The organism is Mycobacterium sp. 1274756.6 (genome assembly GCF_001668625.1).
GTDB lineage: Bacteria > Actinomycetota > Actinomycetes > Mycobacteriales > Mycobacteriaceae > Mycobacterium.
Genome location: NZ_LZLJ01000034.1, coordinates 1 through 49,671 on the forward strand (window position 1 = coordinate 1; position 49,671 = coordinate 49,671).

At 69.6% G+C, this 49,671-nt stretch carries 38 protein-coding genes and 1 tRNA gene; 13 read left to right on the forward strand and 26 right to left on the reverse strand.

What is annotated here, in order from left to right; genetic code table 11:
* From A5643_RS04215 to A5643_RS04225, 3 genes are all read right to left on the reverse strand, one after another.
* A partial coding sequence (locus A5643_RS04215; protein WP_197497638.1) for an NlpC/P60 family protein occupies nt 1–314 on the reverse strand: 314 nt, incomplete at its 3' end.
* Between the two features lie 250 nt (nt 315–564).
* Nucleotides 565–1,110, reverse strand: coding sequence for a class I SAM-dependent methyltransferase (locus tag A5643_RS04220; RefSeq protein ID WP_066852325.1), 546 nt, complete (start codon nt 1,108–1,110; stop codon nt 565–567).
* Between the two features lie 11 nt (nt 1,111–1,121).
* Nucleotides 1,122–1,457: a YnfA family protein gene (locus A5643_RS04225; protein ID WP_066852265.1), complete on the reverse strand. Its 336-nt coding sequence runs from the start codon at nt 1,455–1,457 to the stop codon at nt 1,122–1,124.
* Between the two features lie 105 nt (nt 1,458–1,562).
* Here A5643_RS04225 and A5643_RS04230 point away from each other — a divergent pair, with 105 nt between their 5' ends.
* A complete protein-coding gene (locus A5643_RS04230; RefSeq protein ID WP_066852267.1) occupies nt 1,563–3,233 on the forward strand; it encodes a ribonuclease H-like domain-containing protein in 1,671 nt (556 codons plus the stop codon).
* A 28-nt stretch (nt 3,234–3,261) separates the two neighbouring features.
* On the opposite strand, the gene A5643_RS04235 is transcribed toward A5643_RS04230, so the two are convergent.
* From A5643_RS04235 to A5643_RS04245, 3 genes are all read right to left on the reverse strand, one after another.
* Entirely contained in the window at nt 3,262–4,116 is an 855-nt protein-coding gene (locus A5643_RS04235; protein ID WP_066852269.1) for a sulfurtransferase, read from the reverse strand.
* A gap of 108 nt (nt 4,117–4,224) precedes the next feature.
* Entirely contained in the window at nt 4,225–4,464 is a 240-nt protein-coding gene (locus tag A5643_RS04240) for an amphi-Trp domain-containing protein (protein WP_066852270.1), read from the reverse strand.
* A 70-nt stretch (nt 4,465–4,534) separates the two neighbouring features.
* The gene (locus A5643_RS04245; RefSeq protein WP_066852271.1) at nt 4,535–5,167 is read right to left on the reverse strand and encodes a TetR/AcrR family transcriptional regulator; all 633 of its coding nucleotides are present in this window, start codon (nt 5,165–5,167) and stop codon (nt 4,535–4,537) included.
* A 77-nt stretch (nt 5,168–5,244) separates the two neighbouring features.
* Between A5643_RS04245 and A5643_RS04250 the strand changes: the two genes are divergently transcribed.
* Nucleotides 5,245–6,462 (forward strand): oxygenase MpaB family protein, encoded by a 1,218-nt coding sequence (locus tag A5643_RS04250; RefSeq protein ID WP_066852273.1) that lies wholly within the window; start codon nt 5,245–5,247, stop codon nt 6,460–6,462.
* Nucleotides 6,463–6,473: 11 nt separating this feature from the next.
* Here the strand turns inward: A5643_RS04250 and A5643_RS04255 are convergent, their stop codons facing one another.
* A complete protein-coding gene (locus A5643_RS04255; RefSeq protein WP_066852275.1) occupies nt 6,474–6,752 on the reverse strand; it encodes a hypothetical protein in 279 nt (92 codons plus the stop codon).
* A gap of 132 nt (nt 6,753–6,884) precedes the next feature.
* Here A5643_RS04255 and A5643_RS04260 point away from each other — a divergent pair, with 132 nt between their 5' ends.
* The 5 genes from A5643_RS04260 to A5643_RS04280 all read left to right on the forward strand — a co-directional run bounded on the left by A5643_RS04260 (nt 6,885) and on the right by A5643_RS04280 (nt 10,733).
* Complete coding sequence (locus tag A5643_RS04260; protein WP_066852277.1) at nt 6,885–7,355, forward strand: nitroreductase family deazaflavin-dependent oxidoreductase; 471 nt, start codon at nt 6,885–6,887, stop codon at nt 7,353–7,355.
* A gap of 152 nt (nt 7,356–7,507) precedes the next feature.
* Nucleotides 7,508–7,708 carry a hypothetical protein gene (locus A5643_RS04265; RefSeq protein ID WP_156628521.1) on the forward strand — a complete coding sequence of 67 codons (201 nt, stop codon included), beginning with the start codon at nt 7,508–7,510 and terminating at the stop codon, nt 7,706–7,708.
* Between the two features lie 61 nt (nt 7,709–7,769).
* Nucleotides 7,770–8,450, forward strand: coding sequence for an alpha/beta hydrolase (locus A5643_RS04270; RefSeq protein WP_066852280.1), 681 nt, complete (start codon nt 7,770–7,772; stop codon nt 8,448–8,450).
* Between the two features lie 302 nt (nt 8,451–8,752).
* Entirely contained in the window at nt 8,753–10,060 is a 1,308-nt protein-coding gene (locus A5643_RS04275; protein WP_066852282.1) for an MFS transporter, read from the forward strand.
* 1 nt (nt 10,061) lies between these two features.
* A complete protein-coding gene (locus A5643_RS04280; protein WP_066852283.1) occupies nt 10,062–10,733 on the forward strand; it encodes a GAP family protein in 672 nt (223 codons plus the stop codon).
* 15 nt (nt 10,734–10,748) lie between these two features.
* Here the strand turns inward: A5643_RS04280 and A5643_RS04285 are convergent, their stop codons facing one another.
* Nucleotides 10,749–21,917, reverse strand: coding sequence for a type I polyketide synthase (locus tag A5643_RS04285; RefSeq protein ID WP_066852285.1), 11,169 nt, complete (start codon nt 21,915–21,917; stop codon nt 10,749–10,751).
* 245 nt (nt 21,918–22,162) lie between these two features.
* Between A5643_RS04285 and A5643_RS04290 the strand changes: the two genes are divergently transcribed.
* The 4 genes from A5643_RS04290 (at nt 22,163) to A5643_RS04305 (ending at nt 29,638) form a co-directional block, all read left to right on the forward strand.
* On the forward strand, nt 22,163–23,584 hold the full coding sequence (locus A5643_RS04290) for a condensation domain-containing protein (RefSeq protein WP_066852287.1): 1,422 nt from the start codon (nt 22,163–22,165) through the stop codon (nt 23,582–23,584).
* 68 nt (nt 23,585–23,652) lie between these two features.
* Nucleotides 23,653–26,682, forward strand: a complete 3,030-nt coding sequence (locus tag A5643_RS04295) for an MMPL/RND family transporter (RefSeq protein ID WP_066852289.1) — start codon at nt 23,653–23,655, stop codon at nt 26,680–26,682.
* A 59-nt stretch (nt 26,683–26,741) separates the two neighbouring features.
* Complete coding sequence (gene pe / locus A5643_RS04300; protein WP_082948716.1) at nt 26,742–27,857, forward strand: acyltransferase PE; 1,116 nt, start codon at nt 26,742–26,744, stop codon at nt 27,855–27,857.
* Between the two features lie 35 nt (nt 27,858–27,892).
* Entirely contained in the window at nt 27,893–29,638 is a 1,746-nt protein-coding gene (locus A5643_RS04305) for an AMP-binding protein (protein WP_197497642.1), read from the forward strand.
* A gap of 105 nt (nt 29,639–29,743) precedes the next feature.
* Here the strand turns inward: A5643_RS04305 and A5643_RS04310 are convergent.
* Nucleotides 29,744–29,817: transfer RNA gene (locus tag A5643_RS04310), tRNA-Pro, on the reverse strand.
* Between the two features lie 176 nt (nt 29,818–29,993).
* Here A5643_RS04310 and A5643_RS04315 point away from each other — a divergent pair.
* Nucleotides 29,994–31,688: a patatin-like phospholipase family protein gene (locus tag A5643_RS04315; protein ID WP_066852291.1), complete on the forward strand. Its 1,695-nt coding sequence runs from the start codon at nt 29,994–29,996 to the stop codon at nt 31,686–31,688.
* Between the two features lie 19 nt (nt 31,689–31,707).
* On the opposite strand, the gene der is transcribed toward A5643_RS04315, so the two are convergent.
* From der to A5643_RS04345, 6 genes are read right to left on the reverse strand one after another with little or no spacing between them, the layout of a single operon-like run.
* Entirely contained in the window at nt 31,708–33,117 is a 1,410-nt protein-coding gene (gene der, locus A5643_RS04320; protein ID WP_066852293.1) for a ribosome biogenesis GTPase Der, read from the reverse strand.
* Nucleotides 33,114–33,806, reverse strand: a complete 693-nt coding sequence (gene cmk / locus A5643_RS04325) for a (d)CMP kinase (RefSeq protein ID WP_066852295.1) — start codon at nt 33,804–33,806, stop codon at nt 33,114–33,116. Before cmk ends, der begins: the two co-directional genes overlap by 4 nt.
* Complete coding sequence (locus A5643_RS04330) at nt 33,803–34,540, reverse strand: pseudouridine synthase (RefSeq protein ID WP_066852297.1); 738 nt, start codon at nt 34,538–34,540, stop codon at nt 33,803–33,805. Before A5643_RS04330 ends, cmk begins: the two co-directional genes overlap by 4 nt.
* A complete protein-coding gene (gene scpB, locus A5643_RS04335) occupies nt 34,537–35,325 on the reverse strand; it encodes an SMC-Scp complex subunit ScpB (RefSeq protein WP_082948718.1) in 789 nt (262 codons plus the stop codon). Before scpB ends, A5643_RS04330 begins: the two co-directional genes overlap by 4 nt.
* 37 nt (nt 35,326–35,362) lie before the next feature.
* Nucleotides 35,363–36,187, reverse strand: a complete 825-nt coding sequence (locus A5643_RS04340) for a segregation/condensation protein A (RefSeq protein ID WP_502686204.1) — start codon at nt 36,185–36,187, stop codon at nt 35,363–35,365.
* A complete protein-coding gene (locus A5643_RS04345) occupies nt 36,175–37,038 on the reverse strand; it encodes a ParA family protein (protein ID WP_066852303.1) in 864 nt (287 codons plus the stop codon). The genes A5643_RS04340 and A5643_RS04345 overlap by 13 nt, the downstream gene beginning before the upstream one ends.
* Before the next feature lie 120 nt (nt 37,039–37,158).
* Between A5643_RS04345 and A5643_RS04350 the strand changes: the two genes are divergently transcribed.
* Nucleotides 37,159–37,911, forward strand: a complete 753-nt coding sequence (locus A5643_RS04350; protein ID WP_066852305.1) for an O-methyltransferase — start codon at nt 37,159–37,161, stop codon at nt 37,909–37,911.
* Nucleotides 37,912–38,126: 215 nt separating this feature from the next.
* Here A5643_RS04350 and xerD read toward each other — a convergent pair whose 3' ends face one another.
* The 11 genes from xerD to A5643_RS04400 form a co-directional block, all read right to left on the reverse strand.
* Nucleotides 38,127–39,053 (reverse strand): site-specific tyrosine recombinase XerD, encoded by a 927-nt coding sequence (gene xerD, locus A5643_RS04355; protein WP_156628522.1) that lies wholly within the window; start codon nt 39,051–39,053, stop codon nt 38,127–38,129.
* A 26-nt stretch (nt 39,054–39,079) separates the two neighbouring features.
* Nucleotides 39,080–39,703, reverse strand: a complete 624-nt coding sequence (locus A5643_RS04360; protein ID WP_066852309.1) for an NUDIX domain-containing protein — start codon at nt 39,701–39,703, stop codon at nt 39,080–39,082.
* Nucleotides 39,696–41,441, reverse strand: coding sequence for a CTP synthase (gene pyrG / locus A5643_RS04365; protein ID WP_066852311.1), 1,746 nt, complete (start codon nt 41,439–41,441; stop codon nt 39,696–39,698). The genes A5643_RS04360 and pyrG overlap by 8 nt, the downstream gene beginning before the upstream one ends.
* 129 nt (nt 41,442–41,570) lie before the next feature.
* Entirely contained in the window at nt 41,571–42,512 is a 942-nt protein-coding gene (locus tag A5643_RS04370) for a copper transporter (protein WP_066852313.1), read from the reverse strand.
* A gap of 9 nt (nt 42,513–42,521) precedes the next feature.
* Nucleotides 42,522–43,703: a putative cytokinetic ring protein SteA gene (steA, locus tag A5643_RS04375; RefSeq protein ID WP_066852315.1), complete on the reverse strand. Its 1,182-nt coding sequence runs from the start codon at nt 43,701–43,703 to the stop codon at nt 42,522–42,524.
* Between the two features lie 117 nt (nt 43,704–43,820).
* Entirely contained in the window at nt 43,821–45,611 is a 1,791-nt protein-coding gene (gene recN, locus A5643_RS04380) for a DNA repair protein RecN (RefSeq protein ID WP_066852317.1), read from the reverse strand.
* A gap of 12 nt (nt 45,612–45,623) precedes the next feature.
* Nucleotides 45,624–46,547: an NAD kinase gene (locus A5643_RS04385; RefSeq protein WP_066852319.1), complete on the reverse strand. Its 924-nt coding sequence runs from the start codon at nt 46,545–46,547 to the stop codon at nt 45,624–45,626.
* On the reverse strand, nt 46,544–47,353 hold the full coding sequence (locus tag A5643_RS04390; protein WP_066852321.1) for a TlyA family RNA methyltransferase: 810 nt from the start codon (nt 47,351–47,353) through the stop codon (nt 46,544–46,546). Before A5643_RS04390 ends, A5643_RS04385 begins: the two co-directional genes overlap by 4 nt.
* Nucleotides 47,354–47,360: 7 nt before the next feature.
* Nucleotides 47,361–47,537: a hypothetical protein gene (locus A5643_RS18395; RefSeq protein WP_197497639.1), complete on the reverse strand. Its 177-nt coding sequence runs from the start codon at nt 47,535–47,537 to the stop codon at nt 47,361–47,363.
* Nucleotides 47,538–47,545: 8 nt separating this feature from the next.
* On the reverse strand, nt 47,546–48,574 hold the full coding sequence (locus tag A5643_RS04395; protein WP_066852323.1) for an HAD-IIA family hydrolase: 1,029 nt from the start codon (nt 48,572–48,574) through the stop codon (nt 47,546–47,548).
* A gap of 1 nt (nt 48,575) precedes the next feature.
* The gene (locus A5643_RS04400) at nt 48,576–49,400 is read right to left on the reverse strand and encodes a tetratricopeptide repeat protein (RefSeq protein WP_197497640.1); all 825 of its coding nucleotides are present in this window, start codon (nt 49,398–49,400) and stop codon (nt 48,576–48,578) included.
* Nucleotides 49,401–49,671: the final 271 nt, after the last annotated feature.

The following is a 49,671-nucleotide window of genomic DNA, read 5'->3' on the forward strand; positions in this document are numbered from 1 at the left end:
CCGCCGCCCTCACCGCTGGAGACCGCGGTGCCGTCGGGCAGGGTGGCCGCGGTGTGGTTGGCGTTCCAGCCGATGACCAAGGCGTTGGGCGCCGTGCCGTACTGGAAACCGCGCTCGAGCAACGCGGCCTCCTCGTTCGCGGTGTGGAACCGGTCGCCGAAGGCCGGGCGGCCGGCGGCGGTGTTGGCCACCCAGGACACCAGACCCGAGCAGTCGGTGCCAGCCGGGCTGTCACCACCGGGCACGTAAGGGGTGCCCGCCACCTGATTGATCAGCGACATAATCGAAGCGAGGACAAACACAGCGCGAGACATTAACAATCAGAATTTGCCGTTCACCAATTACTGTGGTGGCACTCACATTGAACGGATAAAATGCTCTGGACTACATCTGCAGCCATTCGTATTGTCGAAAAATTGTCGTAACCGCAGGTAGAGCGCTGTTTTTTGACGTTTCCTTGAATTTGTCTGCCTGTCCCACTCCGGGCGCCGGAATTACCGGGCGATAACAACGGCGTCGCGTCGCGGCCTCATCGGAAACACTGTCAGCTATGCCCGTCCGGCGTCAACGGCGCGCCAATAGCCAGGCTTCGCCGTCGCCCTCGCCGGCCGCGATCGGGTGCAGCGCGGAGAAGGCGGCGGCCAGCTCACCGCGAACGGCGCGATGCCGCCCCGGCCGCCCGCCGACTTCACTGAGCACTGCGACCGCCAGCAGGCCACCGGGTTCCAGGCGTTCGATGATCTGCGCATCCAGCCGGCGGTCCCGAAACCGGTGACACACCACCACCGACACCGCCGGCCCGGGCGGCAGGCCGGCGTCGAGGTCCACGACGTCGAAATAGCAGGCGTCCTCGACGCCACTGGCCGCGGCGAGCGCTCGAGCCTGATCGATGGCCACCGGCGAGACGTCCAAGCCCCAGACCTTCAGCCCTCGGCGCGCCAGCCACACCGCGGCCGTCCCCGCTCCGCAGGCCAGATCCAGCGCTCGTCCGGTGGTCGGAAACACCTCGGCATGGGCGGCGAACACCCGCGGCGGCCCCGCCTCGACAGGCGACGGCGCGGGCCGGGCGGCGTATTTCTCGTCCCAGCGGAGCCGGTCGTGCTGACTCATCGTCGCCGCCGTCACCGCGGGCGCGGCGCGTACATGATGACGCCCACACCGAGCAGACAGATGAGCGCGCCCGCCACGTCCCAGCGGTCCGGCCGGAATCCGTCCAGGGCCATCCCCCAGGCCAGCGACCCCGCGACGAACACACCGCCATAGGCCGCCAGAATCCTGCCGAAATGCGCATCGGGCTGCATCGTGGCGACGAAACCGTAGGCGCCCAACGCGATCACGCCCAGACCGATCCAGAGCCACCCGCGGTGTTCACGGACGCCCTGCCAGACCAGCCAGGCACCGCCGATCTCGAACAGAGCGGCCACCGCGAACAGGGCCACCGATTTCGCCACCAGCATCGGCCCATTGTCGCAAGCCGCCGCCACCCGGTCCGCCGGGCGATGCGAGGACACCGAAATGTCGGCGAACGCCGATAAACTCCCCCACTACGAGAAAGGCTCGCCATGACGACGCTGACCTTGGGCAGTTACCCGGCCAAAAAGTGTGCTCGCCGCACGCACAACGAGCATGTGCCCGGCGACGCCGTCGTCCTCGACGTGTCGGCGGACATTCTCGCGCTGCGTGAACGGGGCCGAGCCTTCGAAGCCGAGATCGTCGAGGAGATCCGGCGCTGCCACGGCGCCTCCCCCGATGTCGTGATCCTCGATGACGCGTCGCCGGACGCCGCCGTCGAGGCGATGGACCGGGGGGTGGCGGTAATCGTCGGGGCGCGTCTACCGGACGTCAACGCCCGCTCCGGCGCCCCCGATGTCCTCGTCCGGCACGACGGTGGCTACCTGCCGGTCGACATCAAGAACCACCAGACGATCACTGCCTCCAGCCGCGGAAAAGCGGCCTCCCAACCCGGTGTGGAGGTCTCGTCATTGACCGAACCCGCTCGGCGTCTCCGGTACTCCGGGTACACCAACCGAGCCAACTCCTGGCGCGATGATGTGATGCAGCTGGCCCACTACACCCGGATGCTGCAGGATTTGGGCTGGCACGCCGGTCCGGTCGCAGCCGGCATCATCGGCACCTCCGATCTGGCTGCGCTGATCGGGTCCGGCCTCGGAATCACCTGGTACGACCTGGATGCCGAGGAGATCGAGACCTACTCGTCCTCCAGTCCGGCCCGACGGCGGAAGCGGTCACCGCTGCAGCGCTACGACCACGAGTTCGCATTTCGACAGCGAGTCGCGGCGGCCGCACGCAGCGGCGGCGAACTCGCCCGCCCGTATCGGATCGCCGAATGCGCAACCTGTGAGTGGTTCGACCACTGTGCACAGGTCGTCGGGGCTGAGGACGCCTCGTTCGCGACCGAGACCGGCCATCTCACCGTGCGTCAGTGGCAGTACCTCTACACCCGATACGGCGACGGAGGCCGGTTGAGTGTCGAACAGTTGGCGCGGGTCGACCCGGGCGGCATCGCCGAGGAATTCGTCGAGCAGTCGGTGAGCACCCGCAGCCCGCTGGACCGGTTGTCGGCGACGATCCGTCGCGCGGACATGCGGGCCCGTGGGGTGGACATCGAGGAGCTGGACGGGTCGACGCCCGAGGTCCCCGCCGCGGACATCGAGATCGATTTCGACATCGAGTGGGACACCGAGGACCGGATCTACCAGTGGGGGTTGCGGATCCGCGAAGGCCAGGATGAGACGACGGCGCGCTACGAGCCGATCGTGTCGTTCGAACCGCTCGACGAGGACGCCGAGGCGGTGTTGGCCGATCGATTCGCACGCCGCATCGCGGCGCTGCGCACCGAAGCCGACCGCCGCGGCAAATCCGTGCGCGTCTTTCACTGGTCGCATCCGGAGATCAGCCGAACCGGGCGGTTCCCAGCCGTGCGCTCAGCCCTCGACGGCATCACCGAGGACTTGTACGGCTGGTTCAACACCCACTATTTCTGCCGAACATCCTCCTCCCTCAAGAAGGTGGCAGGACTCTTCGGCTTCCAATGGGATGTCGACGACGCAGGCGGTTTGGCCTCGATGCATTGGATCGACGTGGCGCGCGCCGGTGGAGCCGACGCCGAAGCGGCCCGGCAATGGTGTCTGCGCTACAACCGCTGCGACGTCGCCGCGCAGGCGGTGATCCGCGACGCGCTGCGTGGCCGGAGGTTCGCGGTGCGTTCCTGACCGGCGCGTAACCGGCGGGCCCGCTCGGCTATTCGTCGCCGCGGGCCACCGGTCGGCCCGGCTCGGAGCTCCATTGCGACCAGGAACCGGGAAACAGCGCCGCGTGGCGGCCCAGGGCGGCGATCGCCGCGATCGGCACGGTCGCGCTGACTCCCGAACCGCAGTAGACGCCGACTTGGCCGTGGCGGTTGATGTCGCGGTCGGCGAGCAAGGCGTTGAGGGAGTCCTCGTCGAGGAAGGTGCCGTCCTCGGCCAGCACCGCCGCGAACGGCAGGTTCTTGGCGCCGGGGATGTGTCCGGCGACCGCATCGGCCGGTTCGTTGTCACCGCGATAACGCTCGGCCGGCCGGGCGTCCAGTAGCGTCATCACCCCGTCGGCGGCCTGCTGGGCGGTCACGGTGAGTCGATCGCCGGCGTAGAGGTCGTCTTGGGACACCGTCACATCGCCCGGCTTGGGGTGTACCGCACCGGTGTCGATCCGGCCGCCGGCGGCACGCCACGCGTCCAGCCCGCCATCGAGGATCCGCACGTCGGTCAGCCCGGCCGCGGTCAACACCCACCACGCGCGGCCCGAGCCGACCCGGTTCCAGTCGTCGTAGACCACGACCGGCACGCCCTGCCGGACGCCCCAGCGGCGGGCGGCCTCTTGCAGGTCGCCGCCCCGCGGGAGTGGGTGGCGTCCGCGCCCGGCCAACTCGGCGTCGCTGAGGTCGTCCTCCAACGACACGTATACCGCGCCCGGGATGTGGCCCTCCGCGTGGGCCGCGGAGCCGTCGGGCTGGTCCAACCGCCATCGCACGTCGAGGATCGTGACCGGCGCGTCGGCGTCGAGCAATTCGGCCAACTCCGTCGCGCTGATGAGCACGTCTTCGCGTCCGGGCATCGGGCCTCCTCGGTCTCGGCAGCGCACCGTCGCTGCACCGGTTGCGAGCCTACCGAGGGCGTCGGGGGGACTCCGGCGACGCCGGGCCGCCGGGTGCGGTGAGTGACCTCACTGTTTGGGCTCGTACCACTTCAGCTCGATCTCGACCTCGTACTCGATGCTGCTGCCCTTGTCTTCGCGTTCGATCTCGAACTCGCGCTCGAGCTGATCGGGCACGCTGAGACTGCCTCCGGTGCCATAGGTGATGGTGCCGCCGGCGTCCAGCTCGTCGGCGAGGCGCCGCAGTTCGGCGGCGACATCGGCGCGGGTGAGCAGACGTTCTTCCTTGTGGATCTTCTCTTCAGCCATAACCCAATCTAACCGATGGCCTCGACGGGATGACCGAAGCTGCTGGTAGAAGCCGGATTTCGGTTTTCGGCTACCCCCGGGTAGCGCCGCGGACGACCGCTAGGCACAGCTCGGTGCAGTGCGCCGCCAACTCGGTGGCGCTCTCCCGGGGGTTCTCCAGCCATGCCGTGATCAGCTGGTTGGTGCCGCCGACGATGAACATCGCGTTACGGCGCAACAAGGCCGGATCCGGCGCGTCACCGGTGAGCACATCCGGCGCTCGCGCCACGATCACGTCGGTGACGATCGTCAGGATCCGGGCGCGATGCTCCGCCAGCCCGGCGACACCGCCGACATCACCGGCGGCGATGCGGTGGATGTGCGGGTCGGCCTCGATGAGATTGAGCAGAGCGGTCAGCGCGGACCGCAGCTTGTCCGCCACGGTGCCCGGCTCGGCGAGCCCGGCGGTGGTCATCGCCTCGAGCATCTGGTCGCGCACTTCGTCGGCAACCGCGAACAGCAACGCGGCCCGGTCGGCGAACTGCTCGTAGAAGTACCGCGGGATGAGCCCGGCCGCGTTGCAGACGCCCCGGACGGTCACGTCGTTGATCCCCGACTCGCCCCAGATCGTGCGCGCCGCGGACACCAGTTTGGCGCGCCGCTCGGCGAGGCGGTCGGCGGCGCTGACCCCGCCGTAGTGGCGAACCACCCCAACCCGCTTCATTGACAGCCCCCGGCCAGGCTGCCTAAGTTCTGATCACGCACGTGTTCCAAAATAGCTCGCGCCGACCAAGGGGACCGATGAACCCGCCATTTCCCAGCCGTCATCCCGATCGGCCGCGCCCGGTACCGGCCCCGGTGCGCGCGTTCGCGCTGCTGTCGGGCATCGGCAAGCCGACTCCGACGCAATGGGAGCGACTCGGTGCGCGGTTGACCGTCGGCGACGAGCCGATGGACGACCTGGTCGAGTGGATGTCGGCGACCGGCAGCAAGCAGGTGCGGCCGCTGTTCGATCGAGCCTTGAGCGACGGCATCGCCAGCGTGCCCGAGGCACCGGAGCCGCTGCGGGAATTCTTCGCCCACATCGAATCCACCCCGTCCTGGGTCGACCCCGACCTGCTGCGGCGCGGCCAACGGGCCCTGCGCCGCGGCGGCGCGGACGGCATGTACATCGCCCGGGACGTGTCGTTCCTGGGTGGTTACCAGTTCGCCAGCTTCAACCAGACCCTGCTGCGCACCGGCGTGCTGGAGAAGGGCTCCAACAAGCGGTTCGCCGAGACCATGCAGTGGGCGATGGACGTGATGGTCGAAGACGGACTGTTGCCCGGCGGGGTCGGCTACCAGGCCACCGTGCGCGTGCGGCTCATCCATTCGTTTGTGCGCCGTCATGTCGCGGCGATGCCCGACTGGCGCAACGAGGTGTGGGGTCTGCCGATCAACCAGACCGATATGGCCGCCACCATGGTGGGGGCGCTGATCGCCCCGGTGGTGGGCATGCTCGGGATGGGCATCATCACCTCCCGCGCCGACCTGGCTGCCGTGGCGCATCTGACCCGCTACGTCGGGTGGCTGATGGGCATCGAAGAGGAATGGCTGCCCCGCAGTTTCCGCGACAGCATCCGCATCCTCTTTCACACGCTGACCGCGCTCTCCACCCCCGACGAAACCTCCAGGCAACTCGCCGTTCCCATGGCCGAAGACCCGCTGGAATGGCATTACGGCATCTTTTCCGGCCTGCGTCGCAGGCTCGCCAAGGCACAGCACCTCTCGATCACCAGCGGCTTCCTCGGCCCCAACACCATGCGCGATCTCGGGCTGCCGGCGTTTGTGCCGCCGTGGTACCAGCTGGTGCGTCTCCCGCTCAACCTCGCCCGCAGCGCCGACGCGTTGCTGCTTCCCGGTGGCATGGATCGGGCGGTGGCGCGTGGTCGCCGTGAACACGACGCGCTGATGCGCACCATGATGGGCGATGACCAGGTCGCCATCGGCGCGTCCGCAACGCACGGCAAGGTCGCGTAGGAACCGCGGCGTCAACGCCGGGGCGGACAGCTTCCGTGCGGTCCCCGGGCGACACATCGGCTCAATTCGCCGGTCTGGTCATAGATACACCACAGGAAGAATTCGTCGTTGATCTTGTTGATGCCGCCGTCGGCTTTGGCGGTGGCCGTTCCGTCGTCGATGACGACGGTCTCGTCTTGCACTGTCGCCTGATAACCGGCCCCGGTCAGCCGCTCGCAGGCCTCCTGGGCCGTCTCGGCTCCGGCGATGGCGGCCACATACCCGTCGATATCCACGTCGACCTCCTGCATCCCTAACGGTCACGTCAATCACCGCAACGCGTTTCAGCGCGGATAACGTCCCGCTTTCGCCGGCTTTCACGCTGCGCTGCCGCACTTTTCACCACGGCTCGGCGGCCGGCTGGGGCGACTACGATCGGTGCCATGCTGCCCAAGACCCGGCCCGCGCTTTTCACTGCGCTGGGCCCGCGTCTGATGCGGTGGTATTCCCGAACCAACGTGGCCTTGTATCGCGCCACCGGCGGCCGGGTGGGCGGTCACGAACTGGGCAAACCGGTGTGTTTGTTGACCACGACCGGACGCAAGACCGGGTTGGCGCGCACCAACGCGCTGGTCTATCTGGCCGACGGGGACCGCGTGCTGTTGGTGCCCGCACAGGGCGGGCTGCCGACCCACCCGATGTGGCTGCTCAACCTGCGCGCTGATCCGCGGGTACAGGTGCAGATCGGCCCGGAAGTCCGCGCGATGCGGGCGCGGGAGGCCGACGACGCCGAGCGCGCCGAGCTGTGGCCGCGGGTGACCGCACTGAATCCCCGGTGGGCGAGGTTCCAATCGTGGACCGACCGGGTCATCCCGGTGGTGATCTGTGAGCCGGTGCCGACGGCGCGGGAGTGAGCGTCCGGGTCACCCGGGCCTACATCCTCCCCGGCGCCCACGCGCGTTGACGGCCGTTCGTCGCGTTCGGCGAGGAGCCAAATCGGTTGTGGCAGGATCAGGCTGCCGGCCACGTCGAACGGACCGGCGCGGGCTCCGGAGGTGTGCCTCAATTGAGTGCCAACGACAAGCGCGTCCTGCGTCAACTCGCCTTGATCATGGGCACGGTCCTGCTCTTGATTCTCGCCGCGGTCGGTGGGTTGGACTCCACTGTGTGGCTGGTGTTCGTCCTGGTCGCTCTGGCCGCGCAGATCACCTTGCTGGGCCAGGCGGTGTTGAGCGGCCGCAAGCCCGACGATCGCCGCAGAGGTTGACCACGAACGCAGTCCCCGCCGCACCTCGCATTGTCCTGCGTCGGCGCGGCAGACTGACCGGATGGACACCTTCGAGTACGCGCCCGGCCGGCTCATGGACTTCTTCGGTGACCCCGGCCGACCGACGGTCCTGCTCTGGCACGGCAGGCAGACCGATGCCCGCACCGCTGTGCGGCCGCTGGCAGCCATGATCGCCGGCCACGGGCTGGCCGTGGCCGTGCCGGACTGGAATTCCCACGCCGACGACGGCGGACGTGCCGATCTGCTGCGGTCACTCGATGCCGCGCGAACACGTGCGCCCGAGCCCGACGACCTGGTCCTGGTCGGCTGGTCGATGGGCGGGGCCGCCGCAGCCGGATTGGCCCCCCACGCCGCCGAATACGGCGTTGGGTTCGCCCACGTGGTGTGTCTTGCCGGTGCGTTCGTCATCGCAGACCCGATCACGGGTAGCCAACCGGGCGCCGAGTTGCCGACCGGCGCGAAGTCGCCGCCGTTCACCTTGCTACACGGCGTCTTTGACACCGTTGTCCCGGCGGAGGTCAGCCGACAGTTCGCCGCCGCCCTCGACCGCGCCGACTGGCCGGTGGAGTTGGTCGAGCTGGCGGCCGACCACGGCTCGATCGCCGGTGCCGTCTATGACCCGGTGGCGGACCGGTATTCGGCTGCGGAGGACGACGACACCGTGGCGGTTGCGGCCGAGGTCGCGGCGCGGATCGCCGCGGTGGCGCACAATCACCCCTGACCGCGGTGAAACGGCTTCCCGAGGTGGCCACCATGACGGGACGAAGCCAACAGCGCCGTGACAAAAGTTCGAGTCGAACCACCCGATCGAGCCCCGAGAAACCACCCAGCGAATCACTGGCGAACGCCACCCGGCTCGCCCCACCTCCGCCGCCGCCCTTGGGGGCTACGCGTTCGGTAAAGTGCTGGGATGGGACCGGGTGTGTTGACGGCGAACACTCCGGATCTCCCCCTACCGAGCGAATCGTTTGACGGTCCCCGGAAAACCGCGTCCGATCGCCCGACGCGAGCCGGGCGGCGCCGATGAGCGGCCATCTCGACACCCGACTCGGCCGCAGGTCGCGGGTGGCGGCCTGGGCGCTGTGGGATTGCGGCGCGACCGGCGTGAACGCGGTCGTCATCACCTTCGTGTTCGCGGTGTATCTGACCGACAGCGTTGGAGCCGACCTGCCCGGGCCCGCCACTCCGGCGAGTTGGCTCGGTCGGGCCCTGACGATCGCCGGGTTGGGTGTCGCACTGCTCGCCCCGGCAACCGGTGTCTGGGTGAACGCACCGCGACGTCGCCGGATGGCACTGACCGTCCTCACCGGCCTGGTCGTCACGATGACAGCGACGATGAGTTTGATCCGGGCCGACTACCACTACCTGGGTTGGGGGCTGGTGCTGCTCGCCTGCACGGCGGCGTGTAGCGATTTGGCGACCGTCCCGTACAACGCCATGCTGCGGCAGGTGTCGACACCCGAGACGTCCGGGCGCATCTCCGGGCTGGGATCGGGCGCCGGATTCGTCGGCAGTGTGCTGCTTCTGTTGATCGTGTATTTCGGCTTCATCGAGGGCGACGGTGACACCCGCGGCTTCCTGGGCATCACGACACAGGACGGCGCCAACGTGCGCGCCTCGATGGTGCTCGCGGCGGCGTGGCTGGCGGTGTTCGCGTGGCCGCTGCTGGCGTCGGTGCGCGGCACGGCTGACAGCGAATACCGTGCGCGGATCGGGTTTTTCGGATCCTATCGTGCCCTCTGGGGTGAGGTGCGCTCCGAGTGGCGCCGCGACCACAACGTGGTCTATTACCTGGTGGCCAGCGCCGTGTTCCGAGATGGCATGACCGGAGTTTTCGCCTTCGGGGCGGTTCTGGGAGTCAGCGTCTATGGGCTCTCGCAAGCCGACGTGCTGGTGTTCGGAGTCTGCGCCAGCATGGTCGCCGCGATCGGCGCGGTGCTCGGCGGTCTGCTCGATGACCGGCTGGGTTCCAAGCTCGTCATCGCCGGGTCGCTCGCCGCGATGATCGCCACCGGTCTGGTGCTGCTGGCGGCATCCGGCCCGTCCGCGTTCTGGGTCTGCGGTCTGCTGCTGTGCTTGTTCGTCGGGCCCACCCTCGCGTCCGCGCGAGCCCTGATGATGCGGTTCTCCGCCGAAGGGAAGGAAGGCGTCGCGTTCGGCCTCTACACCACCGCCGGACGGGCGGCGTCGTTCCTAGCGCCGTGGATGTTCTTCACCTTCGTCGACCTGTTCGATTCCGACCGGGCCGGCTTAGCCGGGCTCTGCGTGGTCCTGGCAGCGGGCCTGACGTTGATGCTGACCACCGTCCGGGTGCCGGCCAGGGCACACTAGCGTGTGGATCACGTTGTTGGCCATGGCGATTGCGGTCAGCCTGGAGCCGTTCCGGGTCGGCATGACGGTCCTGATGATCAACCGGCCCCGCCCTGAACTGCAGCTCCTGGCCTTTCTCGCGGGCGGGTTCGCGATGGGCACCACGGTCGGGATGATCGCGTTGTTCGTCTTGCGACCGGCCGCGCAGTCGGTGCATTTCACCCTGCCGCGAGTGCAGGTGATCGTCGGGGCACTGCTCCTGCTCAACGCCGCAGTGGTCGCCACCGGCGTGGTGGGGCGCCGCACGGCGGGAGCCAGCGGCGCGGTCGCACAGCGATTCGAACCGCTGCTCACCCGGGTCCGACAGCTACTCAACAGCCGCTCGCTGTGGACGGCCGGTGTCGCGGGCCTCGGTATCGCGCTACCGTCCGTGGACTACCTGGCGGCACTAGCCCTCATCGCCGCTTCGGGTGCCGCTGCCACCGTGCAAACCGGTGCCGTGCTGCTGTTCAACACGGTGGCTTTCGGGTTCGTGGAGATCCCGCTGCTCTTGCATCTGGTCGCCCCGGACCGCACCCGCGCCGCGCTGGCAGCACTGCAGCGTTGGATGCAGACCAGGCGTCGCCGCGCGCTCACCGTCTTGTTGGCCACGGTCGGCTGCGTGCTGATCGTCGCCGGTCTGGCCGGCCTGTAGCCCCGCAGCGCCCGGTCACTCCGTGGCGCCGGGTGCCACCGCGTCCTCATCCGCCGGGCCGGCCGATGCGGCCTGTGCCGACGGTGTGTCCGGCTGTTCAGACGCTGATTCCGGTGCTTCCGGTGCTTCCGCGTCGGGTAGCTGGTTCACCAGATATTCGGCCAGTCCCCCGATCGTCGGGTAGTCGAATACCGCGGTCGCATTGATCGTGAACGCCCCGCCGAATTGACTGTGCAACCGGTTGCGCAGCTCGATCGCCATCAACGAGTCGGTGCCCAGATCCAGGAACCGGCTCGTCGCGGCGGGCGGTTGCGCCAGCCGCAGGAAGGTCTGCACCTCGCTCTGCAGGAACTCGGTCACGAACCCGGCCCGCTGCGGTACCGGGATCTCCTGCAGGCGCTTCAGCAATTCGCTATCCCCGGTCGCCTCCCCGACCGCACTGGGCAGCACGAGATCCAGGATGGGCGGACGGGAACTGCCCAGCACCTTCGCCGCCCGCTGCCAGTTCGCCTTGATCACGGCGGCCTGGGCATTCCCGCTGGCGACGACCTCGGCGAGGGCCGCCAGTGCCGCGGACGGCTCCAGCGGAACCAGCCCTTGCGCCCCGATATTGGTCTTGGCGGTCTCCGACGACGCCATCCCACCCTGGGCCCACGGTCCGAAGTTGATTCCGGTGGCCGGTAGGCCGCGCGCTTGCCGTTGCGCGACCAACCCGTCGAGGAACGCGTTGGCCGTCGCGTAGTTCGACTGCCCGGGCGAACCGAACAAGCTGGACACCGACGAGGACACGATGAAGAAGTCCAGGTCGTCATCGGCGGTGAGCCGGTCCAGATGGCAGGCACCGTACGCTTTGGGCGCCAACGACGTCCGGAATCGCTCGACGTTCTGCTGGGACAGCAACGCGTCGTCGAGCACACCGGCCAGGTGCACCACTCCGGCCAGCGGCGGAAGCTCCGCACGGGCCTTGGCCAACAGCTCCGCCGCCTCGGATTCGTCGCCGACGTCGGCGGGGTACACGTGTATGCGGCACCGATAACGGTCGGTGATCTCGTCGATCACCCGTTGCGCCTCGGCGTCGGGTTCTCCGCGGCTGGTCAGCACGAGGTCACCCGCACCTCGCTGGGCCAGATACGCCGCGGTGTGCAACCCGATCGCTCCGAGGCCGCCGGTGATCAGATAGCTCCGATCCGCTCTCGGCTGTAGTGGATTCGGGATCTGCAGAACGATCTTCCCGATGTGGCGGGCCTGCTGCATGCGGCGGAACGCGGCCCGCGCTTCGGTCAACGGATAGATCTCCGCGGGCAGCGGCTTCCACTCGCCGCGTTCCATTCCCTCCGACACCTCGGTCAGTAGCCGTTTGATGTGCTCGGGACGCTGCAGGGTGGTCACATCCAAGGCGACGATCTCGTAGGCGATGTCGGGGCGGGCTGCGGCCATCTGCTCGGGGGTCCAGATGTCCCGCTTGGCGATCTCGGCGAACCGGCCGTTCTGTGCGGTAGCCCGCACGGTCGCCTCCAGGAATCCCTCGTTGGTCAGGCTGTTGAGGACTACGTCAACACCGGTGCCTTCGGTGTCAGCCAGGATCTGGTCCGCGAAGTCCGTGGTCCGCGAGTCGTACACGTACTGCACACCCATCTTGCGCAGGGTGTCGCGTTTGTAGGTGCTGGCGGTTGCGAAGACGATGGCACCGTGCTGCTGAGCCATCTGGATCGCGGCCAATCCCACACCGCCGCTGGCGGCATGGATCAGCACCCGGTCACCCGGTTGCAGTTTCGCCCAATCGAACGCCAGCCGCGCGGTGAGCGCCGCTGCCGGGATAGTGGCCGCCGCGACCGGGTTCAGCCCCTCGGGCACCGGCGCCAGCAATTGGGCCGGCACGTTGAACCGGGTGGAGAACGCCCCCTGCATGAAGCCGTAGACGCGCTGACCGACCTCCAAGCCGGTGACGCCGTCACCCAATTCGGTGACGACGCCGCAGAAATCGCCTCCGATCGGTCCGGGATCACCCGGGTAGAGGCCGAGTACGTTGAGCACGTCGCGGAAGTTCAGGCCGGCGGCCTCCACCCGGACCTGCACGTAGCCCTCGTCGGGCGGAGGTACCTCGGTCTCGACCAGCCGCAGGTTGTCGATCGCGCCGCGCTCGGTCGGCGCCAACACGTAATCGGTGGAGCGCGGCACCGTCGGATGGCCGCTGCGCGCCCACGGCACCAGCCGGGAGGCCAACAGCTTCCCCCGACGGAAGGCGAGTTCGGGCTCGTCGACCGGTGCGGCCAGCAGGTCGGCTACGGCCCGTGCCACCTCCGGCGATCGATCGCAGTCGAGCAGTCTGCACCGCAGCCCGGGCTCCTCGTTGATCACCGTGCGCCCCAGCCCCCACAATGCCGACTGTGCGGGATCGACTGGCTCGCCGGACTCGGTGGCCGCGGCCTGCTCGGTGACGATCCACAGGCCGCCGGGCAGTCGCACCTTGCCGGCCTGCACGGCGTGGACGGCGCCGAGCAGGTTCGCGACCTCCGCCTCGATCCGCGCGGCGACGTCGGCGGCCGATTCGTCGGCTCCGGCCGCGGCGCATCGCCATACGACACCGGCGAACGGCATGCCGCGGTCCTGGGCCCGGTCGAGCAGCTCGCCCAGCGGCTCGGTGTCGGCGGCCGGTTGGACCGGGATACAGCCCGGGACCCTCGCCGCCAGCTCGTCGAAGCCGGCGATCAGCCAGGTGCCGCTGATCTCGCCGGTCTCGCCGTCGGGCAACGGCACTTCGTGCCAGCCCAGGGTGTAAAGCAACCGGGCGCTGTCGCCGCCCAGACCGCGCAGCAGCGCCTCGCGGGGCGCCCGTTTGACGGTGAACTCCCGGATCCCGCCCAACGGACTGCCGTCCCGGTCCAGGAAGTCGAGGTCGAAGACCTGCGTCTCGCTGTCGAGCGCGCTGGTGTGCCACCGCGCTCGACAGTAGAACCGGCGCGGCATCCGCGCCCGCAGGCTCACCTGCCCGTACCGCAGCGGGAGGAACAGATCGTTGACGCCCTGCTCGGCCGCGAGCATCGCCGGAAACGCCGGGAAGGCCACGCCGGTGCACAGGTCCATCAACACCGGGTGCATCGGTTCCGAGCCGAGTTGCTCGGCGAGCTCCTCGCCGACGGTGATGTCGCCGATCGCCTCCCCCTCGCCGAGCCACAGCGATTTGAGCGAGCCCGACCACGTCGGGCCCCACGCCAACTCCATGTCGGCGAAGACCTCGAACAGCTCCTGGGGGCGCATCCGACTCATCCGCTCGGTGGCGGTGTCGATCGGGTCCACCGGCTCCGCGGCCGGATCCTCGGCGGCGGCTCCGGCGCTGACGGTGCCATCGGCGTTCAACGACCAATCGGTGCCGCGTTCACCGTAGGGGCGGCTGTGCACCCGGAAGCTCCACTCGCCCTCGGTCTCCGACGGATGCAGGGTCAGCTGGACCTCACGAGAGCTCTTCTCGGGAAGGATGATCGGCTCGTAGAAGAAGACGTCCTTCACCCGCGCCGGCGGACCGACCGCGGCCAGGGCCATCGCCGCATACGTCGCCCCGGGTACGACGACGGTGCCGTAGATGACGTGGTCGGCGAGCCACGGCTGCGATCTGACCGACAGCCGGCTGGTGTAGACCACCTCCCCGGAGGCCAGATCCTTTGCGCTGCCCAGGATCGACGACACCACGTCACCCTGGATTCCGGAGCCGGCGATGCCGGAGGTCTTGGGCCAGAAGCGCCGGCGCTGGAAGGGATAAGTGGGCATGACGAGCCGGTGCCGCGGCCCGCCGGCCAGGGCGGCGAAGTCGGGCAGATGACCGCTGACGTAGGCGGTGGCCAGCGCATCGGCGACCTGACGCCGATCGTCGGTGCCCTTGCGCAGCGAGACGATCGCCCGCGGCGCGGCGAGATGCTCCGGCCAGATCTGGACCGCCGCCCCGATCAACACGGGCTGTGGCCCGATCTCCATCAACACCGAACAACCCAGTGCGGCAACGGTTCGCACGCTCTCGACGAATTGCACCGGCTGGCGGGAATGCCGACGCCAGTAGCCCGCGTCGATCGGGGTCTGCGCCGTGAGCACCGCCCCGGTGCGGTTGCACACCAGCGGCAACGTCGGAAGCTCGAACCGCAACTCCGCCGCGCAGGACTCGAATTCGTCCAACACCGGGTCCAGTAGCTCCGAATGGAACGCGTGGCTGGTCTCCAGCCAGGTGCAGCGGATCGCGTCGGCCTCGAATCGGTCGACGATCTGCTCCAGATCCTCTCCCCGACCGGAGAGCACGGTGTTCGGACCGTTGTAGGCGGCGACCGAGACCCGCGGGAACTCGGCGGCGATCTCCTCGACGTGCTTGGCGTCGGTGAACACCGCCACCATCCGCCCTCCTTCGGGGAGGCTGCCGAACAGCCGCCCGCGCTCGGCGATCAGGCGGATGCCGTCTTCGAGGCTGAAGACCCCGGCCACGCAGGCCGCCGCGTACTGGCCCACGCTGTGGCCGAGGACGACGTCCGGTTCGATACCCCACGACTGCCAGAGCCGAGCCAGGCCCATCTCGACGGCGAACAGGGCCGGCTGTGCGTAGGAGGTGTCCCGCAGGCGTTCGTCGGCCGCTCGATCGGTGGCGAACATCACCTCCAGCAGCGGTACCGGCAGCAGGTCGCGGAGAGTGTCCGCGCACCGGGTGACGGTCTCGGCGAACACCGGTTCGGTGTCGAACAACTCCCGCGCCATCCCGGGATATTGGCTGCCCTGGCCGGTGAACAACCAGGCCGTCGTCGGATGGTTGGCGTGTTCGCCGCGCACGATGCCCGGCCGCAGCCGGTTTTCGGCCAGGTCGGCCAGGCCGTCTCGTGCGCTCTGCACCGAATCCACCACCAACGCCGCGCGATGTTCGAAGTGCGAACGGCCTACTCCTGCGGTCAGGCAGACATCGGCGAGGTCGACATCGGGGTTCTCGGCCAACCACGCCTCATAACGACCGACCACCGCGGTCAGCGCCTCCGCTGAGCGGGCGGAGAGCGTCAGCACGTTGACCCCGTGACCTGGCCGCTCCGCGCCGCGACCCTGGGTCGGGGCGGCGTCGTCTTCGGTCGATTCGGTTACGCCGCTGCGGTGGGCCGACCCGGTCGGATCGCCCGGCTGAACCTGGGTCTGCGTGTCGGGGACCGCCACGCTCGGAGCCTCTTCGACCAGCACATGGGCGTTCGTGCCGGTGAACCCGAACGAGCTCACCCCGGCTCGGCGCACCCGGCCGTTGGGAGACCACGGCAGCGCCGTGTCGACGACGCGCACCGGCAGCGAATCCCACGGGATGTGCGGTGAGGGGGTGTCGAAGTGCAGGCTCTGCGGCAGCGTGTTGTGCTGCAGCGACAACACGACCTTGATCAGACCGGCGGCGCCGGAGGCCGATTCGAGGTGACCGACGTTGGTCTTCACCGCCCCCAGCAGCAACGGCCGGTCCGCCTCCCGTGCCCCGCCGAAGGCGGCCGCGGCGGCTTGCACCTCGATGGGATCCCCCAACGGGGTGCCCGTTCCGTGCGCCTCCAGGTAGTCGACGTCGCCGCCGGACAGGCCGGCCCGAGCCAGCACCGATCCGATAAGGCGCTGCTGGGCACCGCCGTTGGGGACCGTCAAACCGCTGGAGGCGCCGTCCTGGTTGACTCCACTGGCGGGGATCACCGCCAGGACGCGATCGTCGTCGCGCTGGGCGTCGCTGAGCCGCTTGAGCACCAGCATGCCGCAGCCCTCACTGCGCACGTAGCCGTCGGCGGAGGCGTCGAAGGTCTTGCACTGGCCGACCGGCGACAGCATCCGTGCGCGGGAGGCGGCGATGAACGTGACCGGACTCAGCAGGACGTTCACCCCGCCCGCCAAGGCCATGTCGCAGTCCCCGGCGTGCAACGCCTGGCAGGCCTCATGGACCGCGACCAGCGCCGAACTGCACGCGGTGTCGACCGCCACCGCCGGTCCTTCGAACCCGAGCGCGAAAGCGACCCGGCCGGAGATGGCGTTGACGGCGTTGCCGGTGATGAAGTAGGGCTCGATCTTGTCGACGGACTCCGACGACAGCAGGTGTGCATACTCGTTGGCGCCCACACCGGCGAAGATGCCGGTCCGGCTGCCGCGGAGACCGGCAGGGGCGTAGCCGGCGCGTTCGAGGCCTTCCCAGACCGTCTCGAGCATCAGTCGCTGCTGGGGTTCGATCCAGCCGGCTTCCCGCGGGGAGATACCGAAGAATTCCGGATCGAATCCGTCGACGGCGTCGAGGAATCCGCCGCGACGCGTGTAGGTCTTGCCCGCGGTCTCGGGATCCGGGTCGAAGAACTCGTCGATATCGAAACGATCCTCCGGAATCTCGCGGATCGCGTTGCCGCCGGCGGCCAACAGTTCCCAGAATGCTTCGGGGTCGGCTGCGCCGGGGAACCGGCAGGAGACCGCGATGATCGCGATCGGCTCGTCGGTGCGGGTCGGCGCCGCGCCGGCCGGACGCGACCCCGTTCCGTCGACCGTGGCGGCCTCGTCCAGGCCGAGCACCTCGCCGAGCAGATACCGGGCCGCATCGGAGAGCCGGGGGTGGTCCATGACCAGGGTCACCGGGATGTTCCGGCCCAGCCCCTGCTCGATCCGCTGCCGCAATTCGACGGCCATCAACGAGTCCATGCCCAGGTCGAAGAACCCGGCGTCCTCGTGGATCTCGGCCGGGTCCACCCGGGTCACGTCGGCGACCGTGTCCCGCAGGTAATCGCTGAGCAGACGCTTCCGTTGCTGCACGGGGGCGTTGCCGAGCCGCTCGACGAAGGCCGTCTTCCCCGACGAGGTCACCGCCGCGGCCGCGTCGGCTTCCCGGGTGGGCACTTCGCGTTCCAACTCGGCCAGGAAGGCCCGCCGGCCCGCCTGCTGGTAGAGCGGCAGGAACCGTGCCCAATCGATTCGGGCGATGACCCCCTGCGCGGGGCCCCGACCCGAACCCGCCACGACCTCGGCGAGGCCGGCGAGCGCGTCGGCGGGCCCGAGCGTCTTGACGCCGCGCTGATCCAAGCGCGCCCGCGACTCCGGGTCGGCCATACCCGTCGACCACGGCCCGAAGTTCACGCTGACGCCGGCGGTCCCCCGCTGGCGCAGCCGCCAGGCCATCCCGTCGAGGAAGGCGTTGGCCGCACCGTAGGCGGTCTGCCCGAATCCGCCCCACACCGAGGCGATCGAGGAGATGTTGATGAAGAAATCGAGGTTCCGCTCCGCGGTGGCCTCACTCAGGTGCCAAGCACCCCAGACCTTCCCGGCGAAGACGCGATTGACCTCGTCGTCGGTCAGGTCACTCAACGGGGTGGTGCCGAGTTCGCCCGCCGCGTGGATGATGCCCGCCAGCGGCGGCAGCTCGGCCTGCACGGCGGCGAGTACGCGGCTGACATCGTCGGCGTCGGCGACGTCGGCGCCGATGACACGGATATCGCAGCCGTACTGTTCACTCAGTGCATCGATGCGCCGCCGGACCTCGTCGCCGGGGCCACGCCGGCCGGTCAGCACCAGGTGCTTGGCGCCCTGTGCCGCCAGGTGGCCGACGATTTCCATCCCGATGGAGCCGAGACCGCCGGTCACCAGATAGGTTGCGTCGTCACGCAACGGCAGCGGCGTGCCGCTGGGCGGCTCGGCGCTCCGGACCAGCCGGGGGACGAAGGTTTCGGACCCGCGCAGCGCCAACTGGTCTTCCCGGCTGCCGGAGCCGGCCCGCGCGGCGATCCGGGCGAGCAGCGTCGACCATTCCTCAGCGGAGCCGGCCGTGAGGTCGGCCAGGCCGCCCCAGAGGTGCGGCATCTCCAGCGCTGCGGCACGACCGAAGCCCCACAGGCAACTCTGATCCGGTGACACCGGGTCGGTGTCGAGGACCCGTTGTGCTCCACGGGTCACCAGCCAGATCGGTCGGCGCAGTTCGGCAGCGGCCGCGGCGCGGAACAGCCGTCGGGTTCCCGTCAGGATCTGATGCTGCATCCGCGACAGCGACCGGGTGGCGGGCTCGGCTTCCGGCCCCAGCGCGGCCACGTGGACCACGCGCAGCTCCGTCCCCGACGTCGACTCCGCTTCCACTGCGGCGCGCAACTCCTCGGCGAGCTGTTCCTCGTCGACCTCGGTCAACGGCAATCCGACGATCCGGCACGGCTCCCCGCGCTCGGCGAGCGCAGCGGCCAGGGGCTTGACGGCGTCGGTGCCGTCCCCGATGAGAAGCCAGGCGGTCTGTCCGCCGGTTTCCGCGTTTGCGATCGGAGTGGTGGACTTCTCCCACCGGATCTCGTAGCGGCCGTCGGCGATGGACTGAGTTGTCCGCTGCCGATTGTGTTGGGCCGCAAGCTTGGCCAGCACGCTCACCGTCCGGCCGTCCCCGTCCGGTCCGTCGAGCAGCGCGGCAAGCTCCTCGATCCGTCCGTCTTCGAGCAGCGCGACGGCTCGGGTGCGGGCGGGCACGTTCTGCAACGCGTTGGGCTGTTCACGATTGTCGCGATACCAGTACTGGCGGTGTTCGAACGGATAGGTGGGCAGGTCCACTTTGCATGCGGACTGCCGGGCGGCCGCTGCGAAGTCGGGGAGACTGCCTGCGGTGTAGGCCGCGGCCAGAGCCTCGATGATCTGCCGATCGTCGGCGGTGTTCCGGCGCAGCGAAGCGATCGCCTGCGGCGCGGTAGCCGGATCGGGCCACGCCCGCAGCGCTGCGGCCGTGAGGACCGGTTGTGGGCCGATCTCCAGTAGCACTTTGCAGTTCAGTTCCGCCAGGGTGCGCACGCTCTTGGCGAACTCCACCGGCTGGCGTGCGTGCCGGCGCCAGTAGGCGCCGTCGAGCTGCACGCTCCGGCCGAGGGCGGCTCCGGTGCGGTTGTCGATCAGCATGCACCGCGGCGTCTGAAAGGTGAATCCGTCGGCGTAGGACTCGAATTCGTCGAGGATCGGATCGAGCAACGACGAGTGGAAGGCGTGGCTGGTGTCCAGCCAATCGCAGCGCACCCCGTCGGCGCCCAGTGCGGCGACCGCCTTCTCCAGATCCGATGCGGGGCCGGACAGCACGGTGTTGGCGCCGTTGTAGGCGGCGACGGAGAGCGACGGGAACTCGTCGGCCAGACTCTCGACCCGCTCGGCGGCGGCGAACACCGCGGCCATCCGCCCGCCTGCGGGAAGACTGCCGAAGAGTCGACCGCGTTCGGCGATCAGTCGGGAGCCGTCCTCCAGGCTGAACACTCCCGCGACGCAGGCCGCTGAATACTGGCCCACGCTGTGGCCCAGCACCACGTCGGGCTCCAGCCCCCACGACTGCCAGAGCCGTGCCAACCCCATCTCAACCGCGTAGAGGGCGGGCTGGGCGTAGGCGGTGTTCCGCAGGGTTTCCTCGCCATCCGGTCCGGCCGTATCGAAGATCACGTCCAGTAGCGGCTTTTCGAGCACATCGGAGATCGCTGCCGCGCACCGTTTCACGGTGTCGGCGAAGACCGGTTCGGTGTCGAACAACGCCCGGGCCATGCCGGGGTATTGACTGCCCTGACCGGTGAACAGCCACGCGGTCTTCGGCGTGCCGTGGGACTCCGCGCGGACCAGACCGGGCGCGGGACGCTCATCGGCGAGCGCGCCGAGCAGGTCGACCGCGGACTGCCTGCCATTGACCACCAGCGCGGCTCGATGCTCCAAGTGGGCGCGCCCCGCCCCTGCGGTGAGACACACGTCGGCCAGGGTGGCCGCGGGATGCTCCCCCATCCAGTGCCGGTAGTCGGCGGCGAGCCGGGCCAACGCGGCCGGGGTGCGCGCCGACAGCGGCAAGATATCGAACCGCGGGCTCGTCGGCTCCTCAGCCAGGTCCGGCGCCACGACCGACCGCCCGGCTGCGACCGGAGCCTCTTCGATGATGACGTGGGCGTTGGTCCCGGCGAATCCGAAGGAGCTGACCCCCGCGATCCGTGGCCGCTGCCCGTCGCGTTTCCAGGGGGTGGCCTCCTTGACGACCCGCACCGCGAGCCGGTCCCACGGGATGTGCGGCGAGGGGTTCTCGAAGTTGAGGTGCCGCGGGATCAGCTCGTTCTCCAGGGCCAGCACGACCTTGAGAACCCCGGCGATCCCCGCGGCCGCCTCCAGATGCCCGATGTTGGTCTTCACCGACCCCATCAGCAGCGGTTCGTCGGGCGCACGCCCGGTTCCGAGCACCGCGCCGGCGGCCTGCACCTCGATCGGGTCGCCCAGCGACGTCCCGGTGCCGTGCGCTTCCAGGTACCCCACGTCGTGGGGTTGCAGGCCGGCGCGCCGAAGCGCATCGGCGATGACCCGCTGCTGGGCGACGCCGTTGGGCACCGTCAGCCCCCCGGATGCGCCGTCCTGGTTGACGGCGCTGCCGCGGATCACGGCCCGGATGTGGTCACCGTCGCGGATCGCGTCTTCGAGACGTTTGAGGACCACCACGCCGCAGCCCTCACCTCGGACGTAGCCGTCCGCGGCTGCGTCGAAGGTCTTGCACCGGCCGTCCGGGGCGAGCATGTGGGCCTGCGAGAACGTGATCATCGTCGCCGGGGTCAACAGAACGTTGGCACCGCCGGCCAGCGCAAGGTCGCATTCACCCGCGCCCAGGGCTTGGCACGCCTGGTGGATAGCGACCAGCGACGAACTGCACGCGGTGTCGACCGCGACGGCGGGGCCCTGCAGCCCCAGGCGGAAACTGATCCGCCCCGCGGCCGCCGCATTCGACGTCCCGATCGCCATATAGGCCTCGATCTCCGGGTAGGTCAGTTCGTCGGAGGCCATCCCCAGGTAGTCGTGGGTGGCAAGGCCGACAAAAACGCCGGTGTTGCTCCCGGCCAGCGACGTCGGTGCGATACCCGCATGCTCCACGGCGCGCCATGCGGTCTCCAGCAGCAACCGGTGCTGTGGGTCCAGCAGCCGGGCCTCGCGCACCGAGATCCCGAAAAACGGTGCATCGAATCCGGTGACGTCCTCGACGAATCCGGCCCGCCGGGTCGCCACCTTGCCCGGGGCGCCGGGTTCCGGGTCGAAGAATTCATCGACATCCCAGCGGTCCGGCGGCACCTCGGAGACCGCATCCCGACAGTCCCGCAATACCCCCCAGAAGGCGTCCGCGTCCGCTGCCTCGGGAAAGCGCGCCCCGTAGCCGATGATGGCAAACCTCGAGGCCGCCTCACAGAAATTCTCGTGAGATTCCATATCGTCGTCCTCCCCGGGCGGGACTCGAATGCCTCCGCCAGAACGCAGCAAACCCGTTGCGACTCAACGGTCACCGCTCGGCAATGTTGCACGATCACACGTAGTATGCACGCAGAAGTACCCCGCGACGCAACTGTCGCCTAGCATTCTCCAAGGGGCGTGCGGGTTATCGGTAGGTGTAGTCGTGCGGCCGCCGGTGACGAGCCGGCCGAACTACCAGCCGGGGGACGGGAAGGTGCAGCGCCGTGCGCATTGGCGAAGTCACGATCGGCACGCTTGACGAATGGTCGTTGCGGCCGGGTTCGGTCACCTCGTGGCACCCCGTGCCCGCCGCGGCGGAGAAGGCCCGGCGCGCACCGGTGAGCTCGGTGCCGGTCAGTTACATGCAGCAGCAGCACCTGCGCAACTACTGTGAGCGGACCGCCGCGGGATTGACCTTCTCCCGGCAGATCATCGCCAGCTGCGAAGTCACCGGCGAATGCGACGTCGACGCGATGGACCGTGCTGTCAACGAATATCTGCGCCGCCACGACACGTTCCGGAGTTGGTTCGAACAAACCGAATCCGGAGAGTTCGTCCGGCATGCGTTCGAGGATCCCGAAGATATCGAGTTCGGGCCGATCGACCACGGCTACCTGACCGAAGACGAGGTTCGCAGCCACGTCGTGTCGATCCCCTCTCCGCTGGAGTGGGGTTGCTTCACCTTCGGGATTATCCAGAACGAGGGTCGCTTCACCTTCTTCGCCGCCATGGATCACGTGCACGGCGATGCGACACTGATCGGGACCACGATGGTCGAAGCCAACGGAATGTATTCGGCGTTGAGCGGGAGCGGACAGTCCCTCACCCTTCCCGATGCCGGCAGTTTTGATCAGTTCTGTATTCGCGAGCGTGAATACGCGGCCGAACTGACAGTGGATTCTCCCGAGGTTCGCGATTGGATCGAATTCGCCGAGAACAACAGTGGCGGCTTCCCCGAATTTCCGCTGCCGTTGGGTGATCCGCTGAAGTCGACCGGCAGCGATATGACATCGGCGATGCTGATGGACCCGGCCCAGACCGAACAATTCGAATCCGCCTGCGCAGCGGCCGGTGCACGTTTTGTCGGCGGTTTGTTCGCCTGCCTGGCCTTGGTCGAACACGAGTTCACCGGGGCTCTCACGTACTACGGCCTCACCCCGAGGGATTCTCGCAAGGCCGATGACAATTTCATGACTCAGGGCTGGTTCACCGGGTTGATCCCGATCGTCGTCCCGATCGCGGCGACCACTTTCAACGAAGCGGCTTGGGCGGCGCAAACCTCGTTCGATTCCGCGCTGGATATGGCGAAGGTGCCGTATTACCGCGCCCGTGAATTAGCGCCGTGGCTGGACTGGCCGAAACCCAATTTTCCGGTGTCGAATTTCTTCCACGGCGGCGCCGCTCCGCTCAACGCCATTCTCGCCGCGGCTGACATGGGACTTGCCGAGAACATCGGAATTTACCCCGACGGGCGATACTCCTATCAGCTGACGATTTACATTTTCCGATACGGGGAGGGCACGACCATGGCGATCATGCATCCCGATAATCCGGTCGCGGTGAAGTCCGTCGTCCGGTACATGGACGCGGTGCGCTCGGTGTGTACACAGGTCGCCCGCAGCGGGAGTTGGGGGCGGCTCGCATAGCCGGGGTCCGCAGCCGGATGCGCAACCTTCTCCGTCGGGTGACGTCGCGAGGCGGCGGTGAGTTCGCCATGCGTCCGCTCGCCGGCGTGGTGGTGCGGTGGCCCTGGGCGGTGATCGCGGTCTGGATCATGATGGCGGTCGCTCTGCCGTTGGCGGTCCCCTCTCTGACCGAGATGTCGGAGCGCCATCCGCTCGCCATCCTGCCCAACGACGCGCCGTCGAGTGTCACCGCACGCAAAATGGCGGAGGCGTTCGGCGAATCCGGCAGTGACGACCTGCTGATCGTGGCGTTGGTCAACGAGGACGGGCTGACCAAAGCCGACGAGGAGACCTACCGCCACCTGGTCAAGGTCCTCGGCGACGACCTCACCGACGTCGAGACGGTGCAGGATTTCATCGGGACACCGCAGCTGCGTCAATTTCTGACCAGCGAAGACGACACGACCTGGGTGTTGCCGGTGGGCCTGGTCGGCGAGTTGGGCACGCCGCGGTCCTTCGAATCGTTCAACCGGGTCTCCGAGGTCATCCGGCAGGCCGTCGGTGACAGTTCGCTGACCGTGCACCTCACCGGTCCCGCGGCCACCGTCGCGGATCTCACCGTCGCCGGGCAACGCGATCGCATGCCGATCGAGATCGCGATCGCGGTTCTGGTGCTCACCGTGTTGCTCGTGGTTTACCGGAACCTGATCACGATGTTCCTCCCGCTGATCACGATCGGGTCGTCGCTGTTGATCGCGCAGGCCGCGGTGGCCGGCTACTCCCTGCTGACCGGATCGGGGGTCTCCAACCAGTCCATCGTCTTCCTGAGCGCGATCATGGCCGGCGCCGGAACCGACTACGCGGTCTTCCTGATCAGCAGATATCACGACTATCTCCGCGCCGGCGCCGACTTCGACGAGGCGGTGAAGGCGGCGATGATCTCGATCGGGAAGGTCATCACCGCATCCGCCGCGACCGTCGGGATCACCTTCTTGCTGCTGGGCTTCGCCAAGATGGGCGTGTTCCAAACGGTCGGGATCTCCTCGGCGATCGGCATCGGCATCGCCTATCTCGCCGGGCTGACGCTGTTGCCCGCGATCCTGACCCTTGCCGGACCGCGCGGATGGGTCAAGCCGCGCCGCGAACTGACCGCCCGGCTCTGGCGGCGTGCCGGCGTCCGCATCGTGCGGCGACCGGTGATCAATCTGGTTGCCAGCGCACTCATCCTGGCGTTGTTGGCCGGCTCCGCGATCTTCGCGCACTACAACTACGACGACCGCAAAAGTGTGGCGGCGTCGGCGCCGAGCTCTATCGGCTACGCCGCATTGGAACGCCATTTCCCGATCAGCCAGTCCATCCCCGAATACATCCTGATCCAGTCACCGCGTGACCTGCGCGCGCCGCGCGCCCTGGCCGACCTCGAACAGCTGGCCTCCCGGGTAGCTCAGTTGCCGGACATCGCACGGGTCAGCGGCATCACCCGGCCATTGGGGGAGGTGCCCCCGGAGTTCCGGGCCACGTATCAGGCGGGGTTGGTCGGCGACCGGCTGGCCGACGGCTCCGGTCAGATCAAGGAGCGCGGCGGCGACCTGAACCGGCTGAAGGACGGAGCGGGTACGCTCGCCGACAGCCTCGCCGACGTCCGCAACCAGGTCAACAAAATCGTTCCTAGCCTCGAGAATCTCGTCACCACGTTCTCCTCAGCCAGAACCGCTTACGGCGGCGATCAATTGGTGCGTGACGTCGACACTGCCGCCAAGCTCGTCGACAGCATCAACCTGCTCGGCAACTCCATGGGCATCAACTTCTCCGCCGTCAAGGACATGTTCCTGTGGATCGGGCCGGTGTTGGCGGCGCTGCAGGGCAACGCGGTCTGCGATGCGAATCCCTCCTGCCGTGCCACCCGCGCGCAGTTCGAGCGCCTCACCGTCGCCCACGACAACGGCAGCCTCGACCAGATCAACGATGCGGCTCGCCAGTTGCAGGACTTCGGCGGCGGGCAGACCCTCTCCGCGACGGTGAAACGGCTCAACGCTGCGTTGGCCGACGTCGCCGAAGCCGCCCGATCGATGGGGCTGAACGAGCCGGGTGGCGCGCAGGGCGCCCTCACTGACCTCAAGGAGAACGCCAACCGACTGGCCGACGGCAGCAAAGAAGTCGCCGGCGGAGTCGACGAACTGGTCAGCCAGGTCAAGGCGATCGCCGCTGGCCTCAACGAGGCCGCCGCGTTCCTGTTGACGATGCGCAGCGAGGCGGCGAGCCCCTCGGCCGCGGGGTTCAACATCCCGCAGGAAGCGTTGGGGCTGCCGGAGTTTCAGGAGGCCGCCAAGGCGTTCATCTCACCGGATGGCCACACGGTGCGCTATCTGGTGCAGACCAACCTCAACCCGTTCAGCGCCGAGGCGATGGATCAAGTCGACCGGATCAGCGACATCGCCGCCGGCGCCCAACCGAACACCACGCTCGCCGACGCCACGATCTCGATGGGCGGCTACCCCGCCGCGTTGCGCGATACCCGCGACTACTACCAGCACGACATCCGGTACATCATCATCGCCACCCTCATCGTCGTCCTGCTCACCTTGATGCTGCTGTTGCGTGCGGTCGTCGCTCCGCTGTATCTCGTTGGCTCCGTGGTGGTCTCGTTCTTCGCCGCGCTCGGGATCGGCGTACTGACGTTCCAGTTCCTCTTCGATCAGCAATTGCACTGGAGCGTGCCACCGTTAGCGTTCGTGGTGTTGGTCGCGGTCGGAGCCGACTACAACATGCTCTTGATCTCGCGACTGCGGGACGAGTCTCCGCGCAGCGTCCGGTTGGGCGTCATCCGCACGCTGAGTTCGACCGGCGGCGTCATCACCGCCGCGGGCTTGATCTTCGCCGCGTCGATGGCCGGCCTGCTGTTCTCCAGCATCGGCGTCGTCGTCCAAGGCGGATTCGTCATCGGAGTGGGCATCCTGTTGGACACCTTCGTGGTGCGCACCATCACCGTGCCCGCCATCGCGACGCTGGTGGGGCGGGCGAACTGGTGGCCGTCGCGAGTGGGTGCCAGACGCTCACCACCAGCGGAGATCACGGCGCCCAGCGACGTCATCGAAGAACCGGCCGGTACGGACGAGTGAGGTAGACCGCCATGTACATCTATGGAAAACTTGGCAAGAGCCAGACATCAGGGGGCGGGATGAAGAAGTTCCTCTCGGGGTTCGCTGTGCTGATAACGGCTGGTACCACAGGGTGTTTCGGCATCGGGTCGGCACGCGCCGACGATCCGCCCCCTCCGCCACCGGCCGATCCCGGCACCGCGTACGCCTTGGGTGGAGCTCATGTGCTGGGCATCCCCTACGACGAGTACATCCGTCGGACCGGGGAGCACTGGTTCCCCAACATGAAGCGGGTGAAGGTCGACTACCCGGCTGGTCAGGTTCAGGGGCACACCCTTGAGCGGTTCTTCCCCGGGATCGGTCCGATCGGTGAGGAGATCCATCCCGGCCTCGGGCTCGACGGCCCCAGCATCGGTGAGTCCGTCGTCGTCGGCGAAGACAACCTCGACGCCGCCATCCGCGCCGGCGGCCCCGGCACGGCGATGGGACTGTCGGAGGGCGCACTCGTGCTCGACGCGGTGAAAGCGCGGCTGGCCAACGATCCGACCGCGCCGCCGCCGGACCAACTGAATTTCGCGACGTTCGGCGATCCGCTGGCCAAGCACCCCTTCGGCGAGGGCTTCCTGACCCAGGTATTCCCCCCGGGCAGCGTCGTGCCGTTCATGGACTACCCGATGCCGCAACCGGTGGAGAGCCAGTACGACACCTACCAGTTCGTCTCCGCCTACGACAGCATCGCCGATTTCCCGGACCGGCCGGACAACTTGTTCGCCCTGGCCAACTCGATCGCGGGTCTGGCAACCGGTCACACCGCCGTCGCGTTCACCGACCCGAGCATGGTGCCCGCACAGAACATCAGGACGACGGTGAACTCCCGGGGCGGTAAGACGACGACGTACATGATTCCCGAGCAACATCTCCCGCTGGTCTTCCCCTTCAAATACCTCGGGTACGACGAGGACACCCTGAACCGACTCGATGCGATCCTGATGCCGCGGGTGAACGCAGGCTATTCGCGCAACGACGATCCGGCGACCGCCCCGGTGCAAGTGGATCCGGCGCACGGCTTCGACCCGATCGAAGTCACCGCACCGGCCAACGCGGCGACATTCGGTGGCGGTGGCGCCGGTGGCGACGACCCGATCTCCGAGCTCATCGACAGCGTCATGTCGCTCATGACTCCCGGCGCCCCGTGACCCCGACCGCAACGGATTCGATGACGGCGACGACGATTAATCAGTCATCCATTCTCTCGATCCTGCATGGCCGCGCGAGCTTGCGGCCTAATGACATCGCGTTCACCTTCACCGATTACGAGAAGGATCACGCGGGAGTTGCCGAGGATCTCACCTGGTCCCAGCTGTCGCGCCGCACGATGGCGTTGGCAGGCCAGCTCAGCGGTTACGCATCGCCGGGGGACCGCGCGGTGATCCTGGCTCCGCAGAGCCTGTCGTACATTCTGGCGTTCCTGGGTGCCATGCAGGCCGGGTTGATCGCGGTGCCGTTGCCGCTGCCGAATCGCGGGTCGAGCCATGAGCGGGTGAGCGCGGTCTTGGCCGACACCTCCCCCGCTGTCATCCTCACCACCTCGGCGGCCACCGCTGACGTCCGCGACTATGTCGCCGAAGCGGGTCTGGACACCGCGCCGACGGTGATCGAGGTCGACGCGCTGAACCTGGACGGCGGCGCCGCGGAGTCGAACCTCCTGGTCGCCGACACCCCACACATCGCATACCTGCAGTACAGCTCGGGATCGACCCGGGCGCCGACCGGGGTGATGATCTCCCATCGCAACCTGCAGGTGAATTTCGATCAGTTGATGCGCTGCCTCTTCGCCGACTCCGGCATCACCGTCCCCCCCACCGCCACGATGGTGTCGTGGTTGCCCTTCTACCACGACATGGGCCTGGTGCTGGGTGTCTGCGCGCCCATCCTGGGCGGATTCCGCGGTCAGCTGTCCAGCCCGGTGGCGTTCCTGGAACGGCCGGCGCGGTGGATGCGGGCGTTGGCCGAGAACCCGGCCGCGTTCTCCGGCGCACCCAACTTCGCCTTCGACCTCGCCGTGCGCAGCACCAGCGACAGCGACCTCGCCGGACTCGACCTCGGCGGAGTCCTGGGCGTCATCAGTGGCGCCGAACGAGTCGAGCAGGCAACCCTGCGGCGGTTCGCGGATCGGTTCGCCGACTTCAACTTTCGCGATGTCATGTTGAGGCCGTCCTACGGCCTGGCGGAAGCGACCGTCTTCGTCACGAGCGGCACCTGGTGTGAATCCACGCCGCCGGCCCGATTCGACATCGACGAGTTATCCGCCGGGCGTGTGCAACGGTCTCCGGGCGGATCGGGCACCGCGCTGGTTCGCTACCGGCTGCCGCACTCCCCTTTGCTGCGGATCGTCGACAGCGACTCCCATCGCGAGTGCCCGCCGGACGTCGTCGGTGAGATCTGGGTGCGCGGCGACAATGTCGCCGACGGCTACTGGGGTGCCGGCCCGGAGAAGCAGCGCTGCTTCAACGCCGTTCTGCGCGATCCGACACCGGGCACTCCGGCGGACTCCTGGCTGCGCACCGGGGATCTGGGGTTCGTCTCCGACGGTGCGTTGTTCATCGTCGGCCGCATCAAGGACCTGTTGATCATTCGCGGCCGCAACCACTACCCCGAGGACATCGAAGCGACTGTTCAACGGATCACTCGCGGCCGGGTCGCCGCGGTCTCGGTCCCGATGGGCGGGACCGAGGAGCTGGTCACGGTGATCGAAGTGAAGCAGCCGGCGGGTTCCGCGCCGGAGGCGATGAGCCGGTTCGCCGGGGTCAAGTCCGAGGTCACCTCCGCGATATCCACCGCGCACGGCCTGAACGTCCGCGACATGGTGCTGGTGGCGCCCGGCTCGATCCCGACCACGACGAGCGGCAAGATCCGGCGCTCCGCCTGCGTCGAGCATTACCGGCAGAACCAGTTCACCCGCTTGGACGGCGAGTAGGCGTTCGGGCCGCGGGCCCGCTCGCGCGAGATCAGCCGGGCCGGTAGGGCCGGAGACGGTTCCCGGGATTTCCCGGAAACCGTCTCTGAGCTGCCGTGTTATCTGTCGGGCTGACAGGATTTGAACCTGCGACCACTTGACCCCCAGTCAAGTGCGCTACCAAACTGCGCCACAGCCCGGTGCCGCCCACTTGCGCCGGCGGCAGGTCGAAAGCCTACCGCAACCGCCCCGGAGCCAAGGAATCAGCGCACCCTCGGGCCGCATGCCCACGGCCGGCCCGTCCCGGTGACCGCGTAGGCTCGCCGTCGGTGGCCGTCCCGGCCGCGCAGCGTGACGAACACGAGGAAATCGCCCCATGGAGATCCCCTTCGCCGACGCGGTGCGTGACGCGGTCGCTCGGCGCCGGACGCCGCGCGAGATCGACGAGGAGGTCGACCACAGCGCCCACGTCGGGGCGGAGGTGGTCGAGGACGACCTCGACGTCACCGACGCCGCGCTGCTGTTGCAGAAGCTGGAGAACCGGCTGGTCCGCCACCACCTGCGCCACCCCGACGTGCTCGCCGACGAGGACCTGCGCAAGCTGCGCTACCTGCTCAACTTCGCCCGGCTGGCCGATTTCGAGCCCGGCGCGGCCGGCCCGGGCGGCACCCGCGGCCGCGGCGACGTCTCGGTCGGTGAGGAGCTGGCGCCCTGGCGCAGCAAGGTTGCTGACGCGCTGTTCGGGCCGCTGCGCGAAGAGCGCGACCCGGTCACCGCGCTGACCACCGCGCGGGAGGCGCTGGCCGCGCTCCGCGACGAGCAGGACGAGCAGCGAACCCAGCTGGCCGAGCGGCACGGCGACGAGTTCTCCCTCGCCGAACTCGACGCCGAGGTCGGCTACAAGAAGCTGGTCACGGTGCTCGGCGGAGGCGGCGGCGCCGGCTTCGTCTACATCGGCGGGATGCAGCGCGTGCTGGAAGCCGGCTACATGCCCGACTACCTCATCGGCTCCTCGTTCGGCGCGGTGCTCAGCGCGGTGGTCAGCCGCACCCTGCCGATACCGATCGACGACTACGTCGCCTGGGCCAAAACCGTGACCTTCCGCGCGATCCTCGGCCCGGAAACCCTGCGCCGCCGGCACGGGCTGACCGGCCTGTTCTCGCTGCGCTTCGACGACTTCGCCGACGCGATGTTCCGCCGCGAGGACGGCGAACGGATGCGCATGTCCGACGTCGCCATCCCCTACGACGCGGTGGTCGCCGGGGTGCGCCGCCAACCGTTCGCCGCGCTGCCGTCGCGATACCGCCAGCAGCGGCGCGCCGCGCTGCAGCTGCGCTCGCTGCCCTACCTGCCGATCGGGATCGGCCCGCAGGTGGCCGCCCGGCTGTGGCAGACGGCTGCGTTCATCGACCCCCGGGTCACCAAACCGATCGTCATCGGCGGGGAGAACCCGGACTACGACATCAACGTCGTCGACGCGGCATCGTTCTCCTCGGCGATCCCCGGCGTGCTGCACCACGAGTCCCGTGACCCGGCCATGTGGCCGCTGCTCGACGCCCTGTTGGAGGACAACGAGGCCGGCGCCCTGGTCGACGGCGGCGCGGCCAGCAACGTGCCGGTCGAACTGGCCTGGAAGCGGGTCCGCGACGGCCGGCTGGGCACCCGCAACGCCGCCTACCTGGCCTTCGACTGCTTCCACCCGCAGTGGGATCCCAAGCACCTGTGGCTGGTCCCGATCACCCAGGCGATCCAGTTGCAGATGGTGCGCAACGCCCCCTACGCCGACCACCTGGTGCGGTTCACCCCGACGCTCTCCCCCGCCAACCTGGCCCCGTCGGTCGCCTCGATCGAGCGTGCCTGCCAATGGGGCCGCAACAGCGTCGATCACGCGGTCCCGGTGGTGACCACGCTGCTCGAACCGACCTGGTGGGAAGGCGACCAGCCCGCCGCGCCCGGCCTGGCGGAGCCGGAGCACGCGAAATCGGTGGCCGCGTCGATGCAGTCGGTGATGGCCGCCATTCAGGCGCCGACCAACCGGTTCCGGCGGTGGCGCCAGCGCCGGGTGATGTGACGCGGTCGCGCAGCAGCCGTCAGCGCGCCTTGCGCTTCTCGCGCACCCGCACGTTGACCCGGATCGGGCTGCCCTCGAAGCCGAAGGTCTCCCGCAGCCGCCGTTCCAGAAACCGGCGGTAGCCGGCCTCCAAGAACCCGGTGGTGAACAGCACGAAGGTCGGTGGGCGGGCAGTGGCCTGGGTGGCGAACAGGATCCGCGGCTGCTTGCCGCCGCGCACCGGCGGCGGTGTGGCCGCCACCACCTCCTTGAGGAAGGTGTTGAGCCGACCGGTCGGGACCCGGGTGTCCCAGGACTCCAGCGCCGTCTCCAACGCGGGCACCAACTTCTGCAGGGCGCGCCCGGTCTTGGCGGAGATGTTGACCCGCAGTGCCCAGCCCAATTGCACCAGCTCACGGTCGATCTCGCGCTCGAGGGTGTAGCGGCGGTCCTCATCGACCAGGTCCCACTTGTTGAACGCCAGCACCAGCGCGCGGCCGGCGTCGCTGACCATCGACAGCACCCGCTGGTCCTGTTCGGTCAGCGGCTGGGAAGCGTCGATCAACACCACCGCCACCTCCGCGGCATCGATCGCACCGTGGGTGCGCACCGACGCGTAGAACTCGTGGCCGCTGGCGTGCCGCACCTTGCGGCGCAGCCCCGCGGTGTCGATGAACCGCCACACCTTGCCGCCCAGCTCGATCAGCGAGTCCACCGGGTCCACGGTGGTGCCGGCGACGTCGTGCACCACCGACCGCTCGTCACCGGCAAGCTTGTTGAGCAGGGAACTCTTGCCCACGTTGGGTTTTCCGACCAGCGCCACCCGCCGCGGCCCGCCGCCGCCACCGGCGGTCTCGGCGACTTCGGGCAACGCGGCGACCACCTCGTCGAGCAGGTCGGCCACTCCGCGACCGTGGATGGCGCTGATCGCCCACGGCTGCCCCAGCCCCAGCGACCACAGCGCGGCCGCGTCGGCCTCCCCCTTCTCGCTGTCGACCTTGTTGGCGGCCAGGAACACCGGCTTGCCGGCCCGGCGCAGGATCCGCGCGGCCGCCTCGTCGCCGGCGGTGGCGCCGACCACCGAATCCACCACCAGGATCACCGCGTCCGCGGTGCGCATCGCCACCGACGCCTGTTCGGCCACCAGTTGTTGCAGCCCCTTGGCGTCGGGCTCCCAGCCGCCGGTGTCCTGCACGACGAACCGGCGCCCGGTCCACGTCGCGTCGTAGGAGACGCGGTCGCGGGTCACCCCGGGCAGGTCCTGAACGACGGCTTCGCGCCGCCCCAGAATGCGGTTGACCAGCGTGGATTTGCCGACGTTGGGCCGGCCCACCACGGCGACCACCGGCGGGGGTCCGCCCTGGTCGATCTCGTCGTCGAACCCGGGGCCCTCCCCCAGCTCCCAGTCGCTCTCGTCGCTCCAGGTGCCGTCGAACTCCGAGGTGCTCATGGCCGAACTCCGTTGGCTTGGTTGACCAGGTCCAGCAGATGCTCGATCACCTGGGTTTGGGTCATGTCGCTGGTGTCGACGATCACCGCGTCATCGGCGGGCCGCATGGGTGCGGTGCTGCGGGTCGCGTCCAGGTGGTCGCGGCGCCGGACGTCGGCGAGGACGCCGGGATAGTCGTCGGCCAATCCCGCCGCGATGTTCTGGTCGTTGCGGCGGCGGGCCCGGGTTTCGGCCGAGGCGGTCAGGAACACCTTGCAGTGCGCATCGGGCAGCACCACGGTGCCGATGTCGCGGCCCTCCACGACCACCGCACCCGGACCGCCGGCCAGTTGCCGCTGCAGCGCCACCAGCCGGTCGCGCACCGCCGGCACCGCGGAGACCGCCGACACCACCGCGGTGACCGCACCGCCGCGGATCTCTTCCGAAACATCTTCGCCGGCAAGATAACAGCGGTCGGTGTCCACATCGGCACCCACCGAGATGTCCGCGGCGGCCACCGTGGCGGCGACGGCGTCGGCGTCGGCGGGGTCCACCCCGGCCCGCAGGACGGCCAGCGCCGCGATCCGGTACATCGCGCCGGTGTCCAGGAAGCGTGCCTGCAGCGCACGCGCCAACCCGCGCGACACGGTGGATTTGCCGGTTCCGGCGGGCCCGTCGATGGCGACGGTGATGTCGTTTTCCGGGCTCACAGTCCCACCGCCTTGTACAGTTCACCGATCTCGTTGCGGCGCAACGGCCGTAGGCTTCCGGGACGCTGGTCGCCGAGTGACACCGTCCCGATGTCGGTGCGCACCAGCTCCTGCACCGGGTGGCCGACCTCGGCCAGCAGCCGGCGCACGATGCGGTTGCGGCCCTCGTGCAGGATCACTCGCACCAGCGATTTCCCGGCGACGGCGTCGACCACCGCGAAGTGGTCCACCCGGGCCATCCCGTCGTCGAGTTCGATTCCGGCGCGCAGCTTCTTGCCCACCCCCCGCGGTACCGTCCCGGCGACGGTGGCCAGGTAGGTCTTGGGGACCTCGAACGACGGGTGCATCAGCCGGTGGGCCAATTCCCCGTCGTTGGTCAAAAGGATCAGCCCCTCGGTGTCGGCGTCGAGCCGGCCGACGTGGAACAGGTTCTTGGAGCCGCGCACCCGGTGTTCCACCAGATCCCCGATGCAGGGCCGGCCCCGGTCGTCGCTCATGGTCGACAACATGCCGCGCGGCTTGTTCAACGCCAGATAGACAAGCGAGTCGTCGACGCTGACCCGGGTGCCGTCGACCCGGATCACCGCCGTCGCCGGGTCCACCCGGGTGCCCAGCTCGGTCACCACGTCACCGTCGACCTCGACCCGGCCGTCGCGGATCATCTTCTCCGCCACCCGCCGCGACGCCACCCCGGCTTGTGAGAGCACCTTCTGCAGGCGCACCGGCTCGGTCATTTGTCCACGTCGAACTGGAGTGCGGGATCGGGCTGCTGCGCACCGTCGAGTTTGAGGAAACGCGGCTCGCTGTCGAGGGATTCGCTCAGATCGTCGATGGTGTCGACGTCGGGCAGCAGCGGCGCGATGTCGGGCAGGTCCGCCAGCGACGACAACCCGAGCCGCTCCAGGAACAGCTCGGTGGTCGCGAACGTGACGGCGCCGGTGTCGCTGTCGGCGCCGGCTTCGGTGATCAGTCCGCGCGCCAGCAGCGTGCGCATCACCGCGTCACAGTTGACCCCGCGCACCGCGCTGACCCGGGCGCGGGTCACCGGCTGGCGGTAGGCCACCACCGCCAGGGTCTCCAGCGCCGCGCGGGTCAGCTTGGAGCGGGCACCGTCGAGCAGCAGCCGTTCGACATAGGGCGCGTGCCGGGCGCGGGTGTAGAACCGCCAGCCGCCGCCGGCTTCGCGCAGTTCGATGCCGCTGTCGCGGCCGGTGAGCTCCTCGCCCATCGCCTGCAGCTTGGCGGCGATCCGGTAGGCGGGTTGTTCGGTGACCGCGGCCAACGCGTCGACGGTGATCGGGGTGTCGACCACCAGCAGCAGCGCCTCGAGCACCGCGCCGAGTTCGCCGTCTTCGAGTTCGGGGGCGTTGGCCACGTCGATGCCCAGCCCGCTGCCGGCCGTCTCCTCGGGGTCCTCAGGCGGTGCCTCGTCGCCGGTGGGGGCGCCGTTCAGCTCGCGGATGTCCTCCGCGTCGCCCGTCGCCGCCCCGCCGTTCCCGGTGTCGCCGGGGATCGTCATCTGCGCCACTCCTTGATCACGGCGCCGCTCGCGCTGCTCATGATTGATCCTTCAGCAGCTCATCGCCGGTCGGCCGTTCGCCGGTCCACGAAATCTGGAGCACTCCAAGCGGTTCTGCCTGGTCGAATGCTACCGCCCGGGCTCGATACAGTTCGAGCAGCGCCAGGAAACGCCCCACGATCTCGATCGGGGCGGCACAGTCGGCGACCAGCTCTCCGAAGGACGCCCAGGTGTCGGTGCCGCGCTCTTCGAGCATGGTCAGCAGCCGCTGCGCCTGCTCGGGCACCGACACCGTCAACTCGTGCAGGTGCCCGGTGGCCACCGTCGGCACCGGGCGCGGGGTGAAGGCCGCCGCGGCGATCTGGGCGAATCGCTCGGCGTCGACGCCCAGCATCACCTCGGGCAGCAGGTCAGCGAAGCGGTCCTCCAGCGACACCGCCCGCGGGTAGCTGCGCAGCGCCGCCGCCTCGAGTTCGGCGAACATCTGCGCGACGTGTTTGAACGCCCGGTACTGCAGCAGCCGCGCGAACAGCAGGTCGCGCACTTCCAGCAGCGCCAGGTCCTCCTCGTCGTCGACCTGGCCGGCCGGCAGCAGCCGGGCGGCCTTGAGGTCGAGCAGGGTGGCGGCGACCACCAGGAACGCGGTGGTCTCCTCCAGCCCCAACTGCGCGCCGATCTCGCGGGTGTAGCCGATGAAGTCGTCGGTGACCTGGTGCAACGCGACCTCGGTGACATCCAGGCGGTGCGCGAAGATCAGCTGCAGCAGCAGGTCGAACGGACCCTCGAAATTGGTCAGCCGGACCTGGAAGCCGTGTTGGGTGGCGGCGGTCTCGGCGGTCTCGCTGCTACTCACGCGCCGAATCGGTCGATGACCTCGCGGGCCAGCGCGCGGTAGGCCTCGGCGCCGCCGGATTTCGGCGCCCAGGTGGTGATGGGCTCGCCGGCGACGGTGGTCTCCGGGAACCGGACGGTGCGGGTGATGACGGTGTCGAAGACCAGGTCGCCGAAGCGCTCCACCACCCGGGCCATCACCTCCCGGGAGTTGATCGTGCGCGGGTCGAACCGGGTGACCAGGATGCCGCTGATGTCGAGCTTCGGGTTGAGCCGGTCGCGCACCTTCTCCACGGTGTCGGTGAGCAGCGCCAGCCCGCGCAGCGAGAAGTACTCGCACTCGGTGGGGATGAGCACCCCGTCGGCGCAGGCCAGCCCGTTGACGGTCAACAGCCCCAGCGACGGCTGGCAGTCGATCAGCACGTAGTCGTAGCGATCGAGCACCGGGTGCAGCGCGCGTCCGAGGGACTGTTCCCGGCCGACCTCGTTGACCAGCTGGATCTCGGCGGCCGACAGGTCGATGTTGCTCGGGACCAGGTCGACGTTTTTGATCCGGGTGCTCAACAGCACATCGTCGATGGACACCCGCGGCTCCACCAGCAGGTTGTGCACGGTGCGTTCCAGCTCGTAGTGCGGCACACCCAACCCGGCCGACAGCGCGCCCTGCGGGTCCAGATCGACCAGCAGCACCCGGCGGCCGTACTCGGCGAGCGCGGCACCGAGGTTGATCGTCGAGGTGGTCTTGCCCACCCCGCCCTTTTGGTTGCACATCGCGATCACGGTGGCCGGGCCGTGGGAGGTGCGCGGCTGCGGCTCCGGAATCGCCCGGGGTGGGCGGCCGGTCAGGCCCACGGTCGGGCCGCTGTCGGCGGTGTCGGTCATGCCCAGCCGTCACTCATCACACGAGCTGGGGCAAAGGCGCGGGCGCACATCAGCCCGAGTCTAACGGGTGGGTCCCGTCGGTAATCGCGAAAGCCGGGGTCGGGCATAGGGTGGGGTGATATGAGTCTGAAACGACGTCTGCCGTTCCTGCGCTGGTCGGTGCTGCGGATGCTGCCCGGTACCCGCAACATCGGCACCACCGGCCAGATCGGGGATGGCCGTGAAGCCGCGGCCGTCGACTACGTGCTGGCCCACGCGCGCGCCGGCGACCTCGACCACGTGCTGAGCACCATCGACCGGTTCGCCTACGACAAGTCGATGTTGATGAACATCGGCGACGAGAAGGGCCGGCTGCTCGACGCGGCGGTGCGCCGCGCCGACCCGAAGCTGGCCTTGGAGCTGGGCACCTATGTCGGCTACGGGGCGCTGCGCATCGCCCGGGCGGCGCCGGCGGCCCGGGTGGTCTCGGTGGAGTTAGCCGAGGCCAACGCCGCCAACGCCCGCCGGATCTGGGCGCACGCCGGGGTCGCCGACCGGGTCACGTGTGTGGTCGGGACCATCGGTGACGGCGGGCGCACCCTCGACGTGCTCGCCGAGCGGCACGGCTTCACCGCCGGGTCGCTGGACTTCTTGTTCCTCGATCACGTCAAGGACGCCTACCGGCCCGACCTGCAGCACATCCTGGAGCGGGGCTGGCTGCACCGCGGCTCGATCGTGGTCGCCGACAACGTGCTGGTGCCCGGCGCCCCGCAGTACCGCGCCTACATGCGCGAGCAGCAGGACGTCCTGTTCGACACCGTCGAACACAAAACCCACGCCGAGTACCAGACCCTGATCCCCGACCTGGTGCTCGAATCGGAGTTCCTGGGCTGAAATCAAGCGGTGCCGGCCGGCGGGCGGTCGCTCCCGGCGCCGTCGCCGCGGACCAGCAACCGTTTCATGATGCCTTCGGCGGCAGGCGGGCCGCCCCCCAACGACCCGCCTCGCGCCCCCGTCCGAAAGTTTCATCCCACGCCGAACCCAGCGCGTAGAGCAATCGATTACCCGAATCTCGCGGGCCGGCTACCGCCGCGGTGGTCTCGCCGCGATCACCGGGCACGCGGGTGGGCCCCGGCCCACACCTCGCGCAGTGCGTGCACGGTGACCAGCGTGTAGATCTGGGTGGTGGTCACCGAGGCGTGGCCGAGCAGTTCCTGGACCACCCGCACGTCGGCGCCGCCGTCGAGCAGATGGGTGGCAAACGAGTGCCGCAGGGTGTGCGGTGAGACCGCGGCGGTCAGCCCGGCGCGTTCGGCGGCGTCGTGCAGCACCTGCCAGGCGCTCTGCCGCGACAACCGCCCGCCGCGCGCGTTGAGGAACACCGCCGGGGTGCCGCGTCCGCGGCGGGCCAGCTCGGGGCGGCCCCGCACCAGGAAGGCGTCCAGGGCGGCCACCGCGGGCCGGCCGATGGGCACCAGGCGTTGTTTTCCGCCCTTGCCGTGCAGCAGGACCGACCGGTCGTGGGTGTCGATGTCGTCGACGTCGAGGCCGACCGCCTCGGAGATGCGCGCCCCGGTGGAATACAGCAGTTCCAGCAGGGCGCGGTTGCGCAGGGTGAGCGGCCCGTCGGAGGGGCTGTCCCCGCCGGCGGCCTCCAACAGGGCCAGCACCTCATCGACGGTGAGGCTTTTGGGCAGCCGGCGTCCGGCCGCCGGTGGGCGCACCGTGCGCGCCACGTCGAGTTCGGTGACCCCCTCGGCGGCGGCGAACCGGTGCAGCCCGCGCACCGCGATCAGGGCGCGGCCGGCCGACACCGCGGAGAGCGGCGCGAGGCCGGCGTCGTCGTCGCCGCGCTGCAACGCCACCACGAATTCGCTGACGTCGTTCTCGGTGACCTGGCCCAGGTCGTCGATGCCGCGGGCGCTCAGGTACTGCCCGTAGCGGCGCAGGTCGCGCCGGTAGGAGCTGAGGGTGTTGGCGGCCACGCCCCGCTCGATCGCCAGGTGGTCGAGGTAGCCGTCGAGTTGGGTGGTCAGGGCCGACGACGCGGCCTGCACGGTGGTCACGGCCGGTCCTGGCGGGCCCGGAAGGCGTGCGGCCGATCCACCCAGGGCGCGTCCAGCGGGCGTGGGGTGGCCGCGCCGTGGCGCACCGTGTGGGCGGCCAGGATGCCGGCGACCGCGATGGCGTTGACGATCTCGCCGGACAGCACCCGATTCAGCGCGTCGGCCAGCGGAAACCATCGCAGTTGCAGGTCGGCTTCCTCGTCGTGCGCCTCCGGGCGGTCGACCTCGGTCAGCCCGGTGGCCAGAAACACCCGCACCGACTCGTCGCTGAATCCCGGTGTCGAGTCCAGGTCGACGAGCACCTGCCAGGTCTCGGCCGCCAGCCCGGCCTCCTCGTGCAGTTCGCGGGCGGCGGTGCGGTGGGGTTCCTCCCCGGCCGTGTCGAGCAGCCCGGCCGGCAGTTCCCACAGCCGCCGGCCGATGGCCTGGCGGTACTGGTAGATCATCGGGATGTTGTCGTGGTCGTCGAGGGCGACCACGGCGACCGCACCGTAGTGTTCGACCACCTCGCGGGCGGCGATCTTGCCGCCGGGCATCCGCACCCGGTCGGTGCGCAGCGCGAAGATCTTGCCCCGGTGCAGCAGCTGCGAGGAGACGGTCTCGAATTCGTGGTCAGCCACGGGCTGCGGACTGGTGGACGGGATCGGGCAGGTGTTGCTCGGCGCCGTTGGCGTGGTGTTCGGGGATCTCCACCGGCAGCCGCTCGGCGGCCTTGTAGTCGATGGCGGCGCCGACGAAGGCCACGAACAGCGGATGCGGTCGGGTCGGCCGGCTCTTGAGCTCGGGGTGCGCCTGGGTGCCGACCAGGAACGGGTGCAGGTCGGCGTCGTACTCGACGAACTCCACCAGGTGGCCGTCGGGCGACGTGCCGGAGAAGACCAGCCCGCTTTCGGCGATCCGGTCCCGGTAGGCGTTGTTGACCTCGTAGCGGTGCCGGTGCCGCTCGGACACCTCGGTGGCCTGGTACGCCTGGGCCACAACGGAATCCGCTTTCAGCACCGCCGGGTAGGCGCCGAGTCGCATGGTGCCGCCGAGGTCGGCCTCGCCGGCGACGGCGTCCTCCTGGTCGGCCATCGTGGAGATGACCGGGTCGGGGGTGTCGGGGTCGAACTCCGCGGAGTTGGCCTCGGTGATGCCCACCGAGCGGGCCGCCTCGATCACGATGCACTGCAGCCCCAGGCAGAGTCCCAGCAGCGGGATGCGCCGGGTGCGGGCGTAGCTGATCGCGCCGAGCTTGCCCTCGATCCCCCGGATGCCGAACCCGCCGGGGATCAGCACGCCGTCGACGTCGCCGAGCATCGCGGCCGCGCCCTCCGGCGAGGCGCAGCTGTCGGAGGCCACCCAGCGGATCTCGACCTTGGTGCGGTGTTTGAACCCGCCGGCGCGCAGCGCCTCGGCCACCGAGAGGTAGGCGTCGGAGAGTTCGATGTATTTACCCACCAAGGCGATTCGGACCGATTCGTGAGAGTCGTGGACCCGGCTGAGCAGGTCGTCCCACTCGGTCCAGTCGACGTCGCGGAACGGCAGGTTCATCCGGCGGACCACGTAGGCGTCGAGTTCCTCACGGTGCAGCACCTTGGGGATGTCGTAGATCGACGGCGCGTCCGGGGTGGAGATGACGCCGTCGATGTCGACGTCGCACATCAACGCGATCTTCTCTTTGAGCGGTTCGGGGACCTCGCGGTCGCAGCGCAGGATCAGCGCGTCGGGAGTGATCCCGATGCTGCGCAACGCGGCCACCGAGTGCTGGGTCGGTTTGGTCTTGAGCTCCCCGGACGGCGCGAGATAGGGCACCAGCGACACGTGCAGAAAGAAGCAGTGGTCGCGCCCGACGTCGTGGCGCACCTGGCGGGCGGCCTCCAGGAACGGCTGGGATTCGATGTCGCCGACGGTGCCGCCGATCTCGGTGATGACCACATCGGGGCGGTTGCCGTCGCGGTCGGGTTCCCCCATCGCCAGGATGCGGCTTTTGATCTCGTCGGTGATGTGCGGGATCACCTGGACGGTGTCGCCGAGGTATTCGCCGCGGCGCTCCTTAGCGATCACCGTCGAGTAGACCTGCCCGGTGGTGACGTTCGCCGAGCTGGACAGGTCGCGGTCCAGAAACCGTTCGTAGTGGCCGACATCGAGGTCGGTCTCCGCGCCGTCCTCGGTGACGAAGACCTCGCCGTGCTGGAACGGGTTCATCGTGCCGGGGTCGACGTTGAGATACGGGTCGAGCTTCTGCATCGTGACGTGCAGTCCGCGGGCGATGAGCAGCTGACCGAGGCTGCTGGCGGTCAAACCCTTGCCCAGCGACGACGCGACGCCGCCGGTGACGAAGAGATAGTTGGTGGCGGTGTAGGGGTGCTTGCGCAATGCTGGCAACAGCCACCTCCGTGACGACGCGCAGGGCGAGATCTAGCTTGTGCTAGTGGGGCCTGCCGACCCACGGAATCTCACCTTAACACCCGCTGGGACGCGACGGTGTTGACACGCCCGGCCGCCCTACTGCGCGACGGTGACCGCGGTGGCGCCCGGCCCGATCCCGTACTGGCCGGGGTGCCCGCCGGCGATCAGATCGCCCAGCCCCAGCACCGCGGTGATCCGACCGGATTCGGTGTCGATGTCATCGACGGTGCTGATCACCGCGGCGGTCCCGGCATCGGCGCGGGCCACCGCGACCGCGGCGGTCCCAGCCGCCGATCCGTCCCGCCCGGCGAGCACGGTGCCCGATCCGTGCGGCGCCAGCGCGGCGGCGAACCGGGCCACCGTGGTGCCCTGGTTGCCGGCGTCCTCGCCCAAACCGCCCCCGGTGACCACCAGGGCGGTGTCGGCGGCGCCGAGCCGCTGGTCGCCGTAGGTGAGGAATCCGGTGTCGCGCAGGGCGGCGAGCACGGTCTCGCGTTGGTCGTCGTCGGCGGGTTTGCGGGCCGGGTCCCGGTTGATCAGCAGCGCGATGCCCAGCAGGTCACCGGCCTGCGAGCCCTGGTCGACCAGGGCGGGGTTGAGCTGGGCGCCTGCGGGCAGCACCGAGGCGGTCACCACCGAGCGCAGTTTCTCCGCGGAGTCGGCGTCGACGAACTCCTGGGTCAGTGACACCGTCCCGGTGACCGTGCCGCCGGCCAGCCCGGTGATGCGCGTGACCGCCGCCACGTCGCCCTGGTCCGCGTCGGGGGTGGTGAAGACGACCACCGACTTGCCCGCCAGAGCGTCGCGCACGATGCGCCCGGCAACCACGGAGTTGAAACCGTCGATGGCGCTGAGCTTTTCGTTCAGCGCGTTCTTCTCGTCGTTGAGTTCACTGATCTGAGCGCGCAGGTCCTTCTTCTCGGCGCGGATGCCGGAGAGCATCGAGTCGGACAGCAGCCCGGAACCGAGCACGACCCCGACCGCCAGCGCGAGGAACACCGCGGCCAGCGAAATCGCATGGTGGCGTAGAGATATCACCGCAGGCCCCTAGGTCAGAAAGCCCTGCACCCACAGCGAGAAGCGGTTCCAGTAGTCCAGGATCCAGTCCAGGACCGTGACGTCGGTGCGCGAGACCCACAACGCCACGATGACCGCGATCAGCATGGTGAACACCAGCAGCGCGATCGCGCCCGCCGAGACCCGGTTGCGGTACAAGGTGGCGACCGCTTTGGCGTCGACCAGTTTCTCCTCGACTTTGAGCCGGGTGAGGAACATCGACGGGTTGCTGTGCTGGCGGCTGCGGTCGAAGAACTCCTCGATGCTGGCGCTGTGCCCGGCGGTGACCAGCAGCGCCGCGCCGTGGTGGTCGGTGAGCAGCAACGCGAGGTCCATCGCCGAGCCGGCCGCCGGGAAGGTCATCGCCCCGACGCCGAGGTCCTGGATGCGCTCCAAGCCGGGCGCGTGACCGTCGGCGTCGGCGGGCAGCACCACCTGGGCGCCGCACTTGAGCACCTCGGTGCTGATCTGGTCGGGATCGCCCACGATCAACTGCGGCCGGTAGCCGCATTTGCGCAGCACGTCGGCGCCGGCGCCGACGCCCAGCAGGATCGGCTGGTACTCCTTGATGAATGGTTTGAGCAGCTTGAGGTCGTCGGCGGCCGACGGTTCGTCGCCGACGAGCACCACGTGGCGGCGCCGCAGGTTGATGTCGATGTCCGGGATGCCGATGCCGTCGATGAGCAGCGGGCTCTCGCTGCGGATGAACTCGATCGTGTTGCCTGCGAAGGCCTCCAGGTGGGCGACCAGCCCCGACTTGGCCTCGTGCATCATCTCGGCGATGTCGTGGTCCGCGCGTTCGACACCGCGCGCCAGCCGCCGGTCCCCGGTGTAGACACCGCCGTCGTGGAGCCGGATCTTGGCGCCGTCCTTGACCTTCTTGAACACCTCGGGTCCGGTCTCGTCGATGAGGGCTACCCCGTTGGCGACCAGCACCTCCGGGCCCTGATTGGGGTAGCGGCCCGAGATCGACGGCGCGGCGTTGACGACGGCGAGGACCTGCGCGTCGACCAGCGCGTCGGCGGTGATGCGGTCGAGGTCCTGGGCGTCGATGACGGCGATGTCGCCCGGGCAGAGCCGCCGCAGGAGCCGGTCGAGGTCGCGGTCGACCCGTGCAGTGCCCACAACACCGGGTCGCGAACTGTTACGGGAGAGCAGCGCTGACATCCTCATGCGGCGATTCTGGCGGTCATCGCCCGCCGAATCGGGGAGGCGCGCCGTAACAGGGGCCTCAAGAGTGATATCGCGTCACATCCGTCACAGGCTTGGTGGGTCGGTTTGCGGGGCGGGCTACCGGTCGGCGGTGTCCTTACCTCCGGGGGTGTCCTTGCGGGCGGCGGCGAGCAGTTCTCGGGCATGGGCGCGGCCGCTGTCGGATTCGCCGAGCCCGGCCAGCATCCGCGCCAACTCGGCGACCCGTTCCTCGTCGTCGAGGCGCCGGACGCTGCTGGCGCCCTCGGCGCCGGTCCCCTCGACGGTCAGGTGCACGTCGGCGTAGGCGGCCACCTGCGGCAGATGGGTGACGACGATGACCTGATGGGTGCGGGCCAGCCGGGCCAGGCGCCGACCGATCTGGACCGCGGCCCGCCCGCCGACACCGGCGTCGACCTCGTCGAAGACCATCGTGGTCCCGGCTGAGCGCGCGGTCGCGGTGGCCAGCACCACCTCCAGGGCCAGCATGACCCGGGAGAGCTCGCCGCCGGAGGCGCTTTTGGCCAGCGGCAGCACCGTGGTGCCGCGATGGGCGGTGAACCCGAATTCCACCTGGTCGATGCCGTCGGCGCCGGCGGCGACCACCTCCCCCGACGGCAGGGTCAGCGCGCCCGGGTCGTGGTCGGCGGCCGGCTGCGGGCTGACCGTGACGGTGAACTCGGCGTCGGCCATCGCCAGGCCGGTGAGTTCGGCGGTGATCGCCTCGGCGAGTGCGCCGGCGGCGCCGCGCCGCGCGTCGCTGAGTTGGACCGCTGCCGCGGCGACCTTCTCGCCCAGCTGCGCCACCCGCTGCTGCAGGGCGCTGACCGCCTCGTCGGAGACGTCGAGTTGGGCCAGCCGCTCCCGGGCCTGGCCGGCCCAGCCCAGCACCCCGTCGATGTCGGCGGCGTACTTGCGGGTCAGGGTGCGCAGTTCGGCCTGGCGGGCCAGTTTGGTCTCCAGGGTGCTGGCGTCACCGGGCAGGTCGGCCAGGTAGGCGCCGAGTTCGGTGGCGGCGTCGCCGACGACGGTCAGCGCACCGCCGAGTTGGTCGGCCAGCGCGCTGAGCGCGGTATCCCCGGCGGCTTCCAGCGCGGTTTTCGCCCGGCCGAGCAGGGCGGTGGCCGAGCGCTGGTCGGCCGGGAAATCGGCGTCGTCGGCGCCGGTCAGCGCCGCGCGGGCGGCGGCGGCGGCCTCGCGCAGGGTGTCGAGTTCGGAAAGCCGGCGGATATCGGTGCTCAGCGCGTCGTCTTCGCCCGGCTGCGGGTCGACGGTGTCGATCTCCTCCAGCGCGAAGGCCAGCCGGTCGGCTTCCTGGGCGAGGTCGCGGGCCCGGTCCCGGCGTTCGGTCAGGTCGCGGCGCGCCGCCAGCCAGCTGTCGCGCAGTTTGCGGTACTCCTCCAGCCGGGCGGTCACCCCGGCGAAGCGGTCCAGCGCGCCGCGCTGCTCGTCGGGGCGCAGCAGCCGCAACTGGTCGTTCTGGCCGTGCAGGGTGAGCAGGCCGGTGGTGAAGGCGCTCAGCGACTTGGCGGGGACGCTGCGGCCGCCGAGGTAGGCGCGGGAGCGGCCGTCCCGGCCGACCGAGCGCAGCGTGATCACGCTGCCGTCCTCGTCGCGGTCGGCGCCGGAGGCCTCCAGCAGGTCCGCGGCGGTGGTGGCGGTCGTCTCGTCGAGTTCCTCGGTGCTGAAGCGGCCCTCGACCAGGGCGCGGTCGGCGCCGGAGCGGACCCGGTTGGCGTCGGCGCGGGCCCCGCCGAGCAGGTGCAGCCCGGTCACCACCATCGTCTTGCCGGTGCCGGTCTCGCCGGTGAGCACGGTCAGACCGCGGCCGAACTCGGCGGTCGCGGCGCTGATGGCGCCGAGCGATTCGATGCGGATCTCGGTGAGCACGCGGCCCCGCCGTTACTGCCCGCGCCAGCCGGTGACCGGCAACCGGAACTTGCGGACGAGGCGGTCGGTGAACGGGGCGCTGTCCAGCCGGGCCCATTTCACCGGGATCGCGCCGCTGGTCACCTCCAGCCGGCCCCCGGCCGGCACCAGCATTTCCCGGCGGCCGTCGCAGAAGACCAGCGCATCGTGGCCGTTGGCCTCCAGTTCGATGGCGATGGCGGCGTGCGGGCTGGTCACCATGGGCCGGGCGAACAGGGCGTGCGCATTGTTGGGGACGACCAGGATGGCGTCGAGATCCGGCCACAGCAGCGGCCCGCCCGCGGAGAAGGCGTAGGCGGTGGACCCGGTCGGGGTGGAGATCAGCACGCCGTCGCAGCCGAACGTCGACACCGGCCGGGCGTCGACCTCCACGATGACGCCGAGCACCCCGAGCCGGGGCCCCTTTTCCAGGCTGGCCTCGTTGAGCGCCCAGCCGCGGTGGATGATCTCGCCGTCGGCGCGCACCGCCACGTCCAGGGTCATGCGGTCCTCGACCCGGTAGTCGCGGGCGATGACGTGGTCGAGCACGGTGTCGATGGCTTCGGCTTCGGCCTCGGCGAGGAATCCGATCCGGCCCAGGTTGACCCCCAGCACCGGGATGCCGGCGTTGTGGGCCAGTTCGGCGGCGCGCAGGAAGGTGCCGTCCCCGCCGAGGACGAGCACCAGTTCGCAGTCCTCGGCCGCGCTGTCGTCGGCGTCGACGACCTCGATCTCCACCCCCATGGCCCGCATGTCGTCGGGCGCCAGGTGCAGCGAGCCGCGGTCAACGGCCTCCGCGGTGAGCACCCGCAGCGCGATCCCGTGCTCGCCGAGGACCTTCTCCACTCGCCGCGCGGTGTCGGTGGCCTCCTCCCGGCCGGTGTGGATGACCAACAAGATGGTGCGTTCCGCGCTCATTGCGGTCCCTCCGCGACAGCTCGCTGCACGGCCGCGGCCAGATCCGCCCCGGCCAACGGCCGGTCGGTGCGGGCGCGCAGCCGCAGGAAATATTCGACGTTGCCCGACGGGCCGGGCAGGGGGCTGGCGGTGACGCCGACGGTGTGCCAGCCGCGCTGCTGGGCGTGACCGGCGACGGCGAGCACCGCCTCGGCGCGCTGCTCGGGTGCATGCACCACGCCCCCGGCGCCGACCTGGCCCTTGCCCACCTCGAATTGCGGTTTCACCATGGGCACGATATCGGCGTCGGGAGCGGCGCAGGCGATGAGTGCGGGCAGCACCGTGGCCAGCGAGATGAACGACAGGTCGGCGACCACCAGGTCCACGGCGCCGCCGGTTTGCTCGGCGGTCAGGTTGCGCACGTTGGTCCGTTCCAGCACCGTCACCCGCGCGTCGGAGCGCAGCGGCCAGGCCAGCTGCCCGTAGCCGACGTCGACGGCGACGACTTCGCGTGCCCCGCGGTCCAGCAGCACTTCGGTGAATCCGCCGGTCGAGGCGCCGGCGTCCAGGCAGCGTTTGCCATTCACGTCGATGGCGAAGGCGTCCAGGGCGCCGATGAGCTTGTGCGCGCCGCGCGAGACCCAGCCGCGTTCGCCGTCGGTGGCGATGGTCAGCTGCGCGGTCAGGTCGACCGCGGTGGCCGCCTTGACCGCGGGCATGCCGTCGATGCTGACCTTGCCCGCGCTGATCAACTCGGCGGCCTGCTGGCGGGAGCGGGCCAGTCCGCGGCGGACCAGTTCGACATCAACGCGGCTGCGTCGTGCCACGGGACACTCAGCCCTTCTCCACCGATTCCAGGGCGTGCACCAGGACGTCGTGGGCCTCGGAGAGGCGGCGCGCGATGTCGTCGAGGTCGGCGTCGATCGGCGCGGAGCCGTCCGCGTCGACCTGCGGGAGCGGGGCGAGCAACGCATCGATCTGGGCACGGATCTGGTCGGGTTCGGTCGTCATGACGGCTCTCACGCTAGTCGATCCGGATCGTTGAGCAGCGACCAGCGCTGCAGGGCGTCGTGTGCCGCGGCGTCACCGGCGGCGATGGTCGCCGTCCCGGCGTCGAGTCCGGCGTCCCAGACCGCGCGGGCCACGGCCCGCACCACGGCCAGCGGGTCGGGGTCCTCGGCGTCGGAGTCGGCCGCGGTGACGGTCACCACGGTGTCTTCGACGGCGATCCGCCAGGCCGGGTGGGCGGCGATCGCCAGGTCGGAACTGGCGCGGTGCAGGCAGCGTAGATCCGCCGCGAGGTAGGTGGGCCGTTCGCCGGGGATGGCGTGCACGGCGTCGCGGGCGGTGTTGACGCCGGTGAGCACCATCAGGCTGGGCAGTCCGGTGTTGTTGGCGCCGGCGATGTCGGTGTCGAGGCGGTCGCCGACCACCAGGGGGGTGGTGAACTCGCCGCGCTTCAGGGCGTCTTTCATCAGCGGCGGTGCGGGTTTGCCCGCCACGTCGGGTTCGGTGTCGGTGGCGGCCCGCAACGCCGCGACCATCGCGCCGTTGCCGGGTAACAGGCCCCGCTCCGACGGCAGGGTGCGGTCGACGTTGGTGGCCAGCCAGTGGGCGCCGGCCCGGACCGCCAGTGCGGCTTCGGCCAGCTGCGGCCAGCCGGTCGTCGGGGAGTGGCCCTGCACGACCGCGACCGGGTCGTCCTCGAAACGGCGGACCGGCCGCAGCCCCACCTCGGTGATTTCGGCGGCCAGCGAGTCGGTGCCGACGATGAGCACCGGGGAGCCGGGCGGCAGCCGGGTGGCCAGTAGCCGCGCGGCGGTCTGGGCGCTGGTGACGACGTCGGCGTCGGCCGCGTGGAAGCCCAGCTCGCGCAGGTGGGCGGCGACCTCCGCGGCGGTCCGGGAGGCGTTGTTGGTGATGAACAGGGTGCGCCCGGCGGCGCGGTCCAGGGCGTCGACGGCGCCTTCGGTGGGCTGGTGGCCGCGAAACACCGTCCCGTCGAGGTCGAGCATCAGGCAGTCGTATTCGTCAGCGAGGGTTCCCATCTCAGGCCAGCTCACTGATTCGGTCTTCGGCGTCGGTGACGCCGTCGGTGTCCGCGGCGGCCGACCGGAGGAACCATTGCAGCGCTTCGTCGCGGCGGTCGAGTGCGAGCAGGGTGTCGGCGTAGGCATAGAACAGTCGCGCCGCGGTGGGCCCGGTGCGGTCGGGATCCAGCTGCGGGGTCGACAACAGCGTCAGCGCGGCGTCGAGCTGGCCGAGGTCGGCGCGGGCGCCGGCGGCGACGATGCGCAGTTCGTCGGCGTCGTCGCCCTCGAGTTGGGCGGCTTCGGGTCCGCGGGCCAGGTCGATGGCGCGTTGGGGGCGGCCGAGGCCGCGTTCGCAGTCGGCGATGACCGGCAGCAGCGCTGATTTGCTGCCCATCCGGCGCGCGGCGCGCAACTCGGCCAGCGCCTGCGCCCAGTCGCCGCAGTGGTAGGCCGCGATCCCGACGGCTTCGCGAACCGCGGCGATGCGTGCCGCCCGGGCGCGTGCGGCGCGGGCATGTTCGAGGGCGGCGTGCGGGTCCTCGTCGAGCAGCGTGCCGGCCACGACCAGGTGCCGGGCCACCGCGTCGGCGGTGAAGCGGTCCAGCGTGGACAGTTCGCGCCGGATCTCCGGGGCCAACTGCTTGGCCTCCACGTCCTCGGGGATCGGTGGGCCGGCCGGCGCGGGCCGGGTATCGGGGTCGGCGCCGGCCTGGGGTTGGGTGCGGGGGGCGCGGCCGGGGCCGGAGGAGCGTGGTGCCTGCCGCTTGGGGCGTGGGCCGCGCCGGGGGCCGTCCGCCGCCGGGCCCGGCCGGCGTTCGCCGCCGTTGCGTTCGGTCACCATTGCCGCCTTTCGCGTCGTGTTCCGCGCCGACGGGTAACGGGTACGGGCCGCCGGCGCCGACTCAATTGCGTCGGGCCGCCGCGCCATTTCCGATATCGCATTGCGTTATCGGCGTATCCGGGTCGGGCGACCCGTGCCATTCTTGTTTTTTATACACCTGTGCCCCCCAACAAAAGTGGGGGGCACAGGTGGTGTGTGTGTTCGGCGGTGTCCTACTTTTCCACCCGGGTTGGGTAGTATCATCGGCGCTGGCAGGCTTAGCTTCCGGGTT

What these genes read in the sequence shown, in the direction of transcription:
- A5643_RS04220 (WP_066852325.1), bottom strand. Translation starts at nt 1,110, where the DNA reads ATGAGTCAGCACGACCGGCTCCGCTGGGACGAGAAATACGCCGCCCGG.
- A5643_RS04225 (WP_066852265.1), bottom strand. Translation starts at nt 1,457, where the DNA reads ATGCTGGTGGCGAAATCGGTGGCCCTGTTCGCGGTGGCCGCTCTGTTC.
- A5643_RS04230 (WP_066852267.1), top strand. Translation starts at nt 1,563, where the DNA reads ATGACGACGCTGACCTTGGGCAGTTACCCGGCCAAAAAGTGTGCTCGC.
- A5643_RS04235 (WP_066852269.1), bottom strand. Translation starts at nt 4,116, where the DNA reads ATGCCCGGACGCGAAGACGTGCTCATCAGCGCGACGGAGTTGGCCGAA.
- A5643_RS04240 (WP_066852270.1), bottom strand. Translation starts at nt 4,464, where the DNA reads ATGGCTGAAGAGAAGATCCACAAGGAAGAACGTCTGCTCACCCGCGCC.
- A5643_RS04245 (WP_066852271.1), bottom strand. Translation starts at nt 5,167, where the DNA reads ATGAAGCGGGTTGGGGTGGTTCGCCACTACGGCGGGGTCAGCGCCGCC.
- A5643_RS04250 (WP_066852273.1), top strand. Translation starts at nt 5,245, where the DNA reads ATGAACCCGCCATTTCCCAGCCGTCATCCCGATCGGCCGCGCCCGGTA.
- A5643_RS04255 (WP_066852275.1), bottom strand. Translation starts at nt 6,752, where the DNA reads ATGCAGGAGGTCGACGTGGATATCGACGGGTATGTGGCCGCCATCGCC.
- A5643_RS04260 (WP_066852277.1), top strand. Translation starts at nt 6,885, where the DNA reads ATGCTGCCCAAGACCCGGCCCGCGCTTTTCACTGCGCTGGGCCCGCGT.
- A5643_RS04270 (WP_066852280.1), top strand. Translation starts at nt 7,770, where the DNA reads ATGGACACCTTCGAGTACGCGCCCGGCCGGCTCATGGACTTCTTCGGT.
- A5643_RS04275 (WP_066852282.1), top strand. Translation starts at nt 8,753, where the DNA reads ATGAGCGGCCATCTCGACACCCGACTCGGCCGCAGGTCGCGGGTGGCG.
- A5643_RS04285 (WP_066852285.1), bottom strand. Translation starts at nt 21,917, where the DNA reads ATGGAATCTCACGAGAATTTCTGTGAGGCGGCCTCGAGGTTTGCCATC.
- A5643_RS04295 (WP_066852289.1), top strand. Translation starts at nt 23,653, where the DNA reads ATGCGTCCGCTCGCCGGCGTGGTGGTGCGGTGGCCCTGGGCGGTGATC.
- pe (WP_082948716.1), top strand. Translation starts at nt 26,742, where the DNA reads ATGAAGAAGTTCCTCTCGGGGTTCGCTGTGCTGATAACGGCTGGTACC.
- A5643_RS04315 (WP_066852291.1), top strand. Translation starts at nt 29,994, where the DNA reads ATGGAGATCCCCTTCGCCGACGCGGTGCGTGACGCGGTCGCTCGGCGC.
- der (WP_066852293.1), bottom strand. Translation starts at nt 33,117, where the DNA reads ATGAGCACCTCGGAGTTCGACGGCACCTGGAGCGACGAGAGCGACTGG.
- A5643_RS04330 (WP_066852297.1), bottom strand. Translation starts at nt 34,540, where the DNA reads ATGACCGAGCCGGTGCGCCTGCAGAAGGTGCTCTCACAAGCCGGGGTG.
- scpB (WP_082948718.1), bottom strand. Translation starts at nt 35,325, where the DNA reads ATGACGATCCCCGGCGACACCGGGAACGGCGGGGCGGCGACGGGCGAC.
- A5643_RS04345 (WP_066852303.1), bottom strand. Translation starts at nt 37,038, where the DNA reads ATGACCGACACCGCCGACAGCGGCCCGACCGTGGGCCTGACCGGCCGC.
- A5643_RS04350 (WP_066852305.1), top strand. Translation starts at nt 37,159, where the DNA reads ATGAGTCTGAAACGACGTCTGCCGTTCCTGCGCTGGTCGGTGCTGCGG.
- steA (WP_066852315.1), bottom strand. Translation starts at nt 43,703, where the DNA reads ATGAGGATGTCAGCGCTGCTCTCCCGTAACAGTTCGCGACCCGGTGTT.
- A5643_RS04385 (WP_066852319.1), bottom strand. Translation starts at nt 46,547, where the DNA reads ATGAGCGCGGAACGCACCATCTTGTTGGTCATCCACACCGGCCGGGAG.
- A5643_RS18395 (WP_197497639.1), bottom strand. Translation starts at nt 47,537, where the DNA reads ATGACGACCGAACCCGACCAGATCCGTGCCCAGATCGATGCGTTGCTC.
- A5643_RS04395 (WP_066852323.1), bottom strand. Translation starts at nt 48,574, where the DNA reads ATGGGAACCCTCGCTGACGAATACGACTGCCTGATGCTCGACCTCGAC.
- A5643_RS04400 (WP_197497640.1), bottom strand. Translation starts at nt 49,400, where the DNA reads ATGGTGACCGAACGCAACGGCGGCGAACGCCGGCCGGGCCCGGCGGCG.